Annotated in this window: 51 protein-coding genes (2 of these 51 running past the window's edge); 34 read left to right on the plus strand and 17 right to left on the minus strand. The window is 36.5% G+C overall.

Annotated features, from left to right (window positions below):
- The 7 genes from kduI to C245_RS0105675 form a co-directional block, all read left to right on the plus strand.
- Positions 1-122, plus strand: partial view of a 5-dehydro-4-deoxy-D-glucuronate isomerase gene (kduI, locus tag C245_RS0105645; RefSeq protein WP_017495608.1) — the end only. It extends 715 nt beyond the left edge of the window; the window shows 122 of its 837 coding nt (coding positions 716-837); its start codon lies off the left edge, out of view; it ends in the stop codon at positions 120-122.
- 5 nt (positions 123-127) lie between these two features.
- A complete protein-coding gene (locus C245_RS0105650) occupies positions 128-919 on the plus strand; it encodes a gluconate 5-dehydrogenase (protein WP_017495609.1) in 792 nt (263 codons plus the stop codon).
- A 25-nt stretch (positions 920-944) separates the two neighbouring features.
- Positions 945-2348: a glucuronate isomerase gene (gene uxaC, locus C245_RS0105655; RefSeq protein ID WP_017495610.1), complete on the plus strand. Its 1404-nt coding sequence runs from the start codon at positions 945-947 to the stop codon at positions 2346-2348.
- 153 nt (positions 2349-2501) lie between these two features.
- Positions 2502-3524, plus strand: coding sequence for a sugar kinase (locus C245_RS0105660; RefSeq protein ID WP_017495611.1), 1023 nt, complete (start codon positions 2502-2504; stop codon positions 3522-3524).
- An 11-nt stretch (positions 3525-3535) separates the two neighbouring features.
- Positions 3536-4204, plus strand: coding sequence for a bifunctional 4-hydroxy-2-oxoglutarate aldolase/2-dehydro-3-deoxy-phosphogluconate aldolase (locus tag C245_RS0105665; protein WP_017495612.1), 669 nt, complete (start codon positions 3536-3538; stop codon positions 4202-4204).
- 218 nt (positions 4205-4422) lie between these two features.
- Entirely contained in the window at positions 4423-5889 is a 1467-nt protein-coding gene (locus C245_RS0105670) for a tagaturonate reductase (protein ID WP_017495613.1), read from the plus strand.
- A gap of 2 nt (positions 5890-5891) precedes the next feature.
- A complete protein-coding gene (locus tag C245_RS0105675; protein ID WP_017495614.1) occupies positions 5892-7514 on the plus strand; it encodes a UxaA family hydrolase in 1623 nt (540 codons plus the stop codon).
- Positions 7515-7768: 254 nt separating this feature from the next.
- Here C245_RS0105675 and C245_RS0105680 read toward each other — a convergent pair whose 3' ends face one another.
- A complete protein-coding gene (locus C245_RS0105680; RefSeq protein ID WP_017495615.1) occupies positions 7769-8797 on the minus strand; it encodes a LacI family DNA-binding transcriptional regulator in 1029 nt (342 codons plus the stop codon).
- A 282-nt stretch (positions 8798-9079) separates the two neighbouring features.
- Here C245_RS0105680 and C245_RS0105685 point away from each other — a divergent pair, with 282 nt between their 5' ends.
- The 14 genes from C245_RS0105685 (at position 9080) to C245_RS0105760 (ending at position 28517) form a co-directional block, all read left to right on the plus strand.
- A complete protein-coding gene (locus C245_RS0105685; protein ID WP_017495616.1) occupies positions 9080-10507 on the plus strand; it encodes a glycoside hydrolase family 28 protein in 1428 nt (475 codons plus the stop codon).
- Between the two features lie 46 nt (positions 10508-10553).
- Positions 10554-13730 (plus strand): TonB-dependent receptor, encoded by a 3177-nt coding sequence (locus C245_RS0105690; RefSeq protein WP_017495617.1) that lies wholly within the window; start codon positions 10554-10556, stop codon positions 13728-13730.
- A gap of 10 nt (positions 13731-13740) precedes the next feature.
- Positions 13741-15432: a RagB/SusD family nutrient uptake outer membrane protein gene (locus C245_RS0105695; protein ID WP_017495618.1), complete on the plus strand. Its 1692-nt coding sequence runs from the start codon at positions 13741-13743 to the stop codon at positions 15430-15432.
- 119 nt (positions 15433-15551) lie between these two features.
- A complete protein-coding gene (locus tag C245_RS0105700; RefSeq protein ID WP_017495619.1) occupies positions 15552-16496 on the plus strand; it encodes an alpha/beta hydrolase in 945 nt (314 codons plus the stop codon).
- A 3-nt stretch (positions 16497-16499) separates the two neighbouring features.
- Positions 16500-17465: a DUF4861 family protein gene (locus C245_RS0105705; RefSeq protein WP_017495620.1), complete on the plus strand. Its 966-nt coding sequence runs from the start codon at positions 16500-16502 to the stop codon at positions 17463-17465.
- Between the two features lie 146 nt (positions 17466-17611).
- Positions 17612-18841: a glycoside hydrolase family 105 protein gene (locus tag C245_RS0105710; RefSeq protein ID WP_232424332.1), complete on the plus strand. Its 1230-nt coding sequence runs from the start codon at positions 17612-17614 to the stop codon at positions 18839-18841.
- 22 nt (positions 18842-18863) lie between these two features.
- On the plus strand, positions 18864-20084 hold the full coding sequence (locus C245_RS0105715) for a glycoside hydrolase family 105 protein (protein ID WP_017495622.1): 1221 nt from the start codon (positions 18864-18866) through the stop codon (positions 20082-20084).
- 74 nt (positions 20085-20158) lie between these two features.
- Positions 20159-22168, plus strand: coding sequence for a pectate lyase (pelA, locus tag C245_RS0105720; RefSeq protein WP_017495623.1), 2010 nt, complete (start codon positions 20159-20161; stop codon positions 22166-22168).
- Positions 22169-22387: 219 nt separating this feature from the next.
- Complete coding sequence (locus tag C245_RS0105725; protein WP_017495624.1) at positions 22388-23737, plus strand: glycoside hydrolase family 28 protein; 1350 nt, start codon at positions 22388-22390, stop codon at positions 23735-23737.
- 58 nt (positions 23738-23795) lie between these two features.
- The gene (locus tag C245_RS0105730) at positions 23796-24542 is read left to right on the plus strand and encodes a rhamnogalacturonan acetylesterase (RefSeq protein WP_017495625.1); all 747 of its coding nucleotides are present in this window, start codon (positions 23796-23798) and stop codon (positions 24540-24542) included.
- Between the two features lie 1184 nt (positions 24543-25726).
- Complete coding sequence (locus tag C245_RS0105740) at positions 25727-25903, plus strand: histone H1-like protein Hc1 (protein WP_017495627.1); 177 nt, start codon at positions 25727-25729, stop codon at positions 25901-25903.
- Positions 25904-26238: 335 nt separating this feature from the next.
- Complete coding sequence (locus tag C245_RS0105745) at positions 26239-27141, plus strand: carbohydrate kinase family protein (protein ID WP_017495628.1); 903 nt, start codon at positions 26239-26241, stop codon at positions 27139-27141.
- Between the two features lie 353 nt (positions 27142-27494).
- Positions 27495-27908: a hypothetical protein gene (locus C245_RS0105750; RefSeq protein ID WP_017495629.1), complete on the plus strand. Its 414-nt coding sequence runs from the start codon at positions 27495-27497 to the stop codon at positions 27906-27908.
- 222 nt (positions 27909-28130) lie between these two features.
- Entirely contained in the window at positions 28131-28517 is a 387-nt protein-coding gene (locus C245_RS0105760; RefSeq protein ID WP_017495631.1) for a helix-turn-helix domain-containing protein, read from the plus strand.
- Positions 28518-28579: 62 nt separating this feature from the next.
- On the opposite strand, the gene C245_RS0105765 is transcribed toward C245_RS0105760, so the two are convergent.
- The 5 genes from C245_RS0105765 to C245_RS0105785 form a co-directional block, all read right to left on the minus strand.
- Complete coding sequence (locus C245_RS0105765; RefSeq protein WP_017495632.1) at positions 28580-28912, minus strand: YegP family protein; 333 nt, start codon at positions 28910-28912, stop codon at positions 28580-28582.
- A 211-nt stretch (positions 28913-29123) separates the two neighbouring features.
- A complete protein-coding gene (locus tag C245_RS0105770; protein WP_017495633.1) occupies positions 29124-29684 on the minus strand; it encodes a DUF2911 domain-containing protein in 561 nt (186 codons plus the stop codon).
- Positions 29685-29807: 123 nt separating this feature from the next.
- Entirely contained in the window at positions 29808-30620 is an 813-nt protein-coding gene (locus C245_RS0105775) for an SDR family oxidoreductase (RefSeq protein WP_026109895.1), read from the minus strand.
- A gap of 43 nt (positions 30621-30663) precedes the next feature.
- Complete coding sequence (locus tag C245_RS0105780) at positions 30664-31113, minus strand: YhcH/YjgK/YiaL family protein (RefSeq protein ID WP_017495635.1); 450 nt, start codon at positions 31111-31113, stop codon at positions 30664-30666.
- A gap of 470 nt (positions 31114-31583) precedes the next feature.
- Positions 31584-31958, minus strand: coding sequence for a YdeI family protein (locus tag C245_RS0105785; protein WP_026109896.1), 375 nt, complete (start codon positions 31956-31958; stop codon positions 31584-31586).
- Positions 31959-32287: 329 nt separating this feature from the next.
- Here C245_RS0105785 and C245_RS0105790 point away from each other — a divergent pair, with 329 nt between their 5' ends.
- A complete protein-coding gene (locus tag C245_RS0105790) occupies positions 32288-32662 on the plus strand; it encodes an STAS/SEC14 domain-containing protein (RefSeq protein WP_017495637.1) in 375 nt (124 codons plus the stop codon).
- Positions 32663-32786: 124 nt separating this feature from the next.
- Here C245_RS0105790 and C245_RS0105795 read toward each other — a convergent pair whose 3' ends face one another.
- A complete protein-coding gene (locus C245_RS0105795; protein WP_017495638.1) occupies positions 32787-33056 on the minus strand; it encodes a hypothetical protein in 270 nt (89 codons plus the stop codon).
- A gap of 514 nt (positions 33057-33570) precedes the next feature.
- Positions 33571-34488, minus strand: a complete 918-nt coding sequence (locus C245_RS0105805; protein ID WP_017495640.1) for a DsbA family protein — start codon at positions 34486-34488, stop codon at positions 33571-33573.
- A 164-nt stretch (positions 34489-34652) separates the two neighbouring features.
- On the opposite strand from C245_RS0105805, the gene C245_RS0105815 reads away from it, so the two are divergent.
- The 4 genes from C245_RS0105815 to C245_RS0105830 all read left to right on the plus strand — a co-directional run bounded on the left by C245_RS0105815 (position 34653) and on the right by C245_RS0105830 (position 36612).
- Complete coding sequence (locus tag C245_RS0105815) at positions 34653-34970, plus strand: helix-turn-helix domain-containing protein (protein WP_017495642.1); 318 nt, start codon at positions 34653-34655, stop codon at positions 34968-34970.
- A gap of 61 nt (positions 34971-35031) precedes the next feature.
- Positions 35032-35430 (plus strand): hypothetical protein, encoded by a 399-nt coding sequence (locus C245_RS0105820; RefSeq protein ID WP_035746313.1) that lies wholly within the window; start codon positions 35032-35034, stop codon positions 35428-35430.
- Positions 35431-35520: 90 nt separating this feature from the next.
- Positions 35521-35994 carry a TlpA family protein disulfide reductase gene (locus C245_RS0105825; RefSeq protein ID WP_017495644.1) on the plus strand — a complete coding sequence of 158 codons (474 nt, stop codon included), beginning with the start codon at positions 35521-35523 and terminating at the stop codon, positions 35992-35994.
- Between the two features lie 3 nt (positions 35995-35997).
- A complete protein-coding gene (locus C245_RS0105830; protein ID WP_017495645.1) occupies positions 35998-36612 on the plus strand; it encodes a thioredoxin family protein in 615 nt (204 codons plus the stop codon).
- 53 nt (positions 36613-36665) lie between these two features.
- Here C245_RS0105830 and C245_RS0105835 read toward each other — a convergent pair whose 3' ends face one another.
- Both C245_RS0105835 and C245_RS0105840 read right to left on the minus strand, forming a co-directional pair.
- Positions 36666-37400, minus strand: a complete 735-nt coding sequence (locus C245_RS0105835) for an AAA family ATPase (RefSeq protein ID WP_017495646.1) — start codon at positions 37398-37400, stop codon at positions 36666-36668.
- A 30-nt stretch (positions 37401-37430) separates the two neighbouring features.
- Positions 37431-38162: a YggS family pyridoxal phosphate-dependent enzyme gene (locus C245_RS0105840; RefSeq protein WP_017495647.1), complete on the minus strand. Its 732-nt coding sequence runs from the start codon at positions 38160-38162 to the stop codon at positions 37431-37433.
- 182 nt (positions 38163-38344) lie between these two features.
- Here C245_RS0105840 and C245_RS0105845 point away from each other — a divergent pair, with 182 nt between their 5' ends.
- Entirely contained in the window at positions 38345-38578 is a 234-nt protein-coding gene (locus tag C245_RS0105845; RefSeq protein WP_017495648.1) for a hypothetical protein, read from the plus strand.
- A 37-nt stretch (positions 38579-38615) separates the two neighbouring features.
- Positions 38616-38879 (plus strand): DUF2024 family protein, encoded by a 264-nt coding sequence (locus C245_RS0105850; RefSeq protein ID WP_017495649.1) that lies wholly within the window; start codon positions 38616-38618, stop codon positions 38877-38879.
- 118 nt (positions 38880-38997) lie between these two features.
- Here C245_RS0105850 and C245_RS0105855 read toward each other — a convergent pair whose 3' ends face one another.
- From C245_RS0105855 to C245_RS0105865, 3 genes are read right to left on the minus strand one after another with little or no spacing between them, the layout of a single operon-like run.
- Complete coding sequence (locus tag C245_RS0105855; RefSeq protein ID WP_017495650.1) at positions 38998-39291, minus strand: DUF3861 domain-containing protein; 294 nt, start codon at positions 39289-39291, stop codon at positions 38998-39000.
- Between the two features lie 18 nt (positions 39292-39309).
- On the minus strand, positions 39310-40044 hold the full coding sequence (locus C245_RS0105860; RefSeq protein WP_017495651.1) for a LytTR family DNA-binding domain-containing protein: 735 nt from the start codon (positions 40042-40044) through the stop codon (positions 39310-39312).
- Positions 40041-41090: a sensor histidine kinase gene (locus C245_RS0105865; RefSeq protein WP_017495652.1), complete on the minus strand. Its 1050-nt coding sequence runs from the start codon at positions 41088-41090 to the stop codon at positions 40041-40043. Before C245_RS0105865 ends, C245_RS0105860 begins: the two co-directional genes overlap by 4 nt.
- A 267-nt stretch (positions 41091-41357) precedes the next feature.
- On the opposite strand from C245_RS0105865, the gene C245_RS0105870 reads away from it, so the two are divergent.
- Genes C245_RS0105870 through C245_RS0105880 form a run of 3 tightly spaced genes read left to right on the plus strand, consistent with a single transcriptional unit; the run spans position 41358 to position 47123 of the window.
- Positions 41358-42521, plus strand: a complete 1164-nt coding sequence (locus C245_RS0105870; protein ID WP_017495653.1) for an efflux RND transporter periplasmic adaptor subunit — start codon at positions 41358-41360, stop codon at positions 42519-42521.
- A gap of 6 nt (positions 42522-42527) precedes the next feature.
- The gene (locus C245_RS0105875; protein ID WP_017495654.1) at positions 42528-45698 is read left to right on the plus strand and encodes an efflux RND transporter permease subunit; all 3171 of its coding nucleotides are present in this window, start codon (positions 42528-42530) and stop codon (positions 45696-45698) included.
- A gap of 18 nt (positions 45699-45716) precedes the next feature.
- Positions 45717-47123 carry an efflux transporter outer membrane subunit gene (locus tag C245_RS0105880; RefSeq protein WP_017495655.1) on the plus strand — a complete coding sequence of 469 codons (1407 nt, stop codon included), beginning with the start codon at positions 45717-45719 and terminating at the stop codon, positions 47121-47123.
- Positions 47124-47258: 135 nt separating this feature from the next.
- On the opposite strand, the gene C245_RS0105890 is transcribed toward C245_RS0105880, so the two are convergent.
- Positions 47259-48944 carry a glycoside hydrolase family 28 protein gene (locus C245_RS0105890; protein WP_017495656.1) on the minus strand — a complete coding sequence of 562 codons (1686 nt, stop codon included), beginning with the start codon at positions 48942-48944 and terminating at the stop codon, positions 47259-47261.
- A gap of 397 nt (positions 48945-49341) precedes the next feature.
- Between C245_RS0105890 and C245_RS23605 the strand changes: the two genes are divergently transcribed.
- Positions 49342-50724, plus strand: coding sequence for a hypothetical protein (locus tag C245_RS23605; protein WP_017495657.1), 1383 nt, complete (start codon positions 49342-49344; stop codon positions 50722-50724).
- A gap of 124 nt (positions 50725-50848) precedes the next feature.
- Here the strand turns inward: C245_RS23605 and C245_RS0105900 are convergent, their stop codons facing one another.
- Both C245_RS0105900 and C245_RS0105905 read right to left on the minus strand, forming a co-directional pair.
- Positions 50849-52180, minus strand: coding sequence for a hypothetical protein (locus C245_RS0105900; RefSeq protein ID WP_026109898.1), 1332 nt, complete (start codon positions 52178-52180; stop codon positions 50849-50851).
- Positions 52181-52207: 27 nt separating this feature from the next.
- Positions 52208-54613 carry a TonB-dependent receptor plug domain-containing protein gene (locus C245_RS0105905; RefSeq protein ID WP_017495659.1) on the minus strand — a complete coding sequence of 802 codons (2406 nt, stop codon included), beginning with the start codon at positions 54611-54613 and terminating at the stop codon, positions 52208-52210.
- A gap of 370 nt (positions 54614-54983) precedes the next feature.
- Here C245_RS0105905 and C245_RS0105910 point away from each other — a divergent pair, with 370 nt between their 5' ends.
- Together C245_RS0105910 and C245_RS0105915 are read left to right on the plus strand one after the other, a co-directional pair.
- The gene (locus tag C245_RS0105910) at positions 54984-55817 is read left to right on the plus strand and encodes a helix-turn-helix domain-containing protein (protein ID WP_017495660.1); all 834 of its coding nucleotides are present in this window, start codon (positions 54984-54986) and stop codon (positions 55815-55817) included.
- A 46-nt stretch (positions 55818-55863) separates the two neighbouring features.
- Positions 55864-56994: an NAD(P)/FAD-dependent oxidoreductase gene (locus C245_RS0105915; protein WP_026109899.1), complete on the plus strand. Its 1131-nt coding sequence runs from the start codon at positions 55864-55866 to the stop codon at positions 56992-56994.
- Between the two features lie 145 nt (positions 56995-57139).
- Here C245_RS0105915 and C245_RS0105920 read toward each other — a convergent pair whose 3' ends face one another.
- Positions 57140-57671 carry the 3' portion of an FAD:protein FMN transferase gene (locus C245_RS0105920; RefSeq protein ID WP_017495662.1) on the minus strand. The gene runs 482 nt beyond the window's last position, so only the last 532 of its 1014 coding nucleotides appear in the window; the start codon falls outside the window, past its right edge; it ends in the stop codon at positions 57140-57142.

The following is a 57671-nucleotide window of genomic DNA, read 5'->3' on the forward strand; positions in this document are numbered from 1 at the left end:
CACCACCATGGTCGATTCATTCAGGATCCGGAACCAGTAATTATACTTTTATCTGGGGAATGGCGGGTGAGAATTTGGATTACGGAGATATGGATGTGTGTAAAATCACTGATTTAAGATAAAAAATATGGCAAACTCATTATTTGATATAAACGGAAAAGTTGCCCTGATTACAGGAAGTACACACGGACTGGGAATGGCAATGGCAAAAGGATTAGGAGAGGCGGGTGCGACAATTGTGGTAAACGGAAATTCTTCTCAACAAAAAATTGATGATGCCGTAGCGGAACTTCAAAAAGAGGGGATTCATGCAGTGGGCTATAAGTTTAATGTAACGGACGAAATGGAAGTTATTGCTGCAGTTCGACAAATTGAAAATGAAGTGGGCCCTATTGATATCCTGATTAACAATGCAGGGATTATTAAAAGAATTCCGCTGATTGAAATGGAGGTAGCCGATTTTAAAGAGGTTATTGATATTGATTTGGTGAGTCCGTTTATTGTATCAAAGCATGTAGTAAGAGGGATGATTGAAAGAAGGCGAGGAAAAATAATCAATATTTGTTCGATGATGAGCGAGTTGGGCCGCAGTACAGTAGGAGCTTATGCTGCTGCGAAAGGCGGTTTGAAAATGCTGACCAAAAATATGGCTACCGAATGGGCCAAACATAATGTTCAGATTAACGGAATTGGTCCGGGGTATTTTGCTACCGAACAGACCAAACCTATTAGAGTGGACGGGCATCCTTTTAATGATTTTATCATTAGTAGAACTCCGGCTGCAAAATGGGGAGAAGCAAGTGATCTGGCCGGAGCGGCTATATTTTTATCTTCAAAAGCCAGCGATTTTGTGAACGGCCACATTTTGTATGTTGATGGTGGAATCTTAGCAACAATCGGGAAGCCATCAAACGAATAATTATCTCAATTACATCAAAAAAATCATGAGTTCAAATACCTTCATAAACGATAATTTTTTACTTGAAAATAAATTTGCAGAAGAGCTGTATCATAATTACTCCAAAAATCAGCCGATCATCGATTATCACAATCATTTGAATCCTCAGTTTATTGCTGAAGATAAAATTTTTGAAAACATTACACAGGTGTGGATCAACGGAGATCACTACAAATGGCGTGCGATGCGTACCTTGGGAATCAACGAGCAGTTTGTGACCGGAAACGCCCCTGACAAAGATAAATTCTTAAATTGGGCCAAAACGGTTCCATACACCATGCGTAATCCTTTGTACCATTGGACGCACTTAGAGCTGGCGCGTTATTTTGATATATATGATTTGCTGAATGAAAAATCGGCAGAGAAAATATACCAGGAAGCAACCGAGAAAATTAATTCTCCGGCCTACAGTACGCAAAATCTGCTTAAAAAAGTAAATGCTGAATTGGTTTGCACGACCGAAGATCCGATTGACAGTCTTGAGTTTCATCAAAAATTGGCAAAGAATCCAATTGGAACTAAAATGAGTACGGCCTTCAGACCTGATAAAGCGATCTTAATTTCCAATGATGGCTATAATGCCTATCTGGACAAGTTAGGGGAGGTGTCCGGAGTTGCGATTCATACCTATGCTGATTTGTGCAGTGTATTGCGAAACCGAATTGAGTTCTTTAATCAAAACGGCTGTAAACTTAGTGATCATGGCTTAGACCAGATTTATTTCGAAGAATTTACAGAGAATGAAATTAATAGCATCTTCAAAAAGAAAAGAGAAAACAGAATTTTAACTCCCGAAGAAGTTTTGAAATTTCAAAGTGCTGTATTGTTATTCTTGTCCGAGATGTATCATGAGTTTGGATGGGTACAGCAATTTCACCTTGGAGCGTTGCGAAACAATAATGCCCGCATGCACCGAATTTTAGGACCTGACACGGGTTGGGATTCTATTGGAGATTATCCGCAGGCACAAAAACTATCCGGCTTTTTAAATGCTTTGGACAGTAAAGATAAATTGACGAAAACGATAATTTATAACCTGAATCCGGCTGATAACGAAGTGATGGCAACCATGATTGGAAATTTTAATGACGGAAGTGTCAGAGGGAAAGTTCAGTTTGGATCGGGATGGTGGTTTTTAGATCAGAAAGACGGAATGACAAAACAATTAAATGCTCTTTCAAATATGGGGTTAATCAGTTGTTTTGTAGGAATGCTAACAGACTCGAGAAGCTTTTTGTCTTTCCCGAGGCATGAGTATTTCAGACGTATTTTATGTAATCTTTTAGGAGATGAAATCAAACGCGGAGAGCTTCCAAATGATATGGAGTGGATAGGGAAACTGGTTTCGGATATTTCCTATCATAATGCAAAAGAGTATTTTAAATTTTAAGTAAGAAGAGAGAATATAGAGCAAAGAATATAGGGGAAAGAGTTTAAGTATCTTTTTAATCAGATAAGCTGTGGCAAATAAAAGCATCAGGCTTAATTTTCTTAATATCTTAATGATAAAAAAAATCTTTTACTGGTAAAACAATAAAATTATATGAGTAAAGTAGTTGCATTCGGGGAAATTATGTTGCGTCTTTCGACAGAGAGACACTTGCGATTTTCGCAGGCAAAAGCATTTGGAGCGTCTTATGGAGGCGGTGAATTTAATGTTTGCGTGTCTTTGGCTAATTATGGTTTGAATGCCGAATTTGTAACAAGATTACCCGAGAATGAAATTGGTGCTTCGGCAGTAAAAGAAATGCGAAAAATGAATGTAGCGTCCGGAAATGTAGTTTACGGAGGAGAGCGTTTAGGTATCTATTTTCTGGAAACCGGTGCCGGGACACGAGGCAGTAATGTGGTTTATGATCGTGCACACAGTTCGATGGCAACTATCGAAAAAGGAATGATTGACTGGGAGAAAGTGCTTGAGGGTACCAATTGGTTTCACTGGAGCGGGATCACACCAGCAATCTCCCAAAGTGCTGCCGAAGCCTGTTTAGAAGCCGTTAAAGCAGCGCATAAACTGGGAATTACAATTTCCTGTGATTTGAATTACCGATCAAAATTATGGCAATACGGAAAAACACCAAGTGACGTAATGCCGGAGCTCTTGCAATACAGCAATGTTATTTTAGGAGATATTGATACCGCCTATTTTATGTTGGGAATTCCGAAAGTCAATCCAAATTATCAGGATGAGAAATCGCTTCCGGTTTTGTACAGCAAATTGTTTGAGTTGATTCCGGGTTTAAAAATAGCAGCAACAACCCTTAGGTACTCCGTAAGTGCATCACATCAAAGAATAGGAGGGGTTTTATTTGATGGTAAAGCCATTTATCAGGCAGCCGTAAAAGAAGTGACTCCTGTTGTAGATCGTGTTGGAAGTGGGGATGCTTTCATGGGAGGTTTAATTTACGGATTACAGGAATATCAAAATAACAATCAAAGAGCTTTAGATTTTGCTGTGGCTGCTTGTTGTTTAAAACATACCATTGCCGGAGATTATAATCTGGTAACCTTAAAAGAAGTTGAAAATATGATAGATGGTGATGCTACCGGATTAGTATCTAGATAATTGATTTAAATATGGCAAAATATTCAAGAATTGAAGTGGCTTTAACGATGAAAGAAAACGGAATGGTTCCGCTATTCTTTCATTCAGATATCGAAATAAGCAAGAAAGTATTAAAGGCCTGTTATGATGGAGGCGCAAGATTAATGGAGTTTACAAGCAGAGGAGATTTTGCCCATGAAGTTTTTGGAGCATTAAACAAGTATGCTTTAGCAGAATTACCGGGAATGATGCTTGGTGTTGGTTCTATTACTGATGCGGCTTCAGCATCTTTGTACATGAGTTTGGGAGCGAATTTTATTGTGACTCCGGTTTTTAGAGAAGATATTGCAATTGCCTGTAATCGTCGAAAAGTACTTTGGTCTCCGGGCTGCGGAACACTTACCGAAATCGCAAGAGCCGAAGAATTAGGATGTGAAATTGTAAAATTGTTTCCGGGTGATATTTACGGACCTGAATTTATCAAAGCAATAAAAGGTCCATGTCCGTGGACGAATATCATGCCAACAGGTGGTGTTCTGCCAACAGTTGATAGTCTGACTTCGTGGTTTAGTGCGGGAGCAACCTGCGTGGGAATTGGATCACAGTTAATTTCAAAAGAGATATTAGAGCAACAGGATTATGATGAATTAAAAACAAAAGTTAGTCAGGTTCTGGATATTATAAAAAGTATTAAAAAATAAATAAGGGTAATCATATAGGTCCTTATTTAACATGCGTTTTTTTTAGATTTTAGAAATTGTAATTGAGCATTACGCTTGATAAATGAATCTTGTGAGTCCTCACAGCAAGGTTTGTTTTCCTCACACAAGTGTAATGTTTCTTTTACAGTGAGAGGAAATAATCAGAGATAAATAAGGTATTAAACGTGATTATTGATAACACTTTAAGAGAAAAAGTAATGGAAAAATTAAACAGAGTGAGCTCAGGGCTTTCAGAAAAACTTCCTATAAAAATAGTTCAATTTGGAGAAGGTAACTTTTTAAGAGCCTTTGTAGAATATGCTTTTCAAAAATTAAATCAGGAAGCTGATTTTAACGCAGGAATTGCCGTAGTACAGCCTATAGACAGAGGTTTGGTGAATATGATTAATGCTCAGGACGGATTGTATACCTTATTCATGAAAGGAGTTAAAAAAGGAGAAGAGATTCAGGAGAAAGAATTGATTTCTAATATCGTAAAAGCAATTGATCCTTATGCGTCTTTTCAGGAGTATCTGGCTTTGGCCAGAGAAGAAGAATTGGCTTTTATCATTTCAAATACAACCGAAGCAGGTATAGAATATATCGAATCCGATCAGTTGAGTATGCAGCCCCCGGTTTCCTTTCCGGCTAAATTAACGGTGCTTTTATATGAAAGATTCAAGCATTTTAAAGGAGCGGCAGATAAAGCATTAACAATTATTCCTTGCGAATTAATCAATTACAATTCAGATACTTTAAAAGAAATTATTTTAAAATATTGTGCGGACTGGAAATTAGAAAATGAATTTGTTTTTTGGTTGACAGCTAGTTGTTCTTTTCATAATACATTAGTAGACAGAATTGTACCCGGTTATCCGAAAGACCAAATAGAAGAGTACAACAGTCAGTTGGATTATAAAGACGATTTGATTGTAAGTGCCGAAAGTTTCTTTTTGTGGGTAATTGAAGGAGATGATAAACTGAAAGCAAAACTTCCGTTTGAAAAAACAGCGCTGGATGTAAAAATCGTAGCCGACATGCAGCCGTATCGTACACGTAAAGTGAGAATTCTGAATGGAGCACATACCGCTATGGTTCCTTTCTCAATGCTTTATGGTAACGAGACCGTAAAAGAAACGGTTGATAATGTTTTTAGCGGTGATTTTGTAAACAAAGCTGTTTTTGAAGAGATCAATGAAACGCTGAACATGGATAAAGCGGAATTGGCTAGTTTCTCTGAAGAAATCCTGGACCGTTTTAGAAACCCGTTTATCAAGCATTTGCTGTCTTCAATTGCATTAAACTCGATTTCAAAATTTAAAGTGCGCGTATTACCTAGTTTAACGGGATATGTGGATATTCATCAAAAACTTCCGGTTCATTTAACGTTTGCTTTTGCTGCTTTGATCCGTTTTTACAAAGGAAGTTGGAAGGGCGGGGTTTTACCAATTAATGATAGTGAGGATATTGTTTCTTTTTTCGAAAGTCTTTGGAAATCGGATGATTATGAAAAAATAGCACGATTGACTTTGCAGAATAAAAGCTTCTGGGACGAAGATTTAACGCTGGTACCGGGATTAACAAAAGCAATTACAGCTGCATTGGAAGAAATTGATGCAAACGGAATTGAAAATGGTTTTACCAATTTTCAAAAACAAATAAATAATGTAACTCAGAAAGTTTAGTTATGGCAACGCAAAAAAAATTAATAAAAGTTCATCCTACAGATAATGTAGCAGTAGCTTTGGTAAATCTTTCAGCAGGTGAGGTGATTGATTTTGAAGGTTCTGCCGTTACTGTTGAGAGTGATGTGAAGATGAAGCATAAAATTGCGATGGTTCCTTTTAATACAGGAGACAGGATTATTATGTATGGAGTTCTGGTAGGAAAGGCGAGTGCTAAAATTGAAAAAGGAGGTTTGCTTTCTACGGCTAATGTCAAACACGAAAGTGATAAAGTAACCGGAAAAACAGAAACGATTGGCTGGACGGCTCCCAATATTGAGAAGTGGAAAGACAGAACTTTCATGGGCTATCACAGAGAAGACGGACAAGTTGGAACCGAGAATGTATGGTTGTTTTTTCCGTTAGTATTTTGCGAAAACAGAAACATCGAAATTCTAAAAGATATTTTCGAAAAAGAATTAATGAAACCCAAAGAGAACGATTATCAGTTGTTACTGCGTTCTTTGGTTAAATCAGAAACTGGTGGAGCCGGAAATGAAGCTGCTTCAAACGATGCTAATTTATTCAACAACATCGAAGTAAAATTCATCACACATCAGGGTGGTTGTGGAGGTATTCGTCAGGATTCGCATAGTCTGGCCAAATTATTGGCAGGATATGTAAACAATCCAAACGTGGCGGGAGCAACTGTATTGAGTCTGGGGTGTCAGAACCTGCAAATTCAGATTTTTAAAGATGCTTTAGATGCGATAAATCCAAACAGTAAAAAACCGGTTTTGATTTACGATCAGCAGCAAATCGGGACAATCGAAGCCATGTTGAGTAGTGTGGTAAAAGATACCTTTGAAGCCATTAAAAAAGCAAACGAAGTACAAAGAACTCCGGCACCTTTATCCAAACTAAAAATAGGTTTAGAGTGTGGTGGATCTGATGGATTCTCCGGAATTTCGGCTAACCCGACTCTCGGAGTAACTTCAGATTTACTGGCCGCTTTAGGAGGAACTACCATTCTTTCGGAGTTTCCTGAATTGTGTGGAGTAGAGCAGGAACTAGTTAATCGTTGTGTCGAAGAGGAAAGTGGAGAACGCTTTTTAGAATTAATGAAATGGTATGAAAAAACCGTAGTAGATGCCGGTTCAGGTTTTGATATGAATCCTTCTCCGGGTAACATCAAAGACGGATTAATTACCGATGCCATGAAATCGGCAGGAGCCGCTAAAAAAGGAGGGACATCACCAATTACCGGTGTTTTTGACTATGGTGAATACATTTCGAAACCAGGATTAACGCTGCTTTGTACACCGGGTAATGATGTGGAGTGTACAACAGCAATGGTAGGTTCAGGAGCAAATATGGTATTGTTTACCACTGGCTTAGGTACTCCGACAGGAAATCCGATCGCGCCGGTAGTGAAAATTTCATCCAACACCGATCTGGCTAAAAAAATGTCCGATATCATTGATATTGACACTGGCGGTATTATCACAGGAGAAAAATCCATCGACGAAATGGCTGATGAAATGTTGGAGTTTATTATCGATGTTGCCAGCGGTACCATTAAAACCAAAGCTGCAATCTTAAACCAAAACGATTTTATTCCCTGGAAGAGAGGGGTTTCACTCTAGAAAAATAAAGCATTATATAAAAAAACTCACTTAACAGTGAGTTTTTTTTGTTTGAACCATTAAGATATTAAGTTTCATTAAGTAGTATAGAAGTTTTACTTAACCTGTTGTGTGAAATTTGTTTTAACACATAGAAACATAGTCTTTGGAAGCTTAAAAAAGGCAAAAACTTAATCTGTCTTAATGTCTTAATGGTTTGAGGAAAAAAAAGGCAAAACTTAATTTGCCTTACTATCTTAATGGTAAAAAATAACTTAAAAGCTAGTTCTTGATGACGATTTACGAATGTGTAATTCCGGAGCAAGAACTACCTTTTTTTCTATTTTAATCGTCTCCGTTTTGTCCACCTGTTCCAGAAAAACACGAGCAGACATTTTACCCATTTCAAGCGGAGACTGATCTACAGAAGTAATCGATAATTCCATAAATTTCGTGAAAGGTTCATTACTGAAACCCGCTACGCAAAAATCTTTAGGAATACTGACATTTCTTTCTTTAAGTTCCTGAATAGCACCTAAAGCAGCAAAATCACTCGATGAAAATATAGCATCAGGAGGTGTTTCCAACTGAAGTAAAAGCTCTATGGCCTGTTTTCCGTGGTCAACAGTACTTTTTACAGGAATGACATATTTTTCGTCAAATGTTATTCCATTGTCTAATAAAGCCTGTTTGTATCCTAAAAATCGGTTCTTAAAGATTTCAAGCGACTGATCTCCTGATAGGTGGGCAATATTTCTACAGCCTTCATCAATTAAATGTTTAGTCGTTTGGTAACCGCCTCTAAAGTCATTTATGGTTACAGAACTGACTCCGTCAATATGTTTGCTTCTGTCGAAAAAGATAAGCGGAACATTTTTTTGCAAAACATATTGAAAAGCACCGTCGTTTTCTCCCGTTACATCGGTAACCGACATGATGATACCGTCAACCTGGGCATCTATTAAAGTATATAAGTTTTCGTTTTCTCTTTTCGGATTTTCGTGCGTCTGGCAAATAATTACCTGATAACCATGTGGATGAAGTTCTTCTTCTATTCCCCGAATAACCGAAGCGAAAAAGTTGCTGTCGATACGCGGAACTATAACGCCAATATTATTACTTCGGCCGCTTTTTAAGGCGAGCGCCAGCTTATTTTGCTTATAGTTCATTGAAGCCGCAGTTTTAATAACCAACTCGCGCGTGCTCTCTTTTATTTTCGGATTATTGTTTAATGCCCGCGAAACGGTAGCAGCGGTGATATTTAATTTTTCGGCAATATCGTAAATGGTTATCTTTTCGCTCATTAAAAATGGTTTTTCATATTTATCTCTGACAAAAATACATTTTTTTTATAACGTTTTACATATTGTTATCGATTACCATAATTTATAATTAAAACGATTTCGATTCTACAATGATAATAAATTATCTAATTTTTTACATTAAGTGTAATTATATTCCGTAATAAAAATTAAATATATAATTAATTTTCAAATAAATTTGGTGCATTAAAACTATTTTTCTACTTTCGTGTAATCGATTACATAATTACACTGTTTTGTAAATCAATCCTAAAATAGAATAACATGATTACAGGGAAAGTTAGAATGTTTAAATCAGTTTTAATGGCAGCTACAACAGCTTTCACGATGCTGTCTTGTGGAAAGCAGGCTTTAACTGTTTCTGAATCTGATCCCTGGAAAAACAAAGATTTAATTGTAAAGAGTATCTCTAAAACCCGTTTTTTAGATAAGACCTATAATGTTAATGATTTTGGAGCAGTCGCTGATGGAAAGACATTAAACACACTGGCCTTTGAAAAAGCAATAAAAGCATGTGCTCAAAACGGCGGAGGAAAAGTGTTAATCCCTGCTGGAAAATATGTAACAGGCGCCATACATTTAGAGAGTAATGTAAACCTGCATTTAGAGGATCATGCGGAAGTCCTTTTTAGCATCGATCCCAAAGAATATCCTATGGTTCACACCTCCTTTGAAGGAACAGAACTGATGAATTATTCGCCACTTATTTATGCCAAAAACAAAACCAATATAGCCATTACCGGAAAAGGAACCCTAAACGGACAGGCAGATGCTACGAACTGGTGGATTTGGTCCGGTGGTAAAGATTACGGCTGGAAAAAAGGAATTCCCTCGCAGAATGATCCTCAAAATCGTGCTGTTTTGATCGATATGGCCGAAAAAGGGGTTCCGATAAAAGAAAGAATTTTTGGTGAGGGGCGCTATCTGCGACCTAATTTTATGGAGTTTTTTGAATGTAGTACCATTTTGGTTAAAGATGTTACCATTATAAATGCTCCCTTTTGGATTTTACATCCTTTAAAATCAAACAACATTATCATTGACGGAGTTACCGTAAACAGTCATGGTCCTAATAATGACGGTTGTGATCCTGAATATTCACAAAATGTACTTATCAAGAATTGTACTTTTAATACTGGTGACGATTGTATCGCGATCAAAGCAGGTCGCGATGGCGATGGGCGACGAGTAGCAATTCCAAGCAAAAATATTATCGTTCAGAACTGCAAAATGATCGACGGTCATGGCGGAGTAGTTATTGGAAGTGAAATATCGGCCGGTGTCAATACTATTTTTGTAGAAGACTGCGTCATGGACAGTCCAAATTTGGATCGTGCCATCCGAATCAAGACCAATTCAAAAAGAGGCGGAGTCATTGAAAATGTATTCGTTCGAAACCTTGAGGTGGGTACTGTAAAAGAATGTGTTTTAAAATTAAACATGTTTTACAATGTTTACGGTTCACAAACGGGCAATTTTATTCCAACCATCAGAAATATCAGCCTGGAGAATATAAACGTCAAAAATGGAGGGAAATATGGAGTATGGGCAGAAGGCTATGAGCAATCTCCTGTAGAAAATATTACCCTTAAAAATGTTGTCATTCAAAAAGTAGATTCAGTGCATTTGCTTAAAAATGTGAAGAACATACAATTTATTAATACCTATATCAATGAAAAAAAAGTAGAATAACTTACGAATTAAAAACTATCAATTAACCAAACCATTTTAAAAAACTATGAATACCAAACAACTATTAAAGAAAAAAATAAAATACAGTCTTGTATTTTTATTTTTCCTGAATTTTTTGTTGAGCAGTGCAATTTATGCGCAATCGACTATAGTGGAGGGGAAAATTACAGATGCTGCGGGATTATCATTGCCTGGTGTAAACATTCAGGAAAAGGGAACTAAAAACGGAACCTCTACAGATTTTGAAGGAAGTTTTAAAATAAATGTGACCAATAATAAAGCGATTTTAATTGTAAGCTACTTAGGCTTTCAGACACAAGAAGTGAGCATTGCAGGAAAATCGAAAGTAAATGTGAGCCTGGCAGAACAATCCAATTCACTAAATGAAGTAGTGGTTGTAGGATATGGTACCGCAAAGAAAACAGACCTTACCGGAGCAGTCAATACTTTGTCGGCAGCTAAAATTACCGAAAGAAACGTTACAAATCCGATGGAAGCCATTCAGGGAGGTATTGCGGGAGTTCAGGTAACTTCAAACAGTGGCCGTATTGGTGACGGTTTTAACGTTGTGATCAGAGGAACAAACTCGATCAATAAAGACGGTTCTAAACCTCTTTTTGTGGTGGATGGCGTACCAACAGATAATATTGACTTCCTGAATCCGCAGGACATTGCGAGAATGGACGTATTGAAAGACGCATCTTCTGCAGCCATCTATGGTTCCAGAGGAGGAAGCGGGGTTATCATTGTAACAACCAAAAGCGGAACAAGCGCTAAGTCTGGTGTTACCGTTACTTTTGACAGCTCTTACGGTAACAAAGAGGCTGTAAGATTACCAAAATTAATGAGTCCTGAAAAATGGTGGTATTACCACCAATCGGCATTTTTGGCAACTACTATTTCAGCTACCAATCCAACCTATAACGATATTGATGCTTCAGAATTGAATGCTGCTGTAGGACAGGCCGGTACAAACCCTGTGTTATTTCAGAGAGTAGCTAACAATCAAAGCTACAACTGGCAGGATGCGGTTCTTAAAGGTGGGATGATGCAAAACAATTACTTAAATGTTTCCGGTCGTTCCGATAACGGACTGTCGTATAACATTGGTCTTGGAGCTCAGAAAGAAACGGGAGTAATTGACAATGAAGGAATTGATAAATACAATTTTAAAGCAGGTTTGAATCATAAAATAAACGACAAAATTTCATTTGGAGTTAACCTTACTATTTCTAAGACCTCTGAACAGCTAGGGAGCCCAACAGCCATGCAGGAAGCTTTCAGACAAAATCCATATACTTCGCCTTGGGCGATAGATGCAGCCGGTAATGAAATTGTTGGAACTTATGCACAACAACCAGGTACATTGAGATATCCTAACGGAAATTTAGCGATTAACAAAACAGGTTCTTACAATCCGCTTTTAGAAATTGCAAATTCAACAGACGAAATAGAAAGATTTACTACCCTTGGGAATATCTTCGGAGAGTATAAAATCAACAGCTGGCTATCGTTTCGTTCTACTTTTTCAGCAGGAAAAATGGACGCGAGAGAAGGAAGATCATTTGGTGCTCAAACCGATTTTGGTCTTAAAAATAAAAGTTTGCCATCCGGTGACGTAACCAATGTGAACAATTTTAATTATACATGGGACAATCAGTTTAACATCAATTACACGTTGAATAAAGACCATGTTTTTAGCTTTTTAGGTCTTCAAAGTTTCTATTCTAATACTACCGAAACGTACTTTTCAGCGTCAAGAGAAAATCCTTTTGAAACCAGTTTTTACAATTTAGGTTCAGGAGTTCAGTCTACCTACTCCTTGACACCATCAAGTGGTAGTATCGCCTTAATTCCTTCAGGCGTGTTCACTCCGTACTCTAAAAATACTTTAGAATCGTATGCGGCCCGTTTCAATTATGCCTATCAGGGACGTTACTTGCTAACCGCTTCGGTACGTTATGACGGATCATCTGTTTTGGCTGAAAATAATAAATGGACTGCTTTCCCTTCTGTCGCTTTAGGATGGAATGTTCATGAAGAAGGATTCATGAAAAAATTAGATTTCGTTTCTAATTTTAAATTAAGAGGAAGTATAGGTTATACCGGAAATGACAATGTTAGCCCTTATTCAAGTTTAACTGTTTTAAAAAATCCTGCTTACTATGATTTTAACGGTACCATTGCCAATGGGTTTACTACTTCAAGTTTAGGAAACACCAATCTGACCTGGGAGAAAACAAAAGAGGTGAATTTAGGTTTGGATTTCGGATTTGCTCACAATAGAATTTCAGGTAGTGTAGACGTTTACAATCGTTTGTCTAAAGATTTATTGTTTCAACAAGCCCTTCCGTTAGAAATCGGAGTACCAACTATTACTTCTAATGTAGGTTCTATCAGAAATAAAGGTATTGAGGTGGCCTTGGTTACTAAAAACATTCAGACTAAAAATGTTACCTGGGAGACCAGCTTCACTTTTACTAAAAACGTAAACAAACTGGAGTCTATTTATGGTCAGGATCAGGTAAGTGATGTTGGAAATAATTTATTTATCGGAGAAAATGTTCATTCGTACTACAACTATGTTTTTGATGGAGTATGGCAGGAAAGTGAAGCAGCGCAGGCCCTTTCTTACGGTCAGAAACCGGGAGAAGCAAAAGTAAAAGATTTGAATAACGATGGAAAAATTGACGCCAATAACGACAGAGCTATTTTAGGAAACTACGATCCTAAATGGTCCGGAAGTTTCTCTACTACTTTAAAAGTAAAACAATTTGATTTGTCAATGTCGTTAATCACCAATCAGGGAATGACTGTCTTTAGCGGATTCCACGACAACTTTGCAGATGTTACCGACAGAGGACGTCAAAAATTAGATCTTGGAGACTGGTATATTCCGGCTAATGGCGCAGGTATAGCGGCTCAGTATTCCAATACAAATCCGTTACCACGTGGAGCAGGAGTTTATTATGATACCAATAACGTAGCATTTTACAAAGACGCTTCATTTGTAAAAATTCAAAACATCGCTTTTGGGTATAGTTTTGATCAGGATTTAGTGAACAAATTGAAAATTAAAAGTTTAAGACTTTATGTGAATGTGTTGAATCCTTTTGTATTTACCAATTACGAAGGATATGACCCTGAATGGGCAACTGCAGCATTAGCAGTGAATCGTGTGGCGACAAGGACCGTTCAGATGGGATTAAGTTTAAAATTTTAAATTAAGAAAAATGAAAAAAATAGTAGTAGTTATAGCAATACTGGCGACGACATTTAATTCGTGCTCCAATTTTATCGAAGAAGACAACCGTGCCTTTGGTTCGGCAGAACAATATTTTCTTACTGCTCCCGGGTTTGAGTCATTGGTCAACACCAATTATGCCACTTTAAAAGACATATACGGCGGTGATCCGTGGCTGTTTGAAGCAGGTACCGATATGTACTCTGAAGGAAGAAATCAGGAACCGGAAGGATTGGCTAAATATTTAACCCTTTCTTCTTCGTCAGCCGGAGTAGATTTATTGTACAGAACTTGTTACATGGCCATTCAGCAAGCCAACAAAGGATTGTATTATTCAACCCTTACCGAAAAAGCAAGTACAGTAGATACAAGAGTAGGCGAACTGAAATTTTTAAGGGCAAATGCTTATTTCCTTTTGGTTCAGACTTATGGAGGCGTTCCGATTGTATTAGAGAATATTAATACTGCTATTACCTCTTTCGACAGAAATTCAGCAGAAGAAGTATACACACAAATTTTAAAAGACCTTAACGAAGCGCTTCCGGCAGTGGGTACAGGGGCTTATACAGGAAGAGTGAATAAAAGAGCCGTTCAGGATTTATTAGCAAAAGTATATTTGACTAAAGGCTACGAAACTTTTGGAACACCGGCAGATTTTACTACCGCAGCTTCTTTAGCAGATCAGGTAATTGCCGGACAAGGACTTAATGTATCTTTTGCGGATGTGGTAAAACCGGGGAACGAGATGAATGCCGAAACCATTTTCTCCGTTCAGTTTTCAGTAGCTTCGAATGCTACAGGAGTAACAGCGTTGGGAAGTTCACAAAACTACTGGTTTAGTTCGTACTTAGGCGCAGCAGCAGCGGGTAACCCATATCCAAACAGAAGTTACACACTTTGTCCTACAGTTTACGCATTATCATTGTATGAGCAGGGAGATAAACGTTGGGAAAATACCTTCATGACCGAAATCTACAGCCGATACTACGATTTTTATACCGTAACGGATAAAACGGCTTTGAAAATTACAGATTTTTACGAGCCACGCTGGTTTACTTTAGCTGACAGAGCTGCCTGGAATACCGCTAATGCTTCAAGAAAAGCCAATGCAGCAACTTTCAGATACCACAATTGGGGAACTTATTCTTCGGCTGCCGCTTCAGGTGGTGATTACAACCTGATTCCGGTTCGTAAATTCGACGATCCAAATGCACCATACAGCGGTGCCACCAGTGCCAACTACAACACTACACCGATCACCCCAGCAACCAACAGAAGCAGTACCCGTGATTTTATTGTAGCAAGGCTGGGAGAAACCTATCTGGTTGCCGCCGAAGCTTACTTTAAAGCAGGTCAGCCAGCGACAGCTTTAACACGTTTGAATGAAGTAAGAAGAAGAGCAGGAGGCGGAGTTGTAGGAGCAATTCCGGTAATGACGACTATTGATATCAATACCATATTAGACGAAAGAGGAAGAGAACTATTAGGAGAATACCACCGTTGGTTCGATTTGAAACGTACCGGTACATTGGTACAAAGAGCAGTTTTATACAATCCTAAAATCACCAATGCCAACGTATTTAACGGACAGAATGGTAATCTTAAAATTTTAAGACCAATACCACAGTCAGCATTAGATTTGAACAGAAGTAAAAATTACCCTCAAAACCCGGCTTATTAAAAAGGTTTTTATGATTAGTGGTTTTAAAAATTTTGAGGTTACGTTTTTTTGAGGAAGTTAAAAAGGGGCCTGATCCTGAATCAGGCTCCTTTCTTAACGAATAAATCAGATAAGTAAAAATGAAAAGAATAGGAATTGTTTTGTGGCTCTTTTCGAATATAGTTCTGGCGCAGAATCATAATACTGCAGATACTTCTTATACCGTAAATAGTACATATACTAAATTGATTAAGAAATATCCGTTTATAAAAATAGCAGAAGCGAAAAACAGGGCAAATGTGATTCAAATGGAGAATATAATCTATCACAAGAGTCAAAACAGAGCATTACATCTCGACGCCTATTGGAACAAAACTGAAAATACAAATCCGGGAGTAATTTTGATTCATGGAGGAGGCTGGAAATCGGGGAATAAAAATCAGATGCAGGTTTTGGGGCAGGAAATCAGTTCAAAAGGATATTCCTGTTTTGCCATAGAATATCAATTATCGCCCGAAGCAAAATATCCGCAGGCAGTTTATGATGTAAAAAATGCCATTAAATTTATAAAAGAGAATGCGAAAGAATTTCATGTAGATCCAAACAAAATTGCCGTACTTGGATGCTCTTCAGGAGGTCAGATGGCAGCTTTGATTGGTACAACAAATAAAAATTCCGCTTTTGAAGATTCTGCGAACAAGAGTAGATTCTCAACAAAAGTGAACGCAATAATTGATGTAGATGGAATTTTAGCTTTTAAACATCCGGAATCGGAAGAAGGAGAAATGGCTGCTTTTTGGTTAAACGACACTTATCAGGAAAAACGGGAGAACTGGGAAAAGGCATCGGCGTTAAACCATACCGATAAAAACACTCCGCCGACACTGTTCATCAACAGCAGTTTTGATCGGTTTCATGCAGGAAGAGAGGATATGATTACAATTTTAAACCAAAATAAGATCTATAATGAGGTCAGAACCATAAAAGATTCACCGCATTCCTTTTGGTTTTTTCAGCCATGGTTTGAAGAAACGGTTCAATATACAACACAATTTTTAGACAGAATATTTAAACAATTACAGTAAAAAATGAAAACAAAAATCACAATAGCAACCTTACTTTTAGTCGGTATTACAGCGGTTAAGGCACAGAAATATGATATGAAAACCGCAAAAACGTATGCCGAAATTTCTGCTAAAACAGACGGAAAATGGGAAGCCCGTAAATATATCGGAGGAACTGTATTTAAAAATGTGGACAGACTTAAACTGGCACCGGAGCATACAGACCATTCTTTTGACATTCGTTACGAAGGACCAGGCTGGGAAAGCAATCGAATAGGATATCGTTTGTACTTAGACTGGCGAAATGCGATTGACATTTTCGGTAAAAAAACATCAGAAATTGTTTTGCCAAAAGTAGGTCAGGATAATTTTGATTCCTATCACGAGATGAGCGATTGGGGAGCCGATATTCTAAAAGCAGGAAAAGGAATCGGGATAGGATCCATAGATCGCTACTTAAACAATGAAAAATTGCATTTCTATGAAGTGGATTCGACTATTGCAACAGTAGTAAACAAAACCAATGAATCGGGTGTAAAAGTGCAATATTATGGATGGAAAACGGCTTCGGATAAAATTGATTTTACCTCAGTTTTGACCATTAAACCAAATGAACTGTACACGCAGCATACCATTCAGGCATCCAAAGAAATAAAAGGAATCTGTACCGGAATTGTAAAGCAGAAAAATACGGAGCTTCTTAAAAAAGAAAGTAAAAATAAAAAATGGGCTTATCTGGCCACGTATGGTCAGCAGTCATTAGTTCCGGACAAATTAGGAATGGCCATTTTTTATCAAATTAATACCATCGAAAATACTCCCGATACAGATTTAGATTATCTTTTAGTATTTAAGCCTACTACAAAAGCAACTTCTTTTTACTTTTTAGGTGCATGGGAACAAGAGCCAAACGGAATTAAATCGAAAGAAGAGTTTGTGAAATATTTAGATCAAAAGTTGGAAGTATTGAACAAAAAGGGTAAGATGTAAAAGAGTAAAGAGTAAAGAGTAAAGGGTAAAGAGTGCCAGAGATTAAAAGGATTAAAAAATCTGCATGATCTGCATGATCTGCGAGAGAAAAAATATTCGCAATTTAATACACAAGTTAACCTAATCTATTTTAATCTGTGGCAAAAATGACCTACTGCCAGAATATTAGTTTTATGTTTAAACTGACTTTTATAAAAATCAATTTGATTGTTTTACTGTTGATTTTCAGTACTAAAACAATGGCGCAGACGACTGAAAATAGCGTCTTACCTGACAATTTAAAGTGGTCACAGAGAACAGCACTTACTATTTTGGACAAATATCCAAAAGCCTGGCAGATCGATGGAACTGAAAAGCCTAAATGGGATTATAAAATGGGATTTGTTTTGTTTGCTTTTGAAAGATTATATCAGAAAACAAATGATAAAAAATATTTCAATTATATCAAAGAATATGCAGATGAACTGATTGATGCCAATGGGAAGATCACTAAGTATGATAAGAACGAGTACAATATTGATTGTGCCAACCCGGGCAAACTGTTGTTCGGACTTTATGACGAAACTAAGGACAAACGGTATTTAGAAGTACTACAGGAGCTCCGGGGTCAGTTAGAAAATCAGCCCAGAACCGCAAGTGGAGGATTCTGGCACAAGCAAATTTATCCCAATCAAATGTGGATTGATGGTTTGTACATGGCCGAGCCTTTTTACACTCAATACACGGTGAAATTTGAAAATGGGAAAGCTTTGAACGATATTGCCAAACAATTTGAATTGGCGCACGATCATTTGACAGATAAAAATACAGGCTTGGTTTATCAGGCTTGGGACGAGAGTAAGGAAATAGCTTGGGCAAATCCGCAAACGGGGACCTCGCCAACCATCTGGGGACGTGGTATAGGCTGGTACATGATGGCTTTGGTAGAAACATTGGAATATTATCCAAAAACACACCCCAAGTACAAAGTGCTGAAGGAATACGTGAATCAAATCGCCAAAACTGTCGTACAGCATAAAAGCGCATCAGGTTTATGGTATCAGATTGCTGATAAGCCTGAAATAAATGGGAATTTTTTAGAAGCATCATCGTCAGCCATGATTATTTATGCTTTAGCAAAAGGAACAAATAAAGGATATTTGAATTCAGTCTATAAAAAGACAGCGCAAAAGTCATTTGAATCCTATGTAAAAGAATTTGTGATTACAGACGATCAGGGCCATATTGTGATTTCAAAGGGATCTTCGAATGTAGGTTTAGGAGGAAAACCATTTCGGGACGGATCAAATGAATATTACATCAAAAGTAAGGCAAAGGACAATAGTTCACTGGCTCTTGCTGCATTTTTGCTGAGCGCATTAGAATTAGATAAATAGTAGAATTTTAAATAAAGTATCAATGAGAAATAAGAATACAAAAGGTTATTTTACAGCAATGACGTTGGTTTGTCTGATGGTCTTTGCAAGCTGTAAAGTGACTTCGCAGGAACCTTCAAACAAAGAAATTGTGATCGGAAAGGATTTAAAATGGTCTGATAAAATGGCTTTGACTTTAATGAAACGTCATCCCGAAAGTTATAGGATCGATGATTCAAAAACAGCAAAATGGGATTATGTTCATGGATTGGTTTTACATGCTATTGAAGAACTGAACAAAAAAAATCCGGATCCGAGATACGCAGCCTATGTAAAAAGCTATGCAGATGTTCTTGTTCAAAACGACGGAACGATTAAAACCTATGAACTGAACAAGTACAATATTGACTTAATTGTACCGGGACGCTTGTTGTTTGATATTTATGCTACTACCAAAGAAGAAAAGTATTTAAAAGCGCTTCAGCTACTACGCAAGCAGTTGACAGAGCAGCCAAGAACAGCCAGTGGTGGATTTTGGCACAAACAAATTTATCCGAATCAAATGTGGTTGGACGGTTTGTACATGGGCGAACCATTTTACGCCCAATATACCGTTACCTTTGAGGGAGGAAAAAGCCTTGATGATGTTGCGAAACAATTTGAGTTAATTCAATTGCATGCAACAGACCCAAAAACAGGTTTGTTGTATCACGGTTGGGATGAGAGCAAACAAATGCCTTGGGCAAATAAGGATAACGGAACCTCTCCGAACTTTTGGTCAAGAGCTTTAGGCTGGTATGTAATGGCATTGGTTGATGTTTTGGATTATTTCCCTAAAAACCATCCGAAACAAAAAGAACTGGTAAAATACCTGAATACGGCTTCGGTTGCTTTGGCTAAATATCAGGACAAATCCGGTTTATGGTATCAGGTTACAGACAAAGGCGGGGCAGAAGGAAACTATCTTGAAGCTTCGGGATCGTCAATGTTTGCTTATGCTTTTGCAAAAGGAGCGAACAAGGGATATCTGCCTGCAAAATATAAAAGTTTGGCCAATAAAGCTTTTGACGGTTTAACCAAACAATTAATCAGGGTAGATGCTGATGGCGGAATCACACTTACGCAAGCCTGTCAGGTGGCAGGTTTGGGAGGGAATCCATATCGTGATGGATCGTATACCTATTATGTAAACGAAAAGAAAAAAGACAATGATCCTAAAGCAACCGGACCATTTATTCTAGCAGCTATTGAATTAAACAGATAATATAGAACTAACCCGACAGGTTTTTAAAACCTTTTGGGTTTAATTGGATTAGAATAACAAAATAAAATTTTAAAATGATTAAGTTAAAAAATATTCTGTTGCTTTTTGGTTTGGCTCTGAGTTTTGGTATTCAGGCACAGAACACCTATAAAAATTGGCCGGATATCATTCGGAAAAATGATGCAGCCTGGTTTGGTACCGATGAAGCCAAAAATATAGCAGAGAATGTACTGCTCTACCAAAGAGAGATTGGCGGGTGGCCCAAGAACATTCAGATGCAGAATGAATTAACGCCGGAGCAGAAAAAGGATTTACTGAAGCTTAAAAAAACAACTGCAGAAACGACTACAGACAATGGAGCAACGTGTCAGGAGATGCTTTTCATGTCTAAAATGTACGCGCAGGTAAAAGACGACCGATACAAAGAATCGTTTTTAAACGGATTGAATTATTTGTTGGAAGCCCAATATAAAAATGGGGGATGGCCTCAGTTTTACCCTTTAAAAAAAGGCTATTACACGCACATCACATACAATGATGATTCGATGGTGAATATCCTGAACATTATACGTCAGGTAAGCGAAGAAACCGATTATTTTAGTATAAAACCGTCTAAAGCAATTGTCGAAAAAGCGAAAGAATCTTTCCGAAAAGGAATAGATTGTATTTTAAAAACACAATACAAACAGAATGGTACTTTAACGGCCTGGTGCGCACAACATGATGAGGTTACTTTAGCACCTGCAAACGCAAGAGCATTCGAACTGGCATCGTTAAGCGGCTCTGAATCCGCAAAAATTGTATTGCTTTTAATGTCGATCGAAAAACCTTCTCCTGAAATTATTGCAGCGGTACAAAGCGCAAAACTTTGGTTTGAAAAAACAAAAATCACCAACTTGGAAGAAAAGCGTGTTTTAAACGACGCCGGAAAAGTGATCGATAAAAAAATGATCGTAACACAAAATGCAGCCCCAATCTGGGCGAGATTTATGGATCTTTCTACCAATGAGCCTTTCTTTTGTGATCGTGACGGAATCCGAAAAAAATCAATAGAGGAAATTGGTGCCGAAAGACGAAACGGCTATTCCTGGTATTCAGACTCACCCAAAGAAGTACTTAAAAAATACACCGCCTGGGCTGTAAAAAACGGAGTAAAAATAACGTCTAAAGAATCTTCAGATACCCAAAAAAGTAACCGGATTACCGTTGCTTTAGACGGTTCGGGAGATTTTACAAAAATTCAGGATGCCATAAATGCGTGCCCTTCTTTTCCTTATGAAAAGGTAACTGTTTTTGTGAAAAACGGAATTTACAAGGAGAAAATCCGTATTCCGGAATGGAACAGTCAAGTGGCTTTAATTGGTGAAAGCAAAGAAAATACCATCATTACTTTTGATGATAATTTCTCTAAGATTAACGTGGGGAGAAACAGCACTTTTCATACCTATACCCTTTTAGTGGAAGGCGATGATTTTTCGGCATCCGATTTAACGATCAAAAATGCTTCAGGTGATAACGGTCAGGCCATTGCACTGTCTGTTGTAGCAAACAGAGTTCAGATTTCAAACTGTTTAATTCTCGGAAATCAGGATACGCTCTATTTGTCCGGAAAAGAAGCCAAACACTACATTAAAGACAGTTATATCGAAGGAACAACCGATTTTATTTTCGGAAGCGCAACGGCTCTATTTGAGAATTGCGAGATTCACAGTATCAAAAACTCCTATATTACTGCTGCTTCAACACCTGAAGGAACCGCTTTTGGATTTGTTTTTAAAAATTGCAAACTCACAGCTGAGCCGGCAGCAACAGCGGTTTATCTGGGCAGACCTTGGCGTATCTATGCCAAAACCGTTTATATGAACTGTGACATGGGAAAGCATATCAGACCGGAAGGCTGGGAAAATTGGTCAAAACCGGAAGCCGAAAAAACAGCTTTTTATGCCGAATACAATTGTAAAGGCGAAGGAGCTTCCTCTGCAAAAAGAGTTTCATGGTCGCATCAGCTTGAGAAGAAAGATGCAGAAAAATATACGATAGACAACATTTTGAAAGATTCAATTCCTCAATGGTATTTGAGATAGAAAAAATGGCATGCAGATGACACAGATTATTTTTTCAAATGTAAAATGTGAGATGTGGTTAAAAAAGAAATCAGCGTAAATCGGTTAAACCTGTTTCAATCGGTGGGCGAAAAATGGCACAAGGATGAGGCAGATTATACAGTTTTAACGGGTTAATATAAAAAACAGCAAAAACCTTAGAACCTTAGCATCTCAGAACCTCAGAACCTAAAAAAAATCATGAATTTTAAATACTTTATTTTCCTCTTCATCACATGGATTTCTGTGGCTCAGCATTCCGAATTTCCATCGACAAAAGTTGATTCAATTGTCAATAGAATTCAGCTTCCCGTAATTCCTTCGTATCAAATTAATATTATAAAGTTGGGAGCAAAGGGTGATTCCATTACCAATAACAAACCTTTCTTTGACAAAGCAATGGCTTTGTGTAAAAAGAATAAGGGAGGGACAATCATTGTTCCAAAAGGAATTTATAAAATCAATGGTCCGATTCATTTTGTGAGTAATGTCAATCTAAAATTAGAAAAAGGAGCAAAAATTAAATTCAGCGATACTCCGACAGATTATTTACCAATGGTTTTAACGAGTTGGGAAGGAACGATGTTATACAATTACAGCCCGTTGATTTATGCTAATGAATGTTCAAATATAGCCATAACAGGAGAAGGAACGATAGACGGTAACGGAGGTAAAATCTGGAAAAGTTTTAAAGCAAAGGAAGGCGCCGGAAAAAACAGAAGCCGTGAAATGAACCATAGTAGTACACCTTTTGAGGACAGGAAATTTGGAGAAGGATACTTTTTGCGTCCGCAGATGATTCAGTTTTTAAATTGTAAAAACATTTTGGTTGAAAATATTCATATTGAAAATTCTCCTTTCTGGTGTTTGCATTTATTGAAATCGCAGAGCATTACGGTGCGTGGTGTGCATTACAAATCATTGAATCATAATAACGATGGAATTGACCCCGAGTATGCAAAAGATGTTTTAATTGAAAATGTGACCTTTGATAATGGTGATGATAATGTAGCCATAAAAGCGGGAAGAGATCATGAAGGAAGAGCTAATTCGGCTACTCCAAGCGAGAATATTGTCATTAGAAATTGCAAGTTTAAAGGACTTCATGGAGTAGTGATTGGGAGCGAAATGTCGGCGGGAGTTCAGAATGTATTCGTCGAAAATTGTGAAACGGCAGGCTATTTAAAACGAGGCATTTATTTGAAAACCAATGCTGACCGAGGCGGTTTCATCAGGAATGTTTTTGTGCGAAATATAAAACTGGATGAGGTCGAGGATTGTTTGTATATCACAGCCAATTATCACGGAGAAGGAAGCGGCTTTCAATCTGAGATTTCAAATATTTCATTCTCGAATATTACTTGCAACAAGGCCACAGCATCTGGAATTGTAATTCAGGGGTTTCCGGACAAAAAAGTACGTAACATCTCCTTTAATACGATCAATATCAAGTGGGCAAAAAATGCTATTTCAAGCGAAAATGCCAAAGATGTATTGTTCAACGAAGTAGTTATCGGAGAAAAAGCAACGGTGCCAACGGCAGCGAAATAGTTTTTTTTAGAGGTTCTGAGTTGCTAAGATTTTTTTAAAAGAGTTAAATGTTAATCAAATGACTAAATATTATCTGCTAATTATCTGTTTATTTTCAGTGGCTTGTTTCGCTCAGAAAACAACACTTTATACTATTGGAGATTCTACAATGGCCAACAAAAAAGATCCCGAACGCAATCCGGAACACGGCTGGGCACAGGTTTTACAGCCTTTCTTTACCGAAAATATTGTGGTGGAGAATAAAGCCGTAAACGGACGCAGTACCAAAAGTTTTATCAATGAAAAACGATGGGATTCGATTTATAAAAAACTCAAAAAAGGAGATTACGTTTTCATCGAGTTTGGCCATAATGACGAAAAAATCGAAGATTCAACCCGATATACAAACCCTCACACAGGTTATCGGTATAACCTGATTAAGTTTGTAAAAGAGAGTAGAGAAAAAGGAGCAACACCTGTATTATTGACTTCTATCGCGAGACGTAATTTTAATGATAAAGGAGTTTTAATACCCACACACGGTGATTATCCTTTAATAACCAGACTGGTGGCGCAAGAATTTAAAGTTCCTTTTATTGATCTTGAATATTTTACAGAAATATTAGAACAAACCTACGGACCTGAAAAATCGAAACTGCTGCATTTGCATTTTAAAGTCGGTGAAAACTCCTATTACGATAAAGATAAAAATGATGATACCCATTTGTCATTAAAAGGAGCCACAGAAATTGCCAAAATTGTAATCAATCAAATTAAAGCAGCAACAGATCCTGCTCTGGCTGCATTAAAAAAAGGAATTAAATAAGAGACGTATGCAAAAAAGGTTCTCGTAGACAGCTTAATTTCATATTTGTCTTATTACGATAGTTTTATGGCTTATTGAGGTGCTTGAAAAAAAATGTTACAATTAAATTTGCTGCATACTTTATTACTTCTTCATTATTTTTTAAGAAGAGAAGAGGGAGTGTAAAAATGTATCATTTATTAATAAGTAACATTGGTAACAGCATATGGGCACCTCTACTTTTTCATTGGAGTTTGATTTGAATATTGCAGAGATACGTAATTTGCATAAGATGTACTTCAAAGATCTGTACAAGCAAAGAGTAATGTTTCTTTTAGCAGTGACTTTAGTGGTCTTTGTTTATTCAGATTGGAAAGGGAACAATGATTTTTTTCAATGGATTATAAAAGACTTGTTTTTAGTGATCCTTTTTTTAGTTTTTCATTATCCAATAGTAAATACAATTTGCAAAGTAACATTTCGATTGGTCAGAAAATTGCTAAAATTTGATCGTTTTTCACGTCAGTACAAATTTAGTTTTACGAATTCATTTATAGAGGTTCATTCCCCTTTGGGCGGATTTACTCATAGATGGTGCCAGATAGAGAAGGCAATCCTCACTAAGGACTATTTTCTGTTATATATTAAAGATAAGAATGGTTACATTATTTCAATTTCAAACAAAGAGAATTGCAGCAAAAAAATAGAAAAATTAATTGAATTTATTGATTGCAATGTCACCCATGTAGAAAGAATTTGATTGATGGGTAAGAGATTTTTTTAGTAAAAGTAAAAGCTGAAATAAGGAAATAAACCATTTTTCATAGTTGGAGTCTGGTAGGACAAATACCTTCATTTTTGAAGCCTTTTGAGTCGAATCTGGCGCACATTTGACTTATTTTCGTCAAAAAAAGCAGAATTACAATTGCGGAAAGGAATAAAAATCTAGTTTTTTGATGTGTTTTGAAGCTGCAAAATGAAATTTTATTGAAAAAACTTCGGAATGCCTTACAGGGCAGGAGTTATTAGGGTTGGAAAATAAAATATTGACTATTAGTTTGTTGTGAAAAATGAAATGCAAAAAACTAAAAAAGTAAATTTATCGTTAAGTCAGAGACCTAAAAATGAGGATAAATTTAACAGCAAATGTGTTGTAACTCCCATTCAAACTTCTATTTTTGCGACTTAATTTAATAATTATAAGCATGAACGATCTATTAGTAAAAATCAACGCCGAAATTGAAACATTTAAAGCAGAGGCTGAATCATTAACTGAAAAAGGTGTTAAAGCTGCTGGACCAAGAGCGCGTAAATCTACTTTAGAAATTGAAAAACTTTTAAAAGAGTTTAGAAAAGTTTCTATCGAAGAATCTAAAAAATAATATTTTTTTTCGAAAGAAAAAGACCTCGCTTAATGAACTTTAAGCGAGGTTTTTTTATGGGAAAATTTTAGAAAGATTTTTTATTATAAAGTTGTTCAGGATTAACAAAAAAAGGAAGACTGATAAAGTTTTTTAACAACAGTGTCAACTTTCAAATCTTCCTGATTCTTATTTTAAATCAGCCAACAGTTTTTAGTATTTCCCGGATCGAAGTTTAATTTTATAGTTGTATTTTAGACACAGCGGTAAAAAGAGTTAGATAATATTCTTTTTTAGGAAAAAAATCAACATTACCGTGTGTTAAACAGACTTGCTAATATAAAATTGTTTTTAGAATGAGTAACGGAAAAAGTCTAAAGGCAGTCGCCTACGGAGAAGTACTTTGGGATGTTTTTGCTGCAGAAAAAAAGATTGGAGGCGCACCATTAAACGTTGCCCTGCGAATGCAATCGTTAGGATGCAATGCTGCAATGATTAGCAGTGTAGGAAGTGATGAAGACGGTGCTACCATTATTAATCATATAAAAAATCTTGGACTCGAAGCAGAAGCGATAATCAAGTCAGAAGATTTTCCGACTGGTCTGGTTCATGTGAGCCTGAACGAGAAAGGATCGGCGAGTTACGTCATTCATTATCCGGCGGCCTGGGATAAGATCGTTTTGAGTGATTTTGCCAGAAGTTTGACAGCAAATGCCGATGTTTTGATTTTTGGAAGTTTAGTTTGTAGGGATGAGATATCGAGGAAATCTCTGGAAGAATTATTACGGACAAATGTTTATAAAGTTTTTGATGTCAATTTAAGAAAGCCTCATTATTCCTATGAGATTTTAGAACAGTTGATGCATGCCGCCAGTTTTATAAAGTTTAATGATGAAGAATTATTAGAAGTTTCCGCAGCACTGCATTCGCCTTTTACCACACTGGAAGAAAATATTTATTTTATTGCAGAGAAAACGGGTACCAAAGCTATTTGTGTAACCAGAGGGCAATATGGTGCAGTATTGCTTTGGGAAAATCAATTGTATGAGAATTACGGTTATACTGTAAAAGTTGTAGATACAGTAGGGGCTGGGGATTCTTTTCTAGCCGCTTTAATTACTTCATTGCTTACCGGAAAAAAGCCCCAGGACGCAATTGATTTTGCTTGTGCTGTAGGCGCCTTGGTTGCTGCGTCACCCGGTGCCAATCCCGAGATTCCGCTTTCAAAAATCGAAAGCCTCCTGATTGGGACAATTTAATTCTAAGAAGATAAATGGTAAGCCCTTAAACAAATTCTGATTAAGGGCTTTTTTTGTTTTTAACCTTAAGAAGAAAAATGAAATTTAATAGAGGAAAAATCAACGGTCTGCACCATTGAATATAGGTAAAAATTGATATTTTAGAATTAATTACAACAGTTAGTTATATTCTATAAGGAGGTTTGTAAGAAAGAAAATACATAGAATGCGTAATATTGCGAAAGAGAGTTTTATTCAAAAAAAAGAGACCGCTAGTGGTTGCTTTTTTAGGAATATAAACCACTTTTAATTATCGCTGAATTTGGTGTTCAGCTTAATTATTTCTTGTCTTTTATTAATAATCTTTAATTACTATGTTCATTACCCTTACTCAGGATCAGGTTCAGTTTCAGTATGGTTCAAAACGATGGCAATACTGTTTTAATGAAATTACAGAACTTGGTTTACTCAAAAAAAAGAAGACCTATCTTCTTGAAAACGGAGTTTTTACTCTGACTACCGCTTTGGCTTATTATTGTATGTTTTTTTCCAATTTAAATGACTTGTATTATATCGGCCCCACGATTATAGTATATGCTGTTCTTATCATTTTAAGATTCTATAATACTTTTGAATTTGACTATTATGTCATTGTAAAAGATGTATATAAAAAAGAAATTAAAGTGAAAATTAAGGTTTTAGACCGTCACGAAATCGGGAAACAGATCGATGAGTTTCTACACCTGAATTTTAACAGACTTTTGAAGAAAACGAAAACAAATCTATAAAAATTAATAATGTTATTAGATGAAATTTCCCAAAATGATCTTGTGGTTATAGCCCTTGCCATACTTTATGGTTTTATTATTACCACCAGGAAAAAATGAAAATCTGCTGCTTCATAAACCTACCATTGAAGTAGTAGGATCGCATACTAAAAAGTATGGCTGTAATACTATAAGTTTAATAGCGGTTGGTTTTTAGCGATACAAAATACCCCAAATAAAATTATGACCTCTTCGATAAAAAGTAAAATAAAAAGCATAAGAGAACTAAAAAATTACACGCAGGAATATATGGCAGATCAGTTAGGTGTTACACAGGCAGGATATAGTAAAATTGAGAAAGGAAAAACGATTCTTTCGTATGAAAAATTGGTTGAAATAGCCAGAATTTTGGAGGTTAGTGTAGAAGACGTAATCAGTTTTGATAGTCAGAGATACTTCAATAGTTTTAATAAAGTGAGAGGAAACAATAATGGAAGTATTCAGATTAATTCGGATAATAGTGCAGCTTTAAAAGCTCTGTATGAAGATAAAATTGTGCTTTTAGAGAAATTGTTAAGCAAAACGGAAGAAGAGCTACGTCGTTATAAAGAAAAATTCGGAGAGATTTAGTCTAAGGAAATGGAAAAGAAATGGGGCTACTGAGCCCCATTTCTTATTATTTTGTACCGCAGTTATGCAGTTTGATCGTCTGTAGAAGCCTCGGGTGCGTTTGTTTTTACCGATGCTATTCCGTTATCTCGGGCGCTGGTACTTTCATACATTTCGCTTGCTCCAATAATCTGACCGTTACTGGCTTTTAAGTTGAAATAAGGTTTTCCGCTTTTGGATTCCAGTCTGTCAAATCTTCCGTCGTCCTGCGAATTTGTTTTAACAGACTCAATTCCGTTTAAGCAGGCCGCTTTGGTAGTATAACCTTCACTTGTTAGAATAGTTTGCCCATTACCAGCTTTTAAATTAAATTGAAATTCACCATTGGCTCTCTTAGTAATTACAAATTTTCCCATCTATTTTTTGATTAAGTTAAAAATTAAATTCATTGATATTCATAAAAATACAAAACTTCATCGTATAAAGTATAACCGGATGAAAAATAAATTTGTGGGAACTAAGTCATAATAATTTTTCTCTTTTTCACCATTTCTGTTTTGTGTTGAAGCATAAAAAAAGAGACACCATTTGGTATCTCTTTATTGCTGTCGCTAATTGTGCAGACTATTATTTTATTGTGATTGGAACTTCAACAGTTGTTTTGTCCCAGCCAATTACCAAATTCGTTACGGAACCCTGAGTAGTAAAAGCAATAGATAAGGCCTCAATTGTATTGGATACTGGTTTTACAGGAACACTTACTCTTGCAATATCCTTACTTTCGTCGTACGCATAAGCACCCCATAAATCGATTTCTTTATTGATAATGATGGTCCATTTGTCTTTTTCAGGAATAGCAAATAAACTGTAAGTTCCGGCAGGAATATTTACTCCGCCAATAGTAACCGGTTTGTAAAATTTGATTTCGGTATTTTCGTTAGCACCTACACGCCAAACTTCACCAAACTTAATCAATTCACCAAAAATAGCGCGTCCCTTAACTGAAGGTCTTGAATAAATAACCTTAACTGTCGGAGCCGGATTATCGGTTTTCTTGAATTTTACCGCTTTGTTTGGAGAATACGCAATATCAACCGGACTCGCATCCAAAGGAGCAAATTTAACGTCTTGTGCATTAACTGAAAAAGCTGTCAATAAGACAATTACCAATAAATTAATTTTTTTCATAGTTAGAATAGTTTTTAAGTGTTCACACAAAGTAAGAAAATCCTAAACAGAAATCATATAGTTTTTTTCTTTTTTGTTAATGATTTGGTAATACGATAGGATTGATAAGGTTCTATTTTCGTTTTAAATACTTGCTGCCGCAAATCCTCCGTCTACTTTTAGAATGGTTCCCGTGACAAATTTTGACAGGTCGCTGCATAAATACAAAAGTGCTCCGTTGACATCTTCGGGAGTACCAAATCTTCCCATTGGGGTATGTTCGATGATTTTTTCTCCTCTTGGCGTTAATTTTCCTTCCGGAGTCAGTAAGAGAGAGCGGTTCTGTTCTCCTATGAAAAACCCCGGTGAAATGGCATTGACACGTATTCCTTCACCATATTTAGTAGCCAGTTCTACTGCCATCCATTGTGTAAAATTGTCGATTGCTGCTTTAGAAGCGGCATATCCTACTACCCTTGTCAGAGGACGTTGTGCGGCCGCCGATGAGATGTTAATGATATTTCCCTGTTTTTGTTGAGCAAAAAGTTCCGAAAATACTTGTGAAGGCAGTATAGTTCCAATAATATTCAGATCGATTACTTTTTGTAAGTCTTCGGTTTGAAGGTCGTAGATGGCCTGATCCGGGCTGATGGTAGCTCCGCGCATGTTTCCTCCTGCAGCATTGATTAGAATATCGAGACGACCGTATTTTTTTACGATAAAATCTTTAGCTTTTTCCAGTTCTTCTTTGTTTAAAACATTCGCCTGAATGGCAAAAGCTTTTCCACCATTGCTCTCTATTGCAGCTACGGTTGTATTGGCTTTTTCAATAGACTGGGAAACGATTCCGGTAATAACACCCTGTTCGGCCAGAACGTTAGCAAAGTTACTTCCCAGTACTCCGGCACCACCGGTAATTAATGCAATTTTTCCTTTTAGATTAAATATTGAATCCATGTAAAATTTTGTGATTGATAGTGTTTTGAATGGTATTTCGGTTTTAAACTTTGACTTTAATAACAATTTTTTTAAGTGGACTTTCGCTTATCATTGCCGAGTGAACATCTTCGGGAAATAGAATTGTAAACTGCTTTTCCTGTAATTCGAAAAACATATCCGGTTTGTCGTAAAAGAAACGAACATCGCGTTCGTCACTGTATTCTCCGTTCGGACTAATGCATTTTTCTCTGGGTTTCCAGGCAAAAGTTTCCGGCCCTTTGATCGGAATTTGGATGTCGATATTTTTATCGTGGCATTCAAACCCTTTTATACTTTCTTCTTTAGTGGTGCCTTCGCCAACAATTACAATTACTTTTAAGCCCTCGCCAATTTCAAAGGCTCCTTCTTCAAGAGTACTGATGTCGTTTTGGTTTACGTAATCAAATGCTTTTTTAAAATTAGGATGCAGGCCGTAGTATCTGGCTGCGTTTTGTAACGAATCTACAATCATTTTTATTTGGTTTTTAGGTATTTTAAGTTTCTGAATGGATTGCCGAGTGAATGCATTCGGATTTGATTTATGATTTATTTTTTACTTTACATGTTTGGTTTTAAAACACTGGTTATTAGTTTGTTATTGATTTGTTTTAGTTTGATGGCAGTACTTGTCAAAAGCTCATTTTTGGACTGTCAGTTCGTCTAAATACAAGTGTTTTTGAGACTGGAATATTTGTATTTATACTTGATGTAAAAGGGTTTAATGTGCTGATTTTTAATTTCTTGTTTTTGTATTGAGTGGTTTTTATTGGACAAGTTCCTGTTGCTTCCGCCAAAACTACTTAACGGAATGGTTGTGAACAGTAGTACTCTTTGAAGCCTAAAACTACAAATCAAATTGCATTTACCACTAAGAAAATGGTAGTAAAAATGTAAAAATTTTGTTGTTTGACAATACTACGTAGAGACAGTCATTAAAGTTCTTTAAACCGATTCCCATTTGCCATTTTGCTTGGCGAGATCAATCGAAAGCTGACCGTATTCTGTCATTAAACCTTCTGCAATCATTCTTTCTGCTCGCTCTTTATTGGGTTGGCTCCATTTACTTTTTTTGGCATTTCGAGGGGTAAATGTCAGATAATAACTTTCAGGATCCCGTTTCTTGCACAAACTGTCAATCCACCCAAAACAGAGTGCTTCTTCTGTAGCTTCGATAAGATTTACACTTTCTGTTTTACTTTTTTTGTGGTATAAAATCAGCCAGACTGATTTTTCGATCTGACTGTTTTCCTGTAGCCAATCGCGCCATTCTTTTCGGGTTTTGGCATAAAGTGCTATTCTTCCATCTTTTGTTTCCATGAGTTTAGAATTGTGTGCGGACATAAATTTAATGAAATTTAATGGTAAAATGTGTAAAGTTTTAAGGATTCTAATCGTGTTTTGGAAACGGTATGTTTACGAATGAAACGGGAGTACTATTATCAAAGGTTAAAAAAAATAGAAATTGTTTAATGAGTGTAAACCTTTGTAAATTTGTAACTTAGTAGTTCTTAGCTTTGATGAAATTTAAAACAATTAGAAGTGATACGATTTAAAGTGTGTTATGATTAGTGTTGAAAAGCTCTTCTAATGGACAGGCGAAAAAGATATACAGATAAGGTTTAATAACAATTTAAAATATAAATGCTATGATACATCAAATTGATACAACAGACAATATTGTCGCTTTTCGGGCATTGGCAGTGGTAACAAATGAAGATTTTCTAAGTGTCGTGATCCCCGCAGTGGAACATTTGGTAAAACAAACTAACGAAATCAATTTTTTATTGGTTTTGGATACAGACACTGAGGCTTCTACTTCAGGAGTATGGCTGCAAGATGCCTTGCTTGGTTTAAAACATCTTGGAAAATGGAACAGAGCCGCGATAATTACGGATTCGGAAGAGATTATTTCTTTTACTAATGGGTTTGGTTCTGTCATTCCCGGCGATTTTCTTGGCTTTAAAAAAGAATCTTTCAATAAAGCATTAAACTGGGTGGAAGGAAATATCAATATTCATTAGTTTTTATCAGATAAAAAAAGCCCCGAATTCATGAAGTATTGCCAGATGAGACCAAGCAAAATTCATGAATTCGGGACTAAACTATTTGTGAGAGATTTCGAAATAAATCTGAAACAGACGAAATCTAATGATTGTATTCGATACCGCTACTTACGTTAAGATCTCTTTTAGCTTTATTGTTTTTTGAAACTTGTTTGTAGCAAGCTGTAGCCAATAGAGGAATAGCCAGGCTTCCAACAACGGCAGCAGTTTTATCTTGTCCCGCTTTTTTCAAAATAGCACCCGCTACAAGAGTTCCTACACCTGCAAAAATTAAATTTTTTACAGAAAACTTAGAGGCTGGTTTTGGAGTAATTCCGTGTAATAGAGGATCTATAAAATTCAATTTTTCCATGATTATACTTATTTATTTAATTAAACTTTTTTGTTATTTATTCTGATGGTCCTTAACAATCAGTTTTGTTTTTATTATTTCATTTTTATTTTCTGACTTAACAATGCAAAACACCTGGTTGAGCATACGCTCTAAAAACAAGCGAAAATCCTGCCAAATTGTTGCCATGTTACTTATTTAGCAAAATTTTATAATTCTAAGAAATGGTTTACGTTCCATTTATAAGATCCTTTTCGCAATTATGGTCAGTTTGATACAAGTTGTTGTAAATGCAAATAATCAAATGATTTAAATTATGCTCTTTGTATGGCATAAATTTTCAATATTCGTTTTTACAGAACAAAATTGTTGATTTAAAATTACTCTATTTAAGTTTACTGATATTACATAGTTTTCCTCTTTTGTTACACAATTTTAGTACAAATAACCCTTTATAGAAAAAACCGCTAAGTTTTACTGCTTAGCGGCTATTGGCAATTTTATTGATTATTTGGATGATTGGTTTTTAAAGTGACTATTTTTTACCATATAGAACACCGTTTTTTACTGACTTTTTATTTAGTTCTCCTTTCTCAAATAATTGCTCCAGAATTGTATGGGCTTCGGCATAAGAAATATCCAGAATAACGGCATATTCTTTTGGTGCAAGAGTAGGATAAATTTCAAATAGAGCTAAAGGATGCTCATTTGCTATTTTTTTCTTTTTAGCGTCAGGAAACAGGGCTAATATTGCATTTTCATAAGAGGTATAAGGCTTAGAACCATAAACGGTTAATTGATTTTGATTCCCATCAGAGAAAAACAAAGTAGGGAAGCCTCGTACGCCAAGACTTCTGGCATAGTTCAGATCTTCCTGAAAAAGTATTTTTGCTTCTCCTTCGTAATCCCATTTTAATTTTTTGGTATCTAAACCGGAAAGTTCGGCCGCTTCAGAAATGTTTTCCCATTTCGCAATATTTTTCTTTTCGAGATACAATTTCTCCCTAAGAATCCGCATAAACTTTACCGCTTTATCTTTACTCTGAATTTGCGCTGCTTTCATCGCAATACAAGACGGATAGGAAGAATCGAGCGGGTCTTCGAGCCATACATTTCCATCAATAGGCATTTCATAGTACAAACTTGCTTCTTCCCAATGATGAGCGACATCTGACGGTTTACTGATTCCGCCACTATTGTAAGACCAATCTGGAAGTAAACCACCCATTCTATAATCAATATCGATATAATTGCCGTATTCGAGTTTTAGTTTTCTTAGCTGAGGTTCAATTCCCCAACAGGAAGAACAGATAGGATCAGTGTAATAAATAATTTTTATGGGTTTATCTGCTGTTGGAATGATGGCAGTTTCATTTGTTTTTTCGTGAATTGGCATTTCGCAGGTTCCCGTTTCAGGATCACATAATAATGGATTTGTTTTGTCTGTACTCATTTTTGAATTTATTTGTGATTGACAGTTTGTACTGCAGATCAGAATTAATAATAGCGACAGTCTTTTCATAAATAACTGTTTTAGATTTACGCTTCGGTTTAAATTTTATAATTTTACTGTAAAGTTCGTCCATCTTTAATCACAAGTCAATTAGTCTAAAAAATATGACTACAGCAAATACATCAGAAAGGGAGAATGAATGTCCGGCAGAAGGGCTTTTAAAATTGCTTTCGGGCAAGTGGAAACCGCAGATCTTTTTACTGGCCGTTAATGGCCCTTTGCGTTTCAACGGACTTTTAAGAGAACTTAAAGGAGCGAGCAAACAATCTGTTGCAACGGCACTTCGGGAACTGGAAGATTTTGGAATTCTGGACAAAAAAGTAGTTCGTTTAAAACCTTTACATATCGAATACCATCTTTCTGAAAAGGGAACATCATTAGTTCCGGTTTTTAAGCAATTGGAGATTTTCTCAAAAGAATAGAATAGTAAGTTTGGATAATTTTGATTGCTGCTTAGAATAAAACAATTAAATGATATAAACGATGAAAAAGCTATTGTTATTTTTTGTGTTGTTGTTTCAAATGGCTGTAACAACAGGGTACAGTCAAAGTACAGATCCTTCCTCTAAAAAAATTGTCGGAACCTGGTACGCCGATGCCAATCGAAATACAAGGTGGGTTTTTACTACAGACGGAAAAGTTTTCAATTACGACAAAAACACGTTTAAAGTAATGTACCGATACACTATTTCAAACAGCTGCCAGAATAATTCAGATGATACACTCGAATTTGTAACGTTGATGGATAAGGATGGGGATGAATATTGTTTTAGAATAAACGCTATAAATGAGAACAAGAATGGCGTTTTATCGATGACGAATATGAGTAATATGGAAGCACTCTTGTTTGTTAACGACATCAACATTGTAATAACAAATTAAATTTATTTCGCATTAAACTTTTATTAACAAAAAGCAAATTGGCATTCGTTTATATTTGTAAGGCAAAAACTAAAAATAGCACGAAGAGATATGAAAATCAATGTATTAAGAATTTTTGTTGTATTTGCTTTCTCCGTAAGCGGTTATAGTCAGAATGTAAAGCTGTTAAACATCGATCAGCTGAACGAAAGAATTAAGAATGGTAAAGACAGTACTTATGTTGTTAATTTCTGGGCTACCTGGTGTGCACCCTGTATTAAAGAGCTGCCTCATTTTGAAAAGTTAAAGACGGATCATCAATCAGATAAATTAGCGGTTTTATTGGTAAGTGTCGATTTTAAATCTAAGTTAAACTCAGCTGTAGTTCCGTTTGTGAAAAGAAAAAACCTGAAAAATGAAGTTTTTCTGTTAAACGAAAGCAATCCGCAGGAATATATAGACCGCATTGATAAAGACTGGTCGGGAAGCATTCCGGCAACCTTATTTATTAAAGAGGATAAAAGAAAATTTATTGAATCTGAATTTACCTACGAACAATTATTAACTGAATATAAAAAACTGTAAATTATGAATAAGTTTATTACTGCTGTGACTCTGTTTTTGTTTAATCTGCTGCTTTCTCAGGCTCAGAGTACAACTCTTAAAGCCGGCGAAACGGCTCCGGATTTTAAATTGAAAAACGTAGACGGAAAAGAAGTTTCTTTTGCCAGTTTTCCAAAAGCAAAAGGATATATCGTTGTTTTTACCTGTAATACGTGCCCTTATGCGGTAGCGTACGAGCAAAGAATAATTGAATTGGATAAAAAGTTCAAAGCCCAGGGTTACCCGGTAATTGCCATTAATCCAAATGATCCTGAAGCTTCTAAGGCAGATTCTTTTGATAAAATGCAGGAATTGGCAAAAGATAAAAAATATCCGTTTCCTTATTTATTTGATGCCGGACAAAAAGTTACCGATCAATATGGGGCGAAACGTACACCGCATCTTTTTATCGTTTCTAAAACCGATAAAGGTAATGTCGTAGAATATGTTGGAGCAATTGACAGTGACCCGGAAGGAACTAAAACCGAAAAAACAAAGTATGCTGAAGAGGTGATCGCAGCATTAAAAAGCAATAAAAAACCGACCGTCACACAAACTAAAGAAATCGGCTGTACGGTAAAAAGAAAAGCGAAAGCTTAATTTTTTTAAGAAATTCAATGTCATAGAAAATGCCTCAGTGATGAGGCATTTTTTTATGCTATGATCTCCGTTAGTTTCTGTTGTTCCTGAAATTCCAGTTCGGCAATAATTTGCTTTTTCATTGTGGTATGAATGTAGTCTTTGGCTTCAGCATAAGAAATAGCATACTTGCGTTTAATTTCCTGAAGATGAACCGGAAAATCAGCAAGTAGTTTATCATAATAGGCATTCAGTTGTGTATTATCGGGCATTTCAAATTTTAATTTGATTTGAAATCTTCTCAGCAAAGCTGTATCAATACTGTCGTAATAATTGGTCGCACAAATAAGTAAACTGTCTGCCGGAAGATAATCAATCAGTTGAATGATCGTATTTACCAGACGTTTCATTTCAGCCACATCTTTGTCCTGACTGTCACGGCTTTTACCAATCTGATCAAATTCGTCGAGAAATAAAACCGCTTTTTCACGAATTGCTTTATCAAACAACACTTTTACATTTTTAGAAGTTTCTCCAATTTTAGCATCAATTACGGTACTGAGATTCACAATCACAATACTCTTGTTTAAAGCGTTGGCGATAGCTTTTGCAGTAGTGGTTTTGCCACAGCCGGAATGCCCGTGCAGTAGTATTTTGTTATCTACTTTGAGATTGTATTTTTTTAATTCTTCGATGTATTTATGTTCTTTGATCGTCTGAATTAATATCGTTTTATTCTCTGTACTAAAAAGTAAATCTTTAAGTGCTATTTTTTCAGTATCGTTTACAACAAGTTCGTGCAGATTCATTTGTGATTTTATTTGGTGCAAAATTAGACTTTATTCTGCAATATTTTCGTTCCAGATTTCTTTTCCTAAAAAGCGGTTTCCAAAAATTGAAGTTCCAATTCGGATCAGATTCGAACCTTCAGTAATGGCGAGTTCTAAGTCTTGTGACATTCCCATTGAAAGTTGTAAATTAGGGATACCTTCGATTTCAGCTGCGTAAATTTCATCTCTTGTTTTTCGAAGCAAACGCAATGACGGACGCATTTTTTCTTTTTCGACATCCAGCAATCCAATAGTCATTAGTCCTTTAATCTTAAGAGTTTCGTAACGTTTTATCTTTTGAATAAATGAAAGCACTTCTGTTGGAGGCAGTCCGAATTTACTTTCTTCAAATGAAGTGTTAACTTGTATAAAAACCTCCAGTGTTCGTCCTTCTTTTTGCAATTGCCTGTCCAATTCATTGGCCAAACTCAGTCTGTCGAGAGATTGAATACAAGTGACGTACTTAAGAACGTCTTTGACTTTATTGGTTTGAAGATGGCCAATAAAATGGCGTTCGATTTTTAAATCTTTTAGTGTCGAATTTTTATCACGGAGTTCCTGCATTTTATTTTCGCCAATGAGTGTCTCTCCGGCATCGATCGCAATTTGAATGTCTGCTGCAGAAACGGTTTTAGTCGCCAGTAATAGTTTCACATCTGATACATTTCTGCCGGAACTTTTACAGGCATTCTCAATGCGTTGATGTACCTGTTTTAAATTGAAAATAATATCTTCTTTCATGAGGCAAAATTACCGGTAAACAGACGTACTTAAAAGATCCAGTTTTTAGTATAAGTAATAGTCCAGACTGGAGGTAAACTGGACCAGATTAGGACTATAAATGAAAAAACTGGATTATTTAACAGATCCTGAATCGAAGTAATTTTGTACAGACAATAAAGTCAAATTTAAAACAAATTAAAATGAGTAAATCAATTTTTTATCATGCCGGCTGTCCGGTTTGTATTAGTGCAGAACAGGATATTTTAAGTTTAATTAATTCTACTGAGGTTGAAGTTGTCGATCTGGGTGTCGATAAATTCAGAATTGCAGAGGCTCAAAAAGCAGGATTGCAATCGGTTCCGGCTTTGGTAACGCCAAACGGAAATGTACTTCATATCAATTTTGGTGCTTCTATAGCAGATGTAATTGGATAGATTCACTGTGAGAGGTAAAATGTAAAATGTAAATCGTATGAAGATAGCAGTGTGGGATACCTATGTAACCCGAAAAGACGGAACAGTAATGCATTTTGATATTCTGGTTGACGAACGTACTGTCGATGAAAACCAGATTTTTGAATATGGCAAAAGGTATCTTAAAACAGTAGCACAGGAAGGACAACCGCTGACCTCAAAAGAATGCAAATTTTGTCATATTGACAAGGCTCCTGAGACTGTGCAAAGTCAGATTCTTAAACAGGGATTTTCGATTATCGAAATGGAGAACTGTAATTAACTGATTCTTTAGTTTTGTATAAAAAAAGGCTGAAACAATAACGTTTCTAGCCTTTTTTATAGATACAGAGTCTATGTTTCTATGTGTTAAAATAAATTACGTAGAGAGCAGCTTATAATTATAAACTTTTTAGTTTTTTCATGAAAACCGGAAAGACTTCATTTAATTCTTCAAAAAGAGGGTTGTTGCGGTGTTTCAGTTTTATTTCGCTGAACAATTTGAGACCAAGTGCAAATTGGGTAGCTTCGTGTGGATTTTCAAACAGGTTTTTAGCCTTTATTTTTTCGATGATATCGAATATTTCATCATGATTGTCGAATTCTATTCCAAGCTCTTTTGCGGGTTCCGTTTCGCCGTTTGCGTATTCTTTTAAGCTTAAAGTCAGGTAATATTTGTTTGATCTTTTTTGCATGATATTATTTTTTTAATTTTATTTCAACCATTTGTCTACAATGGTTTTAAAGGTTTCTTTGTATTGTTCACCAACCGTGATCTCGGTTTTATTAATGAATATTGAGTTTTTACTGATGGAGTTTATTTTGTCCAATGCAACAATAAAAGAGCGGTTGATTCGCATAAATTTTAAGGAGGGTAGTTTTTCTTCGAGTGCTTTTAACGAAATCAAAGACATTAATCCTTTTGGGGAATTTTCAAGATGTACTTTCACATAATCTTTGAGACTTTCGATATACAATATATCTTTTAATGAAATTCGAACCCACTGATACTCTACTTTCAGAAAAATAAAATCATCATCATCTGCCGTAATGGACTGAAATTGACCGGAAGCCTCTTCTGTTAATTGTAAAACTTTGCCGGCAGCTCTTAAAAACTCTTCATAACTAAAGGGTTTTAAAAGATAATCAACAGCGTTAACCCGATAACCTTCAATAGCGTAATGATTGTAGGCTGTGGTGAAAATTATTTTAGGTAATGTTCCCTGTTGTTCCTGTAAAAGACGGGCAAGTTCCATACCGCTTAAATTCGGCATATTGATGTCCAGAAAAATAATGTCGGGTTGTTGTTCCCGTATCAGACTCATAGCTTCAATAGCATTATCACAGCTTTGAACCAACTGTAAAAAAGGAGTTTGTTCTATAAAAGTTTCGACCAATTTTAAGGCTAGCGGTTCGTCGTCTACTGCGATACATTTTAATACAATCATTGTTCTAAAGTTATTTGCAGGTTTACTTTATATTTTCCGTTTGGATCAATACCGGCGGTTAAACTGTGTTTGTCAGGATAGATGAGGTGTAATCGGCGTTTGGTATTGGTTAAACCAATTCCGCCCTGTTCTGTTGGAGCTGTTTTTTCGAAAAAAGTGTTTTCTACCTCAAATTCAAGAAGAGTTCCGTTTTGTTTCAGCGCAAAATGAATCTCACTTTTGTCTGTAGCATGCACACCATGTTTAAAGGCATTTTCGACTAAAGGCAGTAAAAGCATCGGTACAATTGGATAATCCTGAATTTTTTCCGGAATATCACCAGTAATGGTCAGTTTACTGTTGGCACGTAGCTTCATTAAAGCAATAAAGTCCTTCATAAAAGCCACCTCTTTCAATAAGGTTGTTCTTTCGCCTTCAGTACTGTAAAGCAGGTATCGCATCATTCGGCTTAAAGTATGAAGCGCATTACGGGAATCTTCAATATTAGTATACGTAAGGGAGTAAATGCTGTTAAGCGAATTAAAAAAGAAATGCGGATTGATTTGTGCTTTCAGCATAGCCAGTTCGGTCATCGTTTTGTCCTGCTCCAGTTTTTGTTTATGTTGAGCAGCTCTTTGCCAATGGAGCAGCATGGCATAACTGGTACTGATGGCTAAAACCAGTAAGGTGAGACTAAAAATATAGTTATCGAAATAGGTGTTTCGGTATCGTTTGAATCGGATAAGTGCAGCCAGTTTGTTATGCAAATCGGTGTTGAGGTTGTAAAAATAGGATGCCAACTGCATGATGAAAATAATCAATAGTAGCCATAACAGGAAAGGACCAATTTTGTCTTTAATGATAGTTTTTGGAACAATTACCTTGGCATTATAGTAAAAAATCGCAAGCATGAAAAGCAAAACAATGGTTTGCCAAATCCAGAATATATGGGGAAGTGCTATATTCCAGGTAAGCGGAATATAAAACAGCTGCATATATCCTAATAATACCCAGGCCAGGATGTGTAATCCGGTAGACATAAACGGTTTAAAAAAATTGGGTGTCATTGTAAGTTGTGATTTTAGGGACAATATTACATTTTATTTGAACAGTATATAAAACCAATCGCCCAAAATAGATTTACAACCCGTAAAAACCATTTTAGAGTCGACGAGGCTATTACAAAAATACTTATTTATCAGGGAACATCTTCCATCGGTTCTCATCTAATCTTTATCGATTGCAGGGGGCTTTTCGTCTATTGTAAAAATTTTGTGTGTTCTATTTCAGTTCTTTTGTTCCTTAATAAATAGATAATCATACAATCCATAAAAATGAAGAAGCAATCTTTTTTAAGTATTCTAGCAGCATCTATTGTGATCACTTCGTGTGGAAACAAAAATGATAAAGCGGCTCAGGCCGGAGGTGCACCACAAGTTAAAGAATATAAAACGCTGACTTTAGAACCTAAATCGGCAACTTTATATACAGATTATCCCGCCAGTATTCAGGGACAGCAAAATATAGAAATTCGTCCGAGGGTAGAAGGGTATATTGATAAGATTTTTGTTGATGAAGGTGCTGTGGTTAGGGCCGGACAGCCATTGTTTAAAATTAGTGCTCCGGAATACGAACAGGAAGTTCGCACAGCTGCTGCAAGTATCAAAAGTGCTCAGGCTAATTTAAGTGCGGCTAAACTGGCAGTCAATAAAGTAAAGCCGTTGGTTGAAAAAGGAATCATCAGTAAATACGATTTAGAATCGGCACAATATACTTATGAATCAGCTTTGGCAACACTGGCGCAGGCCAATGCCAGTCTGGTAAATGCTAAGACAAACTTGGGATATACAACAGTAACCAGTCCTGTTGATGGTGTCGTGGGTTCTATTCCGTTTCGTTTGGGAAGTTTAGTGAGTTCTAATACCGCAGATCCTTTAACGACGGTTTCAAGCATCGGAAATGTATATGCTTATTTTGCAGTGAATGAAAAAAAGCTTCTGAACTTTACTCAGAATACAGATTCCGGAATTGCACTGGCAGAAAAAATTAAAAAGATGCCTGCTGTTTCTCTGCTTCTTTCAGATGGTACAGCTTACGGTGAAAAAGGACGTATTGAAACCGTAAACGGATTAATCAATACCGAGACTGGTTCCGTTACTTTCAGAGCACGTTTCCCCAATACAAAAAGCATCATCAGAAGCGGAAACAGTACTACAGTGAGAATTCCGAACGAAGTGAATCAAGCGATTATTGTTCCTCAAAGCGCCACTTTTGAACTTCAGGATAAATTATTTACCGTAGTAGTTGGAAAAGACGGGAAAACTAAAAATGCCAATATTACAGTTTTAGAAAATACTGCAGGAAATTATTATGTCGTAAAAAGCGGTTTGCAGAGCGGAGACCAAATTGTTTTGGAGGGTGTGGCAGCACTTAAAGACGGAACAGAAATTAAAGCTCAGAATCAAAGTGCAGAAACGGTTTACGCGGATTTAAAATAAAAAGAAATGTTTAAAATATTCATACAACGACCGGTACTATCTACGGTAATATCGGTTATTATCGTAATCCTGGGAATCCTGGGACTGGCCGCGCTTCCTATTGCGCAATATCCGGACATCGCACCACCAACCGTGAATGTAGCAGCAAGTTACACCGGAGCGAATGCAGATGTGGTCCTGAAAAGTATCGTAATTCCGCTTGAAGAGCAAATCAACGGTGTAGAAAACATGACCTATATGACTTCTACGGCGACTAATGATGGTAATGCCTCTATAAAAATTTTCTTTAAAGTAGGAACCGATCCTGATTTAGCTGCGGTAAACGTACAAAACAGGGTCTCCAGAGCTACCAGTTTATTGCCGGTTGAGGTAACTCAGGCGGGGGTAACCGTAACCAAAAGTCAGAGTAGTAACTTGTTGATTTTCTCTTTGTACAGTGATGATAAAGCCTACGATCAGACATTTCTTCAAAATTATGCTAAGATCAACTTAGTACCGCAAATTCAGCGTGTAGTGGGAGTAGGAGATGTTACCGTTTTCGGTTCAAGAGATTATTCTATGCGTATCTGGCTGAAACCCGATGTAATGCAGCAGTATAAATTGATTCCGAGTGATGTTTCGGCTGCTTTGGCAGAACAAAATATTGAAGCGGCACCGGGAAAATTTGGTGAAAACGGAGATCAGGCTTTTCAATATGTAATCAAATACAAAGGGCGTTTAACAAGTGCAAAAGAATTTGAAGAGATTGTCATTAAATCAGCCAGAAACGGACAATTATTGCGTTTAAAAGATGTGGCGAAAGTAGAATTGGGTTCTTTAAGTTATTCTTCGACCAGTACCACAAACGGACGCTCGTCTGTAGGTATTGCAATTAGTCAGACTCCCGGTTCGAATGCACGTGATGTCATTAATAATTCTAAAAAATTGATTGACGAAGCCGTAAAAACGTTTCCGAAAGGCATAAAGTATACTGTATTAATCAATGTCAATGAAAACCTGGATGCTTCAATTGAAAAGGTAATTCACACTTTGGTAGAAGCTTTTATTCTGGTTTTTATTGTAGTATTTATTTTCCTTCAGGATTTCCGCTCGACTTTAATTCCGGCGATTGCAGTTCCTGTTGCGATTGTTGGAACGTTCTTCTTCCTGAATTTATTCGGCTTTACCATTAACCTGCTGACGCTATTTGCGATGGTTTTGGCCATTGGTATTGTGGTCGATGATGCGATTGTAGTCGTCGAGGCGGTACATGCCAAACTCGACAATGGGTACAAATCGGCTAAGAAAGCTACTATTCATGCGATGAATGAGATTTCGGGAGCGATCATTTCGATCACACTGGTCATGGCGGCGGTATTTATTCCGGTAACTTTTATCACAGGTTCGACCGGGGTTTTCTATAAGCAATTCGGAATTACATTGGCGGTTGCGATTATTCTGTCGGCCGTGAACGCACTTACTTTGAGTCCGGCGTTGTGTGCTTTGCTTTTAAAACCACATGCTGACGATCACAAACATCAAAGTTTTATTCAGAGATTTTATACCTCATTTAACGTTGCGTTTGACAATGTAACCGAAAAATACAAACGTTCAGTTCAGTTCCTTTCCATCAAAAAATGGATTGCACTGGGATCCATACTTTTTGCTGCGGGAGCTTTGTTCTATATGATGAAAACGACACCGTCAGCTTTCGTTCCGGCGGAAGATCAGGGTGTAGTTTTTGCCAATATCAGTTTGCCGCCTTCGGCTTCTATGGAACGTTCTGACGTTGTAGCGAAAAAGGTCGATAGTATAGCGCACACCATTCCGGGTGTCGAAAATACCCTTCGTATCGTGGGTCAGAACTTTACAGCAGGTGCGGGTAGTGCCTATAGTATGGTAATTGTGAGATTGAAAAGTTGGGAAGATCGTGAGCTGAGTGTCGATGATGTAATTGGTCAGCTGTTTGCTAAAACGAGTGGCATTCGTGAAGCCAATATCTTCTTTATTTCCCCGCCAACGATTCAGGGATTTGGACAAAGTGGTGGATTTGAATTTCAGTTACAGGACAAAGGAGGCCACAGTACAGCAGAATTTTATAAAGTAAACAATGAATTTCTGGCCAAACTTTCGGCACGTCCGGAGATACAATATGCTACGACGCCTTTTAATCCGGGTTTCCCTCAGTACATGATGGATATTAATCTGGCAAAAGCAAAAGATGCAGGTGTTTCAGTCAATACTATTTTATCAACCATGCAAGGTTATTATGGAGGATTGTACGCTTCTAATTTCAATAAATTCGGTAAGCAATATCGTGTGATGATTCAGGCTTCTCCGGAGTTTAGAACCAATACCGAAGGTTTGAACAAGATCTTTGTCCGCAACAGTGCCGGAACCATGGCGCCTATTACCGAGTTCGTAAAAATGACCAGGGTATTCGGACCGGAATCTATCTCAAGATTTAACCTGTTTACCTCTATTTCGATCACGGGAGCACCAAAACCGGGTTATAGTTCGGGAGATGCTATTAAAGCGATTCAGGAAGTAGCAGCAGAGAGTCTTCCTGCAGGTTATGGTTATGAATTTTCGGGATTAACGCGTGAAGAATTAGCATCAGGAAGTGAGACGATCTTTATTTTTGTATTGTGTCTGGTGTTTGTTTATTTCCTGCTAAGTGCACAATACGAGAGTTATATCCTGCCTTTTGCTGTACTGTTTTCAATTCCGTTTGGATTGGCAGGAGCCTATTTGTTCTCGATTATTTTCAAGTTGAACAGTAATATTTATTTACAGATTTCTTTAATCATGTTAATTGGGTTATTGGCCAAGAACGGGATTTTGATTGTCGAATTTGCACTCGAAAGGCGCCGAAAGGGATTGCCAATTGTACAGTCGGCTATTGAAGGAGCGGTAGCACGTTTCCGTCCGATTTTGATGACCTCTTTTGCTTTTATTTTAGGACTTGTTCCTTTAATGTTTGCTTCGGGCGCAGGTGCTGTTGGAAATAAATCGATTGGAACGGGTGCTGTTGGAGGAATGTTGATCGGTACCATTTTAGGAGTATTTGTAATTCCGGTATTGTTCATCATTTTCCAGACATTGCAAGAGCGTGTGAGTGGTCCGCCAAAAGAAAATTATGATGATGAAGGTGATGATGACGAGGAAGTGCAATTGATAGAAACTCACAAAGAGTAGTAATTTAATTTTAAAAAAATGACTCATAGTTCTAATAAATATATTCTTGTGGTAGTGGCAGCGACACTGTTGAGTGCGTGTTCGATTACCAAGAAATACGAACGTCCGTCGGCTATTTCGACCGATAAGTTGTATCGCGATCAAAATGCTGCCGATTCGACTACTATGGCAAGTATGCCATGGCAAACTGTTTTTAAAGATGAGAAACTGAATGCTTTAATTCAAAAAGGATTAGATCAGAATCTCAATTTAAAGAATGCGATCGAAAATATAGTGCAGTCGAGAGCTACTTTGCGTCAGGCAAAATTGGCTTATTATCCAACGCTGAATTTTGATGCGAGTGCTACACATAACAAACAATCAAAGGCGGGACTGAATTTTCCCCCGGGAATTAATATCAATACACTGACAACAACCTATAAATTAGGGTTAAATACTTCCTGGGAACTTGATATTTGGGGAAAATTGAGCAGTTCAAAAAGAGCGGCTCTAGCTGCCTATCTTGCTACAGATGCTGCAAAACAAGCCATTCAGACACAATTGATCGCTGATATTGCGAATAATTACTTTCTGTTGTTAGCGTATGACAAACAATTAGAAATTACCAAAGCGACTTTAGAAAGCCGTATTAAAAATGTGGAAACGATTAAAGCTTTAAAAGAAGGTGCAATAGTTACCGGAGCAGCAGTGGTGCAGAGTGAAGCCAATCAGCATGCAGCCGAAGTATTGATTCCGGATTTAAAACGAAGTATTCGTGAAACGGAGAATGCGCTTAATATTTTGTTGGGACAAGCTCCGGGCACTATTGAAAGAGGGACATTGGGGAACCAGACCGTTCCGGAAAATCTTGCTGTAGGTATGCCGGCACAATTGCTGGAAAACCGTCCGGATGTTCGTCAGGCCGAGTTTAATTTCCGCACTGCGTTTGAAAGTACCAATATGGCTAAAACGTATTTTTATCCAAGTTTAACGCTTACCGCAAGTGGCGGATTCTCTAACCTGCAACTAACGGATTTCTTTACCAATTCTGTTTTTTATTCTTTGATAGGAGGCTTAACACAGCCTATTTTCAATCAGGGACTGAATAAGGCAAGATTAACAACAGCACAATCCAAACAAGTTCAGGCGCTGAACGATTTTCAGCAAAGTCTTTTAGTAGCAGGGCAGGAGGTATCAAATGCTTTGTATGCTTATGAAATGGCCGTTGAAAAAGAAGATTCAAGACAAAAACAAATTGAAGCCCTTGAAAAAGCGGTCGATTTTACACAACAGCTTTTAGAGTACAGCTCGGCAACCAATTATACCGATGTATTAACTTCAGAGCAAAATTTATTGGCAGCGCAATTAAGCGGTATCACTGATAATTTGCAAAAATTGCAAGCCGTGGTCGATTTGTATCGTGCCTTAGGTGGCGGATGGAAATAGTTTTCGCGGCTTCTATTATTTTAAATTTTGAAACGAAAAGCGCCTCAGAGTATGGGGCGCTTTTTTTTATTTAGAGTTTCGTGAACTTTCTTTGATAAACGGAATCACTCTTTTGATTGCGTTCCGATTTTAATCTCAGAATTTTACAGCATTTTTGGGAACAGTTTCTCCGAGGGTAGTTGTTTTAGAAAAATCTGTTTTTGGAGATGCAGCCAACTCAATATTCTGACAAGCTTCTCCGTTAATGGAGATTGCTTTCGCAGAAGTCGAATTAAAAGCTATATTTTTTAAAAACATATTTTTAGTATTGTAAATTTCAAATACGGTAGGGTTTTCGATGTCTAATTTTGCATGGTTGATTTTAATTCCATTAGCATCAATAATCGAAAAGCCTTTTTCTGCTTTGGCGGTCAAATTGGAGATTTCGATGTTTTCCAGATTCATTTCAGGCAGACCTTGTAGAAATACCGCTTGCTGTGCGCCCTTAATGGTGATGTTTTTAATTGAAATGTTTTTAAATTGTGGCGTTTCTTCACTTACAGGAATAGCTTTTGTCGTTACAGTGTTTCCGCCTTCGGCCAAAGTTTCGGCTATGGATTTTCCCCCATAATATAAATCAAATGAAATGGCTTGTGATGGAATATCGGTCATAAAAATATCCGAGATATAAATGTTTTCCACAATTCCCCCACGTCCACGGGTGCTTTTAAAACGCAAACCAACATCAGTTCCCATGAAAGTACAATTGGAGACGTGCAGATTTTTCACCCCACCCGACATTTCACTTCCTACCGTTACACCGCCATGTCCGTGATAAACGATGTTGTTTTTTACGATAATATTTTCGCAGGCAACACCTCGATCACGACCGTCTTTGTCTTTTCCCGATTTGATACAGATGGCATCATCACCCACATCAAAACTTGAATTTTCGATAATTACATTTTTGCAGGATTCGACGTCAAGACCGTCACCGTTTTGCGAAAACCACGGATTACGAACCGTTATATTTCTAACGATTAAATCCTCTATCATAAAAGGATGAAGGTTCCAGGCAGGTGAGTTTTGAAACACAGGACCATCAAATAGTACTCTTTTACTGTTTTGTATGCTCACTAAAACCGGACGAAGAAAGTCGTGAATGGCTTCAAATTCTTCTTTCGTTTTTAGATCGTGACGAACATTCTGATCAGCACCTTTGGAGCCTTTTAAATATTGTTCAGAAGGATACCAGCTGTCTTTCTTTTCATTTAAAACGCCACCGGAAGCGATAAATTTCTTCCATTGTTCTTTCGTCAGTTTGTTTTTTTTAACCTGTCTCCAGGCTTCTCCGGAACCGTCCCACACACCACTTCCTGTAAAGGCTACATTTACCAGATTCTTGCCATAAATAGGAGAGATGCAGCGCCAGGTGTTAAGCCCTTCAAAACTGGTTTCAATAATTGGATATAAATTTTTGTCGGTAGAGAATTTAATTAAGGCTCCCGTTTGGGCATGAAGTTCAATATTGCTTTTTAGTATAATCGGACCTGTTAGCCAGATTCCGGGTGGAATAATTACTTTTCCACCACCTTTTTTTGACACGGCTTCTATGGCATCAGCGAAAGCTTTCGTGTTTAAAACATATCCGCCATTTACAGCACCAAAATCTTTTAGATTTACAGTATTATTAGGTATTACCGGTTCATTGACTTTGGGCATTTTAAACTCGATGTCTTTGTATGTATCATAAGAATCTGAATTTTGTGCAGTAAGTTCGGAACAGGTCACAAGTAAAAATACCACTGTAAAAAACAAGTGATGAATAGATTTGGTTTTCATATGTATAGTTCTTTATGGATTTTTTTATTGATGTTGGAATTTAGGCCAACATTAATAAAAAAAATTAAATGTAATCGATTACACAAAACTATTGAAAAATATTTATAAATGATAATTTACTTCAAAAATAAAATAATCATTAAATAAATTTCATTGCTCAACGTGATCGCTTTACCACGAATGGCATCAATTTTACAAATTCTGTTTGATTTCTTTTTTGCTATAGAAATTGTGTGAGTCAATATAAGTTTTTTTCTTAATTGAACTTATATAACATTTAGAATTTAATTTTTAAGCTTGTTTTTTGTGAAAGAAATAATGTTATTTTAGCTGAAGATTTGTAATGTTAAATAGTACATTTAATTTTGCAAAATATAACTAAAATATAAGTGATTTTATGAATAAAACACTTTGGGAAAAGGTTTTAGCATTTAGTTTTGATCAACCAAATGATCAATATGGGTTTTCAACAAGATTAGCACTAGAGAATCATTGGACGATTCATTTTACTCAAAGTGCCATAATTGAATATAAAAAGTTTCTTTTTCTGGCTGCAACCAATAACGAAATGGTTTCACCTTCAGAAATTGTTGATATTGTCTGGCATCAACACTTAATTTTTACTAATTCTTATTCTGATTTCTGTGATTTATTAGGAAAAAGAATAGAACATATTCCCTCAACTCATAATAGATCAGAATTTGATAAGTTTAAAATGGCAAAAGAAAGGACAAAGGAGCTTTATGAAGTTAATTTTGGCCCACAGTTAGCTGAAATTTGGCATTATCATAATGAACTAGATTCTTTACATTTAGAGAGAAGCAGCTATGAAATTTCAAAACTTAGAAAAAACTTTCTAATTTATACCATTGCTCTATCATTTCCGGTATGTTTTGTTATCTTTTCGCTTCTAACAAAAATTAAGAATCCTAATTTTCTTATAGTCTATCTTTTGCTTTTTGTAGTTGTAATTTTATTCTTGAAATTTTATGTCCGAAAAAGTTTTCTTTCGCTATATGATACAATTAAGTCCAATTTCATTTTGCAGAATCTTACGGCACTTGAGATGGTGTTTTTTAGAGAAAACAAACTGGATGCTGTCATTAATGGAGTGGTGAATAATTTGATTGTAACTCATAAAATTAAGATTTTAACAAATAATAGATTAGAATTAATTGATGAAAGTTTTATTGAAAATCGATATGAGAATTGTATAGTCGAAATTATGAAAGATTTTGAGCCAATGTCCTATCAGGAGTTATGCAAGATTGCTTCACAAAAGCCTATTTTTGAGCAGCTTCAGAAAGCAACTTACAGAATAAGAAACAGAATTTTTGATTCGAAAAAATTTGCAAATGTAGTGATCGTTGTAATGAGTGTTTTAGGATTCTTGTTAAGCATTGGTTTTAGCAGATTTATAACCGGAGTTTGGAGAGGTAAACCAATTACATTTTTATTTTTTGCGATTGTCCCTTTGGCTATAATTTCATTGTATTATATCAATCAAGTATTAAATTTAATGTTTACAACTATTATACCTTCTGTTTTTGAAGATAAGGCAAGGATAGTAACAGCATCCGAAAAGAATTGGGAGTGGGATTATTTTCTTTATGGAAATATAATATTAGCAAATTCATTTATGCCATTGATTAATTACAATACTAATTCGGTTTCTTCAAATAATTTTACCAGTTCAGGATCATGCGGAACTTCTTATTGTGGAACTTCTTCTTGTGGAAGTTCTTGCGGTTCTTCGTGTGGAGGATGTGGTGGTGACTAAAAGAAATCATTTTAAATAAAAAACAAACATTCCGTTCCAGAAATCTGAAACGGAATGTTTTAATTAAAAAAAAAACTCAAGTAATAACAATTGTTATGAGTGCTTTTACTGCTTGTGCAGATTTTTAGAATACTCCAATATAGTGGTTTCCAGGTTTGTTTACCAATTTAGCTCCTTTAGTAACAGCTCCTGTTGGGATATCGATCACGTAAATATTTCCGTCTTTTCCAACCGGTGTAACCGCTAAGTAAAGCTCATTTCCATCCACTACAAAACCTTGGTACTGACCAAAATCTATAGCAGCATCGTAATCAATGCCTTCTACTTTTTTAGCTGTTTTAGCATTTAAATCTACTCTTGCAACAAATCCCTGATCTCCAGTAGCAGTGCTGGTGTAAAGTACGTAAGCGATTCCGTTTCCTGCGTATCTCCAGGCATCGATATAAGATCCTTTTATGCCTAATGCAGCATCAAGACTGATAACAAATGAATCATCATATTGATTGTTTTGGTTGATTCTTACGATATAAGAACCTTTGTTGGTATCTCTTTGGGTAGCCTGATAAATGTTACCGTCAGTTCCTAAGAAGCTGTTGAAGCTACGGAAACCACTGGTATCTCCAAAACCAACTTTAGAAGTAATGATTTGTGGATTCTCTAATGATGGATAATCTACTACAACAGATTTAGCACCCGGGCGGTCGTAAGTAGTTTCGATTTGTCCTGTAGTAGGATTCGTTTTACGTAACCATGTTCCGATAATTACTTTATTTCCTGCTTTGTTGATCGTAGGAGCATCTAAACGAAAAATATGGTGTCCTTGAGCTTCTTCCTGAGCGGTTAACGGAAGTTCATATTGTTTGAATCCTGAAATACGAATTCCTTTAAGATCTAAAGAAAGTACGGTAGCTGTACCTCTTGTATACATATACGTTTTGTCCGGATTTGTTTTAACTACCGGAGCAGTTACATTTACTGCAACTCCGGTTTTGTCTCCGTCAAAAAGTTTATTCCATCTTGGAGATGTTCCGGCATATTGAGAAATGTTTACAGTTGTACCTGATTGTGTGAAGTTTTTAGCTCCATTTACAGTATAGGTCATAAATTCTCCTCCGTTAGCCCCTGTGTAGGTGATGTTGAAAAGAGTTTTTCCATCTACAGACGATTGCAAACGAGCCGTTCTGTTAGATTGTACCGGCATTCCGTCTGCGTAAACATTAATCGAATAGTTTGGATCTTTAGCATTTTTTTTGGTTACAGCATAAACCATAGTTCCTCCGTTTCCATCACCAGGAGCATCCTGCATTAGTGCTCCCGAAACTGTAATCCAACGATCTGGTGTTTCCGGATTTACCGGATCAGCACTTTTTTCATCATTGCTGCTGCAGCCTGTAGCCAATGACAATGTGCCTAATACTAAACCACATGTCAATAGTTTAAACATATTTTTTCTCATATTCATTAGTTTTAAAAAAATTAGATATTAAAATTTATTAAGGGTATAATTCAGTTTCAAATAAAAAGCGCGTCCCGGTTTTTGTACAGCGTAATTATCGAAAACTTGTTTATCGAAAATGTTTTTAGCATCGAAGCTTAGTACGAATTGTTTTTTTGGAAATGCATAACTCAAACCTAAATCCTGTACAAATTGCGCCGGTGTTTTTGAGTTTATGACGTCAATCCAAAGTGTGGCGAAGGGATCTACATAACCAAAATTATAATACAAACTTAGTTGCGAATTTTTCTGTATCAGTTCTTTAAAATTGTATTGTACATTACCATTTACGGTGAAGAAAGGCTCATTTGGAATTTGCTTATTATAGTTCGATAACTGTCCTCCATTACCATCAAATTGCATCTTGAACAAAGAGTTAAATTTTGACATGTTCATTGATAAGAACAAGCGATCTTTGTAACTATAATTAAAAGAAGCTTCATAACCAATAGATTGTGTACGCCCCAGGTTTTCAAACGGTAAGGTTTGTATGGCATCATTTACCCTGTTACCGGAAGTACGAACAATTCGGTCTTTGGCATTCCTTGAAAAACCTGATGCAGCAATTGAAATCTTATGTGTATTTATTTCGTAGGGACCAAATTGTACGCCTACATTGAAATTGTTGCTTTGCTCTGGTTTTAGATTGGGGTTAGCCAGTACATTTTCACTAGGTCTTCCGAACATTTCATCTGAAGTTGCTAATCGGATGGCTTTCTCCGCAGATGCCGTGATCATTAGTTCAGGAGTAATAAAGTAAGAAGTAGCCAGTCCGTATCCAAATAATGGAGTTGCACTTTTGGTAATCTTTTCTACAACGGTAGTTTGCCCGTTTTGTGTAACCAATTCCGGTTTTCTGTGGTTTACTTTTTGTTCGTAAAACTTACCAAAAATATTGGTTCTCAAACGTGATTCAAAAGCCTGCATTTCATAAGCTAATGAAGTGACTGTTTTTTGCAAATCAAATGTTGCTTCAAAATCTTTTTGAAATTCCGGTTTGATTAAATCGTCTTCATTTCTATCCAGTTTATAATATAAATTGCTGAATATAAATCGGTTGTATTCATTTAGGTTATAGGTAAATACGCTTCTGGAACTTAATATATTTTCTGAAATGTTATTAATGGTTGGGCCACCTTGCTGTGCACCAGTATAGGATAAAACCGGTTCACCATATAAACCTATTGCTTTTTCACCGTTCCAATTGTAATTCCATTTTACCGTATCGTTTACGACTTCATGTTTATTGCTAAAGACGGTATTGGTTGAAAAATCAAGTTTTTTAAAGAGAAAACCTTTTTTAGAGTAATTCAGGCTTATTACGGTAGCATCAGCTTCGGAAAAACGTCCCTTATAAGGCCTTGTCATGAATTGACCGTGTTGAATCTGATTGTGATCTTCAGAGACATTTATACCAATTAAAAAATTGTCAGCCCATTTTACATTGGTAAAACCGGTTTCAAATCTTCCTCCATAGGATCTGTATCGGTTTTCGAAACGTTTGGCGCGTGTAAGTTCGTAACGTCCATCCGGTGCTATATTGTAAACGAATCTTCCCCATACTTCATAATCGTTATCTGAGTAATTATAAAAGCCCGATCCTTTTAAGGTAAATCCCGATTTGTCACGATAGGTCGTATTAAAGTTGGACTGAATGGTATTAAAAGATCCATAAGAAGCAGAAGCATTCAGCGTGTTTTTAACACCTTTTTTCAAAATTACATTTATGGCTCCGCCTAAGGCATCGTCCGCCAGTTCTGCCGGGGTAACCCCTTTGTAAACTTCGATGCGCTCGATTAAGGCAGGTGGTATGCTGTTAAGACTAAAGGAAGAACCATAAGTAGAAAGCGGAATTCCGTCAATAAAAATTCGGATAGCATTTCCGGACATTCCATTCAGATTGTAATTTACGCTTGAACCTAATCCACCGTTTTGTCGGATTCGTACGCCTGCGGAACGATCAAGTAATTCATTGGTTTGCAGGTTTCGTGTGGCGGCGTCTTTAGTTTCTATAACATTTACAGAGAAACCTTTACTGATGATTTCTTTTTTTACAGAGTTTTTCTTTACGACAACCTCTTTTAAGGCTTTAGGATCATTTGATTTTTCTAATGAGATATTTACCTGAGCAGTAGGACTGTTTAAAGTTACCTTTACTGTTTTAGTTTTCGCTTCAAGTGATGTAATTTCAAGTGTATAAGTACCATAAGCAACATTTTTAATTTCAAATTGACCGTTGTTACCAACCATGGCAAACTTTTGAGTTCCGGCAATTGTAACTGTAGCGCCAAATGCAGATTCAGAATTTTCAAAAGTAACTTTTCCTTTAATATTTCCATTTTGGGACCAAACTGAAAAATGAACGAACGTCAACAATAACAATAAAAACCTCATGATTTATGTACTTCTTAAATAGAAATGCAAAGCTAAATCATTGTTTATATTTAATCTAAATAAAGGAATTAGAAGATCATTAGAATTACATTAGAAATTCTAATGTTGACATAAATTTAGATTTTAGAGGCTAAGAATCGGGGGTGTTTTGTACTATAATACTTTTTAAATTGCAAAGGTCGAAATTGAGAATAGTTCAATGCAAAGTTTATTATTCTATTTTTATGATTGATAAACAGTTGTTTATGTTATGCTGTAATAGTACCTGATAATTTCTTAATTTTGAAATGGATTATTGTCAAAATAAGGTCAGTTTTTTGAAATGGCTTTTGTTTGTTTTATAATTGTTTGTCTCTAATTTCTTCCAATTATGCTTTCTTTTCAAACCAACCATCAGGAATTTGTTCCGCCCGAAGAATTACAAAAAAGCATAAAGTGCTTTTGGTATGATAAGATTGATTACGGCAAAGTACAGTCGAACTTTGAAGTGATACCGGATGGTTATGCTGAAATTATTTTTTATTTTGGAAATGAGCTTCGTATTTCTTCTAATGGAGTTTTGAAACCACTGTCATCACCATTTATGATAGGGTTACTCCATCAGCCAGCTGTTTTCAATTCTGTTGATTCACTTGAAATTATCGGTATTAGATGTTATCCGTGGATGGTTTTTGACCTGCTTGGATTGTCTTCCCAAAAGGGTAAGGAGGGAGTACAGGTTTTTGAGCATCCTATTGCTAAACTTCAGTCTGTTTTGAACGATCTGATCGCTTCTCACAAAATTGAAGAGGCTATTGCCAAAGTCGAAGACTATTTTTTTGCAGCAGAAGCAAAGTCTGACAGCAATAGTTTGATATCTAAAGCAGGAATTGCTATGACGGCAGCCGGAGGGCGTATATCGGTTAGAGAGGTAGCTGCCGCTTCTCATGCTACAATACGTACTTTAGAAAGAAATTTTAAGCAATCGTCAGGTTATACGGTTAAAGATGTTTCGGCTGTCATGCGCTTCGAACAGGCTCGCAACCGATTATGGCTCGAGCCCAATCTAAGTATTGCAAGTTTAGCGCAGGAATTAGGTTATACGGATCAGTCTCACTTGAGCAAAGAATTTAAACGTTACAGTGGTACCACACCGGGTGCATTTGCACGAAAAGCAAAGCAACAGCTGATAAACCATGATTTTGTCGCATTTATACAATCCTAAAATAATCGGATAGCAGAATTTTGTCATTCATAATTTAGAAGATAAAATGATGTTATTAAAAGATAAAAAAGTAGCCATTATCGGTGCAGGACCGGTTGGTCTTACTATGGCAAAATTATTACAGCAAAACGGAGCTGATGTTACCGTTTATGAAAGAGATTCAAATGCCCAAGTCAGAATTTCAGGCGGGACTCTTGATCTTCACAAGGGTTCAGGACAAGAAGCTTTAAAACAAGCAGGTTTATTACAGGATTATTTTGACAGGGCGGTACCAATGGGAAGAACAGTAACAGATCCCCAAGGAAATGTGTTATTTTCTAAAACAACAACCGAAGAAGAACGTTATGATAATCCCGAAATTAACAGGAACGATTTGAGATTGTTATTGCTTAATAGTGTGAAAAGTGATACTGTAGTCTGGGACAGCAAGTTTACCAATCTTAAAGTGACTAAGGGAAAATGGGTTTTAGAGTTTGATAATGAAACAAATGCGATTGCCGATTTTGTTATTGGAGCCAATGGGGGAATGTCTAAAGCCAGAAAATTTATCACACCCGCTGCAATCGAATATACCGGAACATTGATGATACAAGGCGAGGTGCTTTGTCCGGAAACATCCTGCGAGAAGTTCAATAAATTGTGTAATGGCAGTATACTTATGACTTCCGGAAAAGAAGGTTTGTTGGTTGCGAATCCAAAGAATGGAAAAGTATTGAGTTATAATGTCATTTTTAAAAGTCCAGAGGAGTTTATCAGAAAAGATGGAGCTTTTGAAAGTACAGATGGCATTCGAAAGTACCTCTTAAATCGGTTTTTTGAATGGGACGAATGCTATAAGGAATTGCTTGAAGCTACTTCTTCTTTTGTTTTGTGGCCAACGAGAAAGATCAGTTTAAATCTTCAATGGAAGAAAGAGCGTCCGTTACCTATGACACTCATTGGAGATGCAGCACATATTATGCCTCCATTTGCGGGTCAGGGGGCAAATATAGGATTATTAGACGCCTTAATTTTATCGAATAATCTGACCAATGGTGAATTTAAAACGATAGAGGAAGCAATCAGTGATTACGAACAAAAGATGTTTGTTTATGCCACACAAGCCCAACTCGAGACGGCAACTAACGAAATAGCAATGCTAAGTCCTGATTTTTCTTTCCTGAAATTTTATGAGTAATAAAGACTCTCGCAGAGGCGTAAAAGCGCAAAGTTTTAGATTGGATTATTTGAAGACTTCGTACAGAAACAGCTTAGCGTCTTCGCGACTTTGCGAGACACAAAAATCTGCGTGAAAAAAACTTTTCTAACATCTTGATATAAAACTAAAGTTTAGCTTTAAATTTCTTTATTTTGAAGTTTGCAGATTTTATTAATTTTCCGTTGTCGGTGATCATGACACAGCTGTAGTCGGGATATTTTTTTAAAAGAAGAAGTCCCGCTTTTTGTCCTAAAACCATAAGAGAAGTACTTAACCCATTTGCAGTTTCGGCATTGGGACCAAAAACAGAAACACTACACAAACCAGTAGCAGGATATCCGGTTGCGGGGTTGATGATATGAGAATAACGCTTGCCGTTGAAAACAACAAACTTTTCATAACTTCCGGAGGTGGTCACAGCACCATTGTTTAACGGAACAACGGCAAACAAAGTATCAGGATGAAAAGGATTCGTCATGCCAATGTTCCAGTCTTTTCCGTTGGGTTGTCTTCCCCAGGCAGTCATATCGCCTGAACCGTTTACAATTCCGGCTTTGATGCCTTTTGCAAGCATTATATTTCGGCATTTATCAGTTGCGTAACCCTCTCCCAAAGCGCCAAATCCAATTTTCATTCCTTTGAGTTTTAGGAATATG

It is taken from the genome of Flavobacterium sp. WG21, from assembly GCF_000335775.1.
GTDB classification, from domain to species: domain Bacteria; phylum Bacteroidota; class Bacteroidia; order Flavobacteriales; family Flavobacteriaceae; genus Flavobacterium; species Flavobacterium tructae.

Excerpts from the sequence above, each read along its gene's own strand:
- C245_RS0105650 (WP_017495609.1), top strand. The coding sequence starts at position 128 with ATGGCAAACTCATTATTTGATATAAACGGAAAAGTTGCCCTGATTACA.
- uxaC (WP_017495610.1), top strand. The coding sequence starts at position 945 with ATGAGTTCAAATACCTTCATAAACGATAATTTTTTACTTGAAAATAAA.
- C245_RS0105660 (WP_017495611.1), top strand. The coding sequence starts at position 2,502 with ATGAGTAAAGTAGTTGCATTCGGGGAAATTATGTTGCGTCTTTCGACA.
- C245_RS0105665 (WP_017495612.1), top strand. The coding sequence starts at position 3,536 with ATGGCAAAATATTCAAGAATTGAAGTGGCTTTAACGATGAAAGAAAAC.
- C245_RS0105670 (WP_017495613.1), top strand. The coding sequence starts at position 4,423 with ATGGAAAAATTAAACAGAGTGAGCTCAGGGCTTTCAGAAAAACTTCCT.
- C245_RS0105675 (WP_017495614.1), top strand. The coding sequence starts at position 5,892 with ATGGCAACGCAAAAAAAATTAATAAAAGTTCATCCTACAGATAATGTA.
- C245_RS0105680 (WP_017495615.1), bottom strand. The coding sequence starts at position 8,797 with ATGAGCGAAAAGATAACCATTTACGATATTGCCGAAAAATTAAATATC.
- C245_RS0105685 (WP_017495616.1), top strand. The coding sequence starts at position 9,080 with ATGATTACAGGGAAAGTTAGAATGTTTAAATCAGTTTTAATGGCAGCT.
- C245_RS0105690 (WP_017495617.1), top strand. The coding sequence starts at position 10,554 with ATGAATACCAAACAACTATTAAAGAAAAAAATAAAATACAGTCTTGTA.
- C245_RS0105695 (WP_017495618.1), top strand. The coding sequence starts at position 13,741 with ATGAAAAAAATAGTAGTAGTTATAGCAATACTGGCGACGACATTTAAT.
- C245_RS0105700 (WP_017495619.1), top strand. The coding sequence starts at position 15,552 with ATGAAAAGAATAGGAATTGTTTTGTGGCTCTTTTCGAATATAGTTCTG.
- C245_RS0105705 (WP_017495620.1), top strand. The coding sequence starts at position 16,500 with ATGAAAACAAAAATCACAATAGCAACCTTACTTTTAGTCGGTATTACA.
- C245_RS0105710 (WP_232424332.1), top strand. The coding sequence starts at position 17,612 with ATGACCTACTGCCAGAATATTAGTTTTATGTTTAAACTGACTTTTATA.
- C245_RS0105715 (WP_017495622.1), top strand. The coding sequence starts at position 18,864 with ATGAGAAATAAGAATACAAAAGGTTATTTTACAGCAATGACGTTGGTT.
- pelA (WP_017495623.1), top strand. The coding sequence starts at position 20,159 with ATGATTAAGTTAAAAAATATTCTGTTGCTTTTTGGTTTGGCTCTGAGT.
- C245_RS0105725 (WP_017495624.1), top strand. The coding sequence starts at position 22,388 with ATGAATTTTAAATACTTTATTTTCCTCTTCATCACATGGATTTCTGTG.
- C245_RS0105730 (WP_017495625.1), top strand. The coding sequence starts at position 23,796 with ATGACTAAATATTATCTGCTAATTATCTGTTTATTTTCAGTGGCTTGT.
- C245_RS0105740 (WP_017495627.1), top strand. The coding sequence starts at position 25,727 with ATGAACGATCTATTAGTAAAAATCAACGCCGAAATTGAAACATTTAAA.
- C245_RS0105745 (WP_017495628.1), top strand. The coding sequence starts at position 26,239 with ATGAGTAACGGAAAAAGTCTAAAGGCAGTCGCCTACGGAGAAGTACTT.
- C245_RS0105750 (WP_017495629.1), top strand. The coding sequence starts at position 27,495 with ATGTTCATTACCCTTACTCAGGATCAGGTTCAGTTTCAGTATGGTTCA.
- C245_RS0105760 (WP_017495631.1), top strand. The coding sequence starts at position 28,131 with ATGACCTCTTCGATAAAAAGTAAAATAAAAAGCATAAGAGAACTAAAA.
- C245_RS0105765 (WP_017495632.1), bottom strand. The coding sequence starts at position 28,912 with ATGGGAAAATTTGTAATTACTAAGAGAGCCAATGGTGAATTTCAATTT.
- C245_RS0105770 (WP_017495633.1), bottom strand. The coding sequence starts at position 29,684 with ATGAAAAAAATTAATTTATTGGTAATTGTCTTATTGACAGCTTTTTCA.
- C245_RS0105775 (WP_026109895.1), bottom strand. The coding sequence starts at position 30,620 with ATGGATTCAATATTTAATCTAAAAGGAAAAATTGCATTAATTACCGGT.
- C245_RS0105780 (WP_017495635.1), bottom strand. The coding sequence starts at position 31,113 with ATGATTGTAGATTCGTTACAAAACGCAGCCAGATACTACGGCCTGCAT.
- C245_RS0105785 (WP_026109896.1), bottom strand. The coding sequence starts at position 31,958 with ATGGAAACAAAAGATGGAAGAATAGCACTTTATGCCAAAACCCGAAAA.
- C245_RS0105790 (WP_017495637.1), top strand. The coding sequence starts at position 32,288 with ATGATACATCAAATTGATACAACAGACAATATTGTCGCTTTTCGGGCA.
- C245_RS0105795 (WP_017495638.1), bottom strand. The coding sequence starts at position 33,056 with ATGGAAAAATTGAATTTTATAGATCCTCTATTACACGGAATTACTCCA.
- C245_RS0105805 (WP_017495640.1), bottom strand. The coding sequence starts at position 34,488 with ATGAGTACAGACAAAACAAATCCATTATTATGTGATCCTGAAACGGGA.
- C245_RS0105815 (WP_017495642.1), top strand. The coding sequence starts at position 34,653 with ATGACTACAGCAAATACATCAGAAAGGGAGAATGAATGTCCGGCAGAA.
- C245_RS0105820 (WP_035746313.1), top strand. The coding sequence starts at position 35,032 with ATGAAAAAGCTATTGTTATTTTTTGTGTTGTTGTTTCAAATGGCTGTA.
- C245_RS0105825 (WP_017495644.1), top strand. The coding sequence starts at position 35,521 with ATGAAAATCAATGTATTAAGAATTTTTGTTGTATTTGCTTTCTCCGTA.
- C245_RS0105830 (WP_017495645.1), top strand. The coding sequence starts at position 35,998 with ATGAATAAGTTTATTACTGCTGTGACTCTGTTTTTGTTTAATCTGCTG.
- C245_RS0105835 (WP_017495646.1), bottom strand. The coding sequence starts at position 37,400 with ATGAATCTGCACGAACTTGTTGTAAACGATACTGAAAAAATAGCACTT.
- C245_RS0105840 (WP_017495647.1), bottom strand. The coding sequence starts at position 38,162 with ATGAAAGAAGATATTATTTTCAATTTAAAACAGGTACATCAACGCATT.
- C245_RS0105845 (WP_017495648.1), top strand. The coding sequence starts at position 38,345 with ATGAGTAAATCAATTTTTTATCATGCCGGCTGTCCGGTTTGTATTAGT.
- C245_RS0105850 (WP_017495649.1), top strand. The coding sequence starts at position 38,616 with ATGAAGATAGCAGTGTGGGATACCTATGTAACCCGAAAAGACGGAACA.
- C245_RS0105855 (WP_017495650.1), bottom strand. The coding sequence starts at position 39,291 with ATGCAAAAAAGATCAAACAAATATTACCTGACTTTAAGCTTAAAAGAA.
- C245_RS0105860 (WP_017495651.1), bottom strand. The coding sequence starts at position 40,044 with ATGATTGTATTAAAATGTATCGCAGTAGACGACGAACCGCTAGCCTTA.
- C245_RS0105865 (WP_017495652.1), bottom strand. The coding sequence starts at position 41,090 with ATGACACCCAATTTTTTTAAACCGTTTATGTCTACCGGATTACACATC.
- C245_RS0105870 (WP_017495653.1), top strand. The coding sequence starts at position 41,358 with ATGAAGAAGCAATCTTTTTTAAGTATTCTAGCAGCATCTATTGTGATC.
- C245_RS0105875 (WP_017495654.1), top strand. The coding sequence starts at position 42,528 with ATGTTTAAAATATTCATACAACGACCGGTACTATCTACGGTAATATCG.
- C245_RS0105880 (WP_017495655.1), top strand. The coding sequence starts at position 45,717 with ATGACTCATAGTTCTAATAAATATATTCTTGTGGTAGTGGCAGCGACA.
- C245_RS0105890 (WP_017495656.1), bottom strand. The coding sequence starts at position 48,944 with ATGAAAACCAAATCTATTCATCACTTGTTTTTTACAGTGGTATTTTTA.
- C245_RS23605 (WP_017495657.1), top strand. The coding sequence starts at position 49,342 with ATGAATAAAACACTTTGGGAAAAGGTTTTAGCATTTAGTTTTGATCAA.
- C245_RS0105900 (WP_026109898.1), bottom strand. The coding sequence starts at position 52,180 with ATGAGAAAAAATATGTTTAAACTATTGACATGTGGTTTAGTATTAGGC.
- C245_RS0105905 (WP_017495659.1), bottom strand. The coding sequence starts at position 54,613 with ATGAGGTTTTTATTGTTATTGTTGACGTTCGTTCATTTTTCAGTTTGG.
- C245_RS0105910 (WP_017495660.1), top strand. The coding sequence starts at position 54,984 with ATGCTTTCTTTTCAAACCAACCATCAGGAATTTGTTCCGCCCGAAGAA.
- C245_RS0105915 (WP_026109899.1), top strand. The coding sequence starts at position 55,864 with ATGATGTTATTAAAAGATAAAAAAGTAGCCATTATCGGTGCAGGACCG.